Raw genomic sequence first — 57,490 nt, forward strand, 5'->3', positions numbered from 1 at the left:
TTATCGATCCCGAGATGACCCCGTATGATCGAACACTCTTTTTGGATACGGATACGTACATCTGTGACGACATCACCGGGATGTTCGATATACTCGATCGGTTCGATATCGCCGCATCGCACAATCCTGGGAGTCGAAAAGACTCCGTTCCGGGCGGATACACGGCCTATAACGTCCCGGATGCGTTTCCACTATACAATACCGGCGTCCTATTGTTTGCCGATAATTCAGATGTCAGAGACTTCTTTTCTACCTGGTCGGATATCTACGAGAGAGCAAAACGCGAGACCGGATCCGGACTGAACCAACCGGCCTTTCGAGAAGCGTTGTATCACAGCGATCTACAGATAGCGACGCTTCCGTCGGAGTACAATCTACGCGTTCATTACGACGGCAGTGTCGGCTTTATGACCGACTCGGTGAAGATTGTACACGGGAGACACCCTGCCGGGCTCCCAAAAGTATCCAAACGCCTCAACGAACATACCGATATGCGTGTATTTTCGCTTCGGAAGTGGCCCCTCGAGATCACCACAAAACACCCTTCGTATCGCTATTACATCCGGAGTCTTCTCATCGAAGAGACAAAGCCCTACACGTTCCGAGGCAGAGTGTACGCGTCTCTGAAGGATCGTGGGGTTCGCGAGACCGCATCGCGGATAGCGAGAGACGTGAAGAATGCGTCACCCATCTGACTACCGTATTACTGATCGGACAACGTTCATCCCCTCTTTACGGTGACTTCGACAACTCGGGCCGATCGACGAGCACAGAAACGAGACCTGTGCTCATTTCGTCTCCGCTCTTCTCGCAACTTCGATCAGTTGCCGCCGAACGGCCGGCAATTCGACAAAATACCACCCGATCGCCGCAACGACGCTCCCAGTGAGCGCTACAACGGCTCGAGAACTGGCCTCGGTCGCTAGCACGGCCAGCGTTGCAATCGCAATTGCGACGGCGAACGCCCTCGTCGGCCGTCCTCGAGCGACCCGGTGGATCACCAGCAGGTATACTACGCCGAAGAGAACCGATGCGACCACGTCGACGAGGAAGTGGACGCCGAGGACGAGTCGTGAGAGGCTGACAAGCATGACGACCGTTCCGGCGAGTGCGAATCTCGATGGCCGGGTCCTGACCGACGACCACAGTGCGAACCCACCCCAGAATATCGTCGCCGACATTGCATGACCGCTTGGGAATCCGTGTTCGCTGGGTGAGATTACGTGCAATTCCGCCGGCGGCCTCGGAAACGCAAACACTCCTTTGAGGAAAACGACCAGTGCGAGCCCGCCGAATACGGCCGCGATGAACGAGACCGTACGGTTCGAACAGAGCGGTTTCTCCTCGGTATCCCGAGCAATCGTCCACCCGACGTCTGTGAGGTACAGTAGCCCCAGCACGGGGACAATGAACGCCAGGTCGCCAAGTAACGAGAGTCCGACGAACCCCTCGAGCGCCCATTCGGGGACAGTCTCGCGGAGTCCCTCCGTTACTCCTATTCCGCGGCTCATGGACGTGATGTAACAGTCAATCGGTGTGTGAATTTCGATTCCGTTCGATGGCCGAGCGTGTGTACCATCAGCGAGCCGTGTTTGCTAACGTGTTGGCTGAACCAGCCCCGGCTGGGCATCGATTTGTCGCCCAGCAGTGTACGATTCTTGGGACCCTCACTGGCGGTATTTTCGAAGACAGCTGCCGGCGGCCCGGAGTTAAAGCCATCTCCAGGGCCACAGTCGTCATCAGGAGCGCAAAATTTCATTATCCAATCACAACACGCTGATTCCCAAAAACGTATCGTCTTGACTATATCTTTGATCGGTTGTCCGGCTTTCAGAGATCGTCATCCCCCCGCTCAACGATCAGTGGTCGTCGAGGAAGGTTTTCGTTTCGTCACCGAATGGCTGGACTCCGTTCCAGTTCTTCTCAATCCATCGCCGCCACCGCTTTCGGATCTTGAAGCCGGTCCTCCGCCTCGTCGCGGTCCTCGGGATAGCCGACGTCTATTCGCCAGCCCTCGAGGCCGATTGCATCGATCGTTCGGCCGGACTGAATCAGGAGGTCGATCGCCTCGCTGATTTCGTACTCCCCGCGGTCGGAGGGTTGAACGAGGTGGCAGGCGTTGAAAATCGCCGGCGTGAACGTATAAAACCCGGTCATCACGAGGTTTGACGGCGGTTCGTCGGGCTTTTCGACGACGTCGGTAATTTCGCCGTACTGGTTGGTATCACAGACTCCATATCGGGAGGCTTCGTCCCAGGGTACTTCCTCCACGAGGAACGCCGCATCTGCGCGCTCTTCGCGCTGGCGACGAACGACGTCCTCGAGATTCGCCTGAAAGATATTGTCGCCGAGAATCAGCATGAAGTCGTCGTCGATGTGTTCTTCGACGGTCAACAGCGCGTGGGCCAGCCCCTGTTGTTCGCGCTGGTGGGCGTACGTAATCGGTACGCCGCGGTACTCGTCGCCGTAGTGGTCGATAATCTTCTCCTTGAGGTAGCCGACGACGACGACGAATTCGTCCGCACCGAGTTCGACCAACTGGTCGAGACAGTGGGTGATAATCGGTTCGTCGTCCACCTCGACGAGGCCTTTCGGCTTGTCTTCGGTTAGCGGGCGGAGCCGCGTCCCTTCGCCAGCGGCGAGGACAACTGCTTGCATTGATAGTAATTGACTCTTCCCAGGTTACAATAACGTTCTGATTTCGGTACTGTTCGTTCCCGGTATCACAACGTTCTTGCATATAGCTCTAATCTCCCTATTCAATGCATATCTCCGTCATCGGCAGCGGATACGTCGGAACGACGATTGCGGCCTGTTTCGCAGAACTCGGTCACACTGTTACGACAATCGATATCGACGAAGAGATCGTTGCGGCGCTTTCTGCAGGGCACGCACCGATAGACGAGCCGGGTCTCGAGGACCTTCTTGAGAGCCACGCAGGTGACAGTCTCGAGGCCACGACCTCCTACGATGCCGTCGTCGAATCGGATGTGACCTTCCTGGCGATCGGTACCCCTTCCAACGACGACGGGAGCATCGACCTCACGGCGCTCGAAGCCGCCGCTGAAGCGACCGGCGAAACCCTCGCCGACAAGGAAAACCGCCACCTGGTCGTCATCAAGAGTACGGTCACGCCGACGAGCATCGAAACCGTGCTCGAGCCTGCAGTCACTCGAGGGTCAGGAGGGAACGAGAACATCGAGGTGGGGATGAACCCCGAGTTTCTCCGGGAAGGAAGCGCCGTTTCGGATTTCATGCAGCCGGACAAGCTCGTCTACGGAACGGATTCGGAGTGGGCGACGGAACGATTACACGCGATCTACGAGCCGTTGCTTGCGGATCACGACGCCCATATCGTCGAAACAGATCCGGCGACCGCTTCGATGATCAAGTACGCGAACAACGCCTTCCTCGCCTCGAAAATCAGCCTGGTCAACGACCTCGGAAACATCTGTAAGGAATTTGGTCTCGACGCCTACGAAGTGATGGAAGCGGTCGGCCTCGACGACCGTATCTCCGAGCGGTTCCTCCGAAGCGGCGTCGGGTGGGGCGGGTCGTGTTTCCCGAAGGATGTCAACGCGATCATCGCGGCCGCACGCGAGGAGGGCTATGACCCGGCGCTCCTCGAGGCGAGCGTCGAGATCAACGACCGACAGCCGGAACGGATGCTCGAGCTGTTGGAACATCACGTGGCTCTCGAGGGGAGCCACATTGCGGTTCTTGGCCTGTCGTTCAAACCGCGGACGGACGATATCCGAAACTCTCGAGCGATTCCGGTCATTGAAAAACTACAGGATCGCGGTGCCGAGGTCGTTGCGTACGATCCCGTCGCGGTCGACCCGATGCGCGAGCGATTTCCCGACGCCGAGTACGCGAACTCGGCGGCCGAGGCGTTAGACGGCGCGGACGGCGTTGCGGTCGTTACCGACTGGGACGAGTTCGCGGTGTTAGATAGGGAGTTCGACGCGATGGACGAACCGGTCGTCGTCGACGGCCGTCGGATCGTCGAGCGACGGGACGGCATCGTCTACGAGGGGCTCACGTACTAAGTCGTTTCTCGAGATCCCCTATTCACCGCTAGCGGAAATTACTGGCAGGAAGGTCGGAGATCCCCTCAAACGCGCCCAACGTTTGTTGATGACTCCGTACAGCTACTCATTCCTATGTAACCCACTACACGAAAAGTTTCAGTATATTCGGATATTATAAAAGCACTATATGTCGCGATGGAATCGTTCACTCGCATGTCCGATACTTCAGACAGCAGTGACAAAACGGATGATCGATCGATCGTTTCGGCTAACCGGCGGACCTTCATGGGCGCAGTGGGGGCGATCACGGGCGCGAGTGCACTCGGCGGATCTGCGCTGGCGAACGATGACGGTAGCGAGACGGAACTCAGCGGCGGCGACAGTCGGTCGGGGGACGCACATAACGCGATCGTCGTTATCCCTGACGGGGCAGGCCAGGCCCACATCAGCGGTGCTCGATACCTGAAGGCGTGGCGGGAAGATCCGGAGGAGTTCCCACTGAACATTACGCCTGACGGAACGTCCCTCAACGTCGACCGCGCCGAGCAGATCGGAGGAATGAGCACCCAACCCGACGATCCGGATCAATTGATAACTGACTCCGCGGCGGCGGGGACGGCGATGGCGACGGGGACGAAGATCTATTCCGGTGCAATCAGCGGAATCGGAACGGAAGAAAACTTCACACCGGTGCGTACGATCCTGGAAGCAGCTCACGACGCAGGGATGGCCACCGGCTTGGTGACGACCACTGAGATCACCCATGCGACGCCTGCAAAGTTTGCCTCCCACGTCCCCGATCGGGGGATGGGCGAAGAGATCGCTCGGCAGTACGTCGAGAACGCGACCGTTGACGTATTACTGGGTGGCGGAAAGCACCACTTCGATCCGGAAGAGCGAGAAGACGGCGAGGACCTGATCGCCTGCGCTCAAGAGCAAGGCTACCAGTACGTCGAGACTGACGACGAACTCGACAGCGTCGACTCGAGAAAAGTCCTCGGGTTGTTCGGGAGCGAAACTGACCGGTCGACTCACATGAGCTACTACGTTGACCGCGAGTATGTCGGGGATACGGACGAACCTGATCTCGTCGATATGACCGAGATGGCGATCGAGACGCTTTCGAAGTGCGACAACGGATTCTTTTTGATGATCGAATCCGGCCGGGTTGATCACCAGGGTCACGCCCACGACAACGCGATCACTCACGAACAACTCGAGTGCGACGAGGTGTTCGGGACTGTTCTGGACTACGTCGAGGATCCTTCGACGCCGGAGACGTTTGCAATGCAGGTCGCCGACCACGAGACCGGCGGAATGTCACTCGGTGCGGACGCGTACGACATGGATTGGGAGGCGATCGACAATATTCGCGCGAGCCTCGAGTATCTCGACGACGCGATGGACGACTATCAGGGTACTGACGAAGTCGCCGAACTCATCGAGAAACGCACCGGCCTCGAGCTCAGTTACGGCGAGTTGATGGATGCAACAGGCGGTCAGCTCACCGACGTGCTCAATGCTCGCACGCAAATGGGATGGTCTTCCGACTCGCATACGGCGGAGGAAGTTCCGGCCTACGCCCACGGACCGAACGCCGAATTCTTCGGTCGATACTTCGACAACACGGAGGTTTCAGTCGGGATCGCAGACGTACTCGGCCTCGAGTTCGAGCCCGGTCAAGAGATCGATTACGAGTACCAAGAATGATAGATCCTGATTCGAATGCTTTGAGATCTCCCTGAAAGAAGCCGTGTACAACCTTTTTTCGTGGGTTCGGGACAATATTGATTGAGTCGTTAATGACCTCATGAACGAAATCGACCACCTCTTTGTTCCCTTAACAGCCGAGGGTCATGTACAAATCTGAGTCACGGTCTCAAGAAATATATTTCATTGAATGAATAGCGTGGATGCTATGAAGTGCTTGATTTGGTAGACTCTCACGCTAAGATTGACGCAGAACGTGTTCAAATGATCCGTATTGAACTGCCCATGTGGTTTTATCAAGTCGTGAATTTGAATCACTGTTAGTTATTGAGAAATTATTAGGTGGAATAATTACCAATAATATTTCTTTCTCCCATATACTGTTGGATCCAAAGACTTATTTAGTTTAAAACTCGAACATGAGTGAAGAAGAACCAATATGGGCAATGAGTCTGGAGTTATACGGCCAGCCGAATCGAATATAAATAACCAATGGCCGTTTACCCTCAAACGGTATGTGATGGCTATTACATTAATTGGTATAGGGTTGGCGATACTATTCGCTCCAATACCGCATATTGGACAACCAATTTATATATTATATTCCTCTCCGCTATTCCTCCTATTGCTATTAGGATGGTATTTTGGACGAACAGGATTGGCAACATTAGCTCATTACAAACATCGGAAGAAAAGTAAGATTTCTATTGATGGAGATTTAGGTGATAGAGATGCTACACCGTCAGTATCATTTCTCACACCAGCATACAATGAGGCGAAAGACATTGGTAGTGTCGTTGAAGCTATCAGCAACTTAGACTACGATGGAGATATTGAGACAGTAGTAGTTGATGATGGTTCTGAAGATGGAACATGGTATGTTCTAAAGGCGCTAGAAGAGGTGTATCCTAATCTAAGGGTATTCACACAAGAGAATGGAGGATCTGCTTCAGCAAGGAATACCGCTCTCACAAAAGCAACGAATGAAATTGTCATTAGCCTAGACGCAGATACAGTATTACACAGTAATTCACTGAAGGAAATTGCTCGACACTTCACATCAGATGAGATTGTTGCTGTTGGAGGAAATGTCTCTGTAGAAAATAGAGATCACTGGTGGGCAAAGGCACAAATCTTCGACTATGCACTAGCAATGGAGATTGGACGAATGTTCCAAAGTCGATTAGGATATGTCCTTTGTCTTAGTGGAGCATTCGGTGCATTTCGAAGAGAAACGTTGATAGAAGCAGGTGGGTGGACAGATCATTGGCTCTATTCAGACGACTTTGAAGTCTCTGTGCGTATGCATGAATATGGAAAGATTCGATATACTCCATCTGCTCAAGCAGATACCATCGTTCCAACAACATTCAAAGGTTGGTTTGATCAACGAAAAACATGGGCACAGAGAGGGATTTCAGTCATGCTTCTGCATCATAAAAAACAACTGAACTTTAAAGAAGGGATGATTGGAATCATTGGATTACCTCTTAGAGCATTGCTTACATCTTTGATTATTATTGAAGTGATACTTTTCCTACTTACAATAGCTATTGGTCCAGAACCATTCTTCCAATCAGTAGGGTGGGTATTGGCAGTTGGAATGTTCAGTATGACTGGCTTCTGTGCTATCGTTGTTGGTATCCTCTCTGTCCTCATAGTCAATGATCAACCGATTGATTACGGTGGATGGGTTATTGCATATCTCTTAATCTACCGACCTCTGCATGGGTTTGTACGTCTCTATGGATTTGGACAAGCCATTTGGTGGGAGATCAGTAGCTTTGGTGGATCACTTCGATCTAACCCAACTCACTATCTTCAGGAGAAGGTGCTCTCAAAGCAGAAGACTGTCGAAACTGCTGATTGAATGATGTAGAATACATTAGAATTAATTACCCATTTTAGGTATAGGGAGTTGATCAAGAGCGGTATCAATCGCTGTTGTGAGTTCAGAATGTGAGTCAAATACTGGTTGCTAAGCGCTGATCAGAACTGTCTCCAGCACTCCCCGACCGGGTTTAGTTCAGGGGGATATGCTGGCAACCTCACGAAGGCGAGGTCGTCACGGGCCGCTAGATCCGTTACGGCCGACGCCTGAAAGTACGGCGCTCAATCTAACACAACGATCAAGTCATCTTTGAATTCCCCAAATATTCTGAGAAGGGAATGTTCCGCGTGATCGGCGGTAACGTACTCTTCAAATCGAGAGAAAAAGTGATCACCGTCCTCGGAGATCGCGCCTAGCAGACACGTCCAGTCACGTGTCCGGATAATTCGACAGACGGCCGCGTTCCGCGAGGAAACCACATGGCACGCGACTCAGCTTGCACGGATTTCTTGGTTTGATCGGTACAGACTACTGTGGCGTCCATTTCCCGCCGCTTTTTTAAGCAACCGCCGACAACCCGGGATTGAGTACTCGACATTGTACATCTCGTCGAGATACTGCTGGACGAGCGCCGGCGCGTCAACGCCAACTTCTTCGGGAGATTTGTGGACCATTTCTTCGAACTCTTTTCACTTTTGTTCTGATATCTTTCGTTTTCTCCCAGGTTGATGCACATAAGCAACAGCCTGCTCAAGCGACTCGTCAGTGTCGAGTCCTTGAGCCAGCTATAGATTGTCCGTCTTTGTACGTCGTACCACTCGGCTAGTTCAGTCTTCGTAAGACCGTTTTTGTATGCTATTGCTGCCAATAGCCGTTGTGTTGGCTTTTTTCCTTCCACCTTGTCGAGGGCTGTTTGTAATTCCTCGACAGAGATTTCGTCGAGATGCTCCACTGCATTCAACAACAATGACTGAGTAAAAAGTTCTAACGGCTATTATAGTGATTCAACACAACCTTCAACGATAGCAGAAATAAGGCGCCCCATCTATTCTCGCACGGAGTACGATTGGCCCGTCCAACCTGATGTCAACTCATCGCGTATCGGCGCGATTTCTCACGGGTGTCCATATTGGTCCCGCCCAGACTCTTCTTGTTCTGGCCCCTGTTGGCGGATTTCGTACACTCGCTCACGCGGAATTCGCATGATTTCACCGCCGCGAGTGGACTCGCTCTTGAACCGCCAGACTCCGGATGTCGATTCGTATTCTAACTTCTCGACCATTGTCGTCTCGGACCCCGAGGGTGTCTCGTATGTGATCGTTTTAGCGCTCATCATTATAGTCGTTGCTCAGCGGTAAAATAACGGTTTATAGTAGTGATACTGTGAGCAAAAGAGAAATATTGAGAAGCGACTAGGCGCCGCGAAGCAAGGACCGAACGATGGATGGTGTTCGAATTTTGGCGGGATCCGTATTCATTTTACCGTCCGAGTCGTACGATCTAGTTGCTTGTTCGATGATGCCTCTCTTTCTCGTCTGTTTCTGAGATGTATTTTGTGTTCATAGTGTGAATCTATATATTTTGCAGTCATTATAAAATATGAACGGGGTTGGGATCGAACGAATGTCTTAACTCTAGCCGATTGAAGTCCTTCTAACTATGTATGTAATATATCTATGTCAAACACAAAATTAGCATATTTGTTAATTAATTCAAATCTTCTAATGTCTCCTTCTAATATTAGATGCGTTATCTTCGGGATCTAATTCTACTTAGCTCGTAGTTGTGGAATTTTGAGAGGTCGATATAGTGTTGTTTAATATAAACAATTAGATTACGTTAGAAATAACTTATCTCGAGACTAGCACCCGTCCGACGGACCGAACAGTCGGGCTTCGTCTTCCCACGGCGTGGGAACTCTCGACGCGTGAAATATCCGTGCGGGACGACGTATCGACCATGGAAGCAACCCCTCCCCGACCGGACGACGAAGTCAGGCGGGCGGTTGTCGACGGCGTTCGAACCGTCCGAATCCCTGGCGGCGATCCGATCAGCGAGCAACTCCTCGAGGAAGTTATCGTCGAGGACGGAATCGTCACGTTCGTGGTGAACTTCGGCCGACTCGACCAACCCATGGCGAATCGGCTTACCGATCAGTTACGGGGTGTTGCCCTCGCGACGCCGGATGTCGAACACACTCGAGTCGAGGCGGTCGAGGCGGAGGCACCCGAAACCGGGTTGCCGGTCACGGGAGTCGAGTCGCTGATCGCTGTCGGAAGCGCGAAAGGCGGCGTCGGGAAGACGACGATTGCGGTCTCGCTCGCGCGAGCGCTCGATGCGGCAGGGCTAGACGTCGCCGTGTTCGACGCCAACGTCCACGCACCCGATGCGCCGGATCTGCTGGATACGGAAGGGCCCGTCCAGTCGACGCCTTCGGGAAGTCCGATGCCCGTACTGGCCGACGGGATCGAAGTTATGAGCGTCGAACTGATCGCCGAGGACGGACCGGTCGCCTGGCGCGGAGCCATGGTCCACGACGTCGTAACCGATCTGCTCGGCAACGCCGTTTGGGAGGGCCGAGACGTGTTGCTCGTCGATCTTCCACCCGGAATCGGCGAGGCCGTGACGACCCTCGTCCAGCAGGCCCCGCTTGACGGCGGATTGCTCGTCAGTACGCCCACCAGCGCGGGCGCTCGGTCGACGGAACGAACCGGTGCTCTGTTCGAGGCCTACGGCGTTCCGACGATCGGCGTCGCCCCGAATATGGTTGCGACCGAGGGCGAGGATCTCGAGTCTCCGTATGCGTGCGATAGTCGATCTCTCACGAACGAGATCGACTCCGTCGATCCGGTAAACGAATCACTCGAGCCAATTCCGTTCGATCCGGCACTTCGCGATCCGCTGACGATGGACGTCGTCGAGCCGTCGACGCCGGGGGAGGAGGCGATCGTCTCACTCGCAACGTGCGTACAGGAGTTTCTCTCGGGGTCGACCGGACCCGAGGTGCCCGAGGAGGCCGTCGATCTTCGCGGACTTCCACCGACGAGCGTCCGCCGGCAGGCGATCGCCGAATTCGGCGTCGCCGACGACTCGCCGGTCTCGATCGTGATGCGCGGAGATGCGGAAGAACTCTCCGAGGTGGTCGAACAGCGCCTCGAGTACGACGGGCGCTCACTCGCGCGAACGACGATCGACGACCTCGGCCGCGACGGGTGGCTACTTGAACTCAAGGCCGAAGCCGACGCATCGACTCCATCGACGTCGGAGCCGGCGGCGTAGTCGTCCGAGGCGAGCGGTACTTGCGACAACGCTTCGGTGGATTTCTCCCTCGTATAAAGCACCGTTATTCGGTGGGTTTTGGCCGAGCAACCCCCAGAACGTGGGAAGAGCCGATTTTAGTTAACCAATAGGCCGCGGAGTTTTGCCTGTGATGGCATACGGACAATCCACGACCGACCGGCACCGCCCGAAACGGCGGACGAGGGAATCGCCATCCGACTCCCCGCGCTCTGGATATGGGGTGGGACGATGAGCGAGTCGGACGATGGCCGAACGAGCGGATCGGATGCGGACGGCTTCGATCTGACGCGGCGAGAACTCGGTGCGGCCGCCGTGGGCGTCGCCGGGGCGTCCGGGTTAGGACTGCTCGGCCTTCGTCGACTCACGAGCGACACCGACGAAGAGGACGACGGTCCCATGAATCCATTCGAAGAGTACCCTAACCAGGGGTGGGAAGAGCACTACCGCGACGTGTGGGAACCCGACGACTCCTACATGCTCACGTGTACGCCCAACGACACCCACAACTGTTACCTCGAGGCGTCGATCAAGAACGGCGAGATCACTCGCCTCGGTCCCTCGATGAACTACGGCGAGGCGACCGATCTCGAGGGGAACGAGGCGACCCAGCGCTGGGATCCGCGGGTCTGTAACAAGGGGCTGGCGATGATCGAGCGCTTCTACAGCGAACGCCGAGTGAAAGACCCGATGGTCCGGGAAGGGTTCATGGAGTGGGTCGAAGACGGCTTCCCGCGGGACGACGACGGCTCCATGCCCGAAGCGTACGCCAACCGCGGCGAGGACGACTTCATCCGCGTCGACCACGAGGCGGCCTACGACCTCGCTGCGCGGACGTTCCTCGAACTCACCGAGTTCTACAGCGGCGAGTCGGGGATGCAGTCCCTCCTCGAGCAAGAGTACGACGAGCGCGTCGTCGAACAGACTCAGGGCGCGGGTGTTCGTTCGATGAAGTTCCGGGGCGGGATGCCCCTACTCGGGGTCATCAAGCTCTGGGGGCAGTACCGCAACGCGAACTCGATGTCACTGTTGGACAACTACGTCCGTGACGTCGACGAAGACGAGGCACTCGGCGCGGTCGGGCTCGACAACTACTCGTTTCACACCGACCTGCCGCCGGGCCACACGATGGTCACCGGCCAGCAGACGGTCGACTTCGACCTCTCGAGCGTCGAGCAGGCCGACCACGTCGTCGTCGCCGGGCTCAACTTTTTGACGACGAAGATGGCCGACTGTCACTGGTTGACCGAGGCCCGACTGAAAGGGACGAAGGTTACGGGAATCTTCACCGACTACAACGCGACCGCCTCGAAGTGCGACGAACTGATTACCGTCAGACCCGCCACCGACTCGGCGCTGTTCCTCGGCGCGGCACGCGTGCTCATCGAGGAGGAACTGTACGACGAGGACTTCGTCCGTCGGTACACCGACCTCCCCCTGCTGGTCCGCATGGACACCAACGAGATGCTTCGCGCGAGCGACGTCTTCGAGGGCTACGAGCCCGGGGAGTTGGAGAAGACCCGAACCGTCAACGGTGACGCTGGCCGGCCGGATGCCGGCTCGCTCAACCTCGACGAACAGATCATTACCAAGGACTTGCGCGGCGAGTGGGGCGACTTCGTCGTCCGCGACGAGGAAAGCGGCGAGTTCGAAGCGGTTACTCGAGATGACATCGGCGACGACTTCGACACGCAGGCGTCGCTCGAGGGTAGTTTCGAGGTCGAGCTCGCGGACGGCGCGAATTCGTCGGATTCGCAAACGGCCGGCGAAGCCGGCGATGGAGAGACCGTCGAAGTCCGGCCGGTGTTCGACCTGATCAGCGAGCACTTGCTCGAGACCTACGACCTCGAGTCGGCCGCCGATGTCGTCGGGACGGACCCCCAGGCCGTCGAAAACTTGGCCCACGACTTCGCGGATAACCGGGAAGAGACCCTCGTGCTGACCGGTATGGGGCCGAACCACTACACCAACGCGGACCAGAAGGACCGCGCGGTCTTCCTGCTGGCGTCGCTGACGCGAAACGTCGGCTATCAGACCGGCAACGTCGGAAGCTACTCTGGCAACTACCGCTCGGCGTACTTCAACGGGCTTCCGAACTATTCCGACGAAGACCCGTTCGACATCGAACTCGATCCGGACGAGCCAGCAAGTGTCGACCAGCGTTACGACGAACAGTCGGCGCACTTCTATACGAACTTAGACGAGCCCCTCGAGGTCGACGGCGAGTACTTCCAGGGCGACTCGCACATGCACACGCCGACGAAGTCGCTGTGGGTGTCAGGGTCGAATTCGATCCTCGGCAATGCGAAGGGTGCGTACAAAATTATCGAGAAGATGCTTCGCACCGGGAAGATCGAGGCCTTCTTCACCAACGAATGGTGGTGGACGATGACCTGCGAGTACTCCGATATCGTCTTCCCGGTCGATTCGTGGGCCGAACACCACGTCAACGACATCACCGCCTCGGTCACCAACCCGTTTATTACGACGATGCCCGAAACTGGGATCGATCGGATCTACAACACCCGAAACGACGCCCAACATTACAAGGGCGTCGCCGCGGAGCTTGCGGAAATAACTGACGACGACCGATTCAACGACTACTGGGAGTTCATCGACGAAGACGACTACCAGGCGAAACCGTACCTCCAGCGGATCATCGACAACTCGAACACCGTCTCCGGCTACGATGTCGATGAGCTACTCGAGGACGCTGAAGAAGGGACGCCGGCAATCATCATGACACGGAGTTATCCCAAGCGAGTCGGCAACGAGCAGATACAGGATGACGACCCGTGGTACACGAAATCGGGTCGCCTCGAGTTCTTCCGCGAGGAGGAGGAGTTCGCCGAAGCGGGCGAGAACATCCCGCTTCATCGAGAACCGATGGACGCGACGCCGTACGAGCCGAACGTCATCGTCGACGACAGCGACAGCCCCGTGATTGACCCGGAGACGCCCGAAGACCGGGGCTGGGATAGCGAGGCGAAAGTCCAGAGCACGAACGACCGACAGGTTCGCAACGTGATCAAGTCCCCGAGCGAACTGGTCGACAGCACGCACCCGCTGACCGACCTCGACGAGGGCTATGATTACGTCTACATGACGCCGAAGTACCGCCACGGGACCCACACCTTCGCGAACGCGCTCCCGAATATTGCGGTCTGGTGGGGCAACTACGGTGACATGGGTCGAAGAACGGAGCGAGATAGCTTCGACGAGCGAAAGCCCTACATCGGTGAGGGCTACATCGAGATGAACCCTGAGGACGCCCGTTCGGAAGACCTTCAGGACGGCGACTACGTCTGGGTCGACGCCGACCCCTCCGACCGCCCGTACGAGGGCTGGAAGGAGGGAGACGAAGACGGCGAGTACGCCCGTGCGATGATGCGGATTCGGTACCAGCCGAGCCTCCCCCAGGGTGTGACCAGGAGCTGGATGAACGTCAACCAGACGTCGCACAAGACCTACGAGGCACAGCAAGAGCGCGAGGACGGAATGGCCAAAGCCGAGGACACGAGCTACGTTTCGCTCTATCGGAGCGGTGGCCACCAGTCCGCGACGACGACCTGGCTCCGCCGGACGTGGTTGACGGATTCGATGCCGCGGAAGGATCTCGGCGGGATGAATCTGAACGTCGGCTTCGAGCCCGACGTCCACGCGGCAAACGGCGCGCCGAAGGAAGCCTTCGTCAAGATCGACAAGGCCGAAGACGGCGGCGTGAACGACAACGGCGAGCCCGAAGGCGCGTGGGAACCCGTCGACCGCGGGATCCGACCGACCCAGGAAGACGATACGATGGAAGACTACCTGAGCGGCGGCTTTGCGAGCGAGTCCGACGACTAACATCGAGGTGAATACAAATGGCGCAAGTCTACAATTGGCAGATCGGACGAGAAATGGAATTCCCGTACGCCGAGTCCCGACCGGATCGACAGTGGGGCGCGGTGTTCGATATCAACAAGTGCATCGCGTGCCAGACGTGTACGATGTCGTGTAAGACGACCTGGACCCACGGCGAGGGCCAGGAGCACATGTTCTGGAACAACGTCGAGACGAAGCCCTACGGCGGTCACCCTATCGGCTGGGACAAGGAGATTTTGGATCAGCTCGGAACCCAGAACTGGGGTTCTGACGGCGTCTACGAGGGTGATACGATCTTCGAGGCCAACGACGTCGACTGGGACGACATGCTGATCGACGACGAGATCGCCAACCGACACGGCGAAGACATCGTCGGCTACCGTCCCGACGACGAAGACTGGGCTCACCCGAATCTTGGCGAGGACGAACCCGCCGGTGAATCGTTCGAGTCGGACACGCACATCCCCGAAGACGAGCAGACCCACCCGATGTGGTTCTTCTACCTGCCTCGAGTGTGTAACCACTGTTCGTTCGCGGCGTGTGCCGGCGGGTGTCCGGTTCAGGCCGTCTACAAGCGAACCGAGGACGGGATCGTTCTCATCGACGAAGATAGTTGTCAGGCGGTCCAGGAGTGCGTCCGTGCCTGTCCCTACGGCAAGTCCGTGTTCAATCCCGCCGAAAGCAGATCCCAGAAGTGCGTCGGTTGCTACCCGAAAATCGAACAGGGGATGGTTCCGCAGTGTTTCGAAAACTGCCTCGGAAAGATCCGACAACACGGCTGGGTCAACCCGCCAGAGGAAGCCGATCCGGATAATCCGGTCGACTTCATGGTCCACGAGGCTGAGGTCGCCCTGCCGTTGTATCCGCAGTTAGGTCTCGAGCCGAACGTCTACTACGTTCCGCCAACCAACGTCCCCACCGACTACCTCTTTCAGATGTTCGGGCCGGGCGTCGAGGAAGCCAAAGAGACCTACAGGGCGGCCCGCCGGGGCGACGAGGAACACCGCAAGCTACGCGGCCTCCTTCACCTGATGGGATCGACCGAGTGGCGCATCGAGCAGTTCGAGGTCACCGGCGACGAGGCGATCGGCTACGACGAGAGCGGCTCGACCGTCGCTCGCGTCCCGATGGAGGAACCGACCTACGAGCGCGACCGATACGACGAAGATAACGACGTCTACCGCCTCGACGTCACGTAACCGTCTTGTAATATTGATCACGATGACTCCAAATACACACGTCCACCGCGCACGATTGTACAAGCTCGCCTCGTTGGCGTTCGACCGGCCGGACGATGACCTCGAGGATGCGCTGGTTTCCGGCGAGTTCGCCAATCAGCTAGTCGAATCGGCCGCGGCGCTTGCGGACGACCAACTTTGCGATCACGCGGAGGCGGTCGTCGAGGCAGCACCGACCGATCCAGATCGCGTCGACGAGCGCTACTCCGACTGGGCGACACTGTTCGGCTTCGAAAAGGGCGGCGAAATACAGCAGTATCAGATCGAGTACGCCCCCGGAACCCTCGTGACCAGCACCGACACGCTGGCGGATATTTCGGGATTTTACAAGGCGTTCGGACTTTCGCTCGAGCCGGACAAGCGCGAGCGGTCGGATCACCTCTGTCTCCAACTCGAGTTCCTCTCGCACCTGTCTCTGCAAACGGCCGCTCTCGAGCTCGATGGAGATGAAACCGGCCTCGAAATCGTTGCAGACGCCCAAGGTGCGTTTCTCGAGGATCACCTCGGTCGCTGGATTTCTCGGTTTAGCGAAACGATGCGAGAAGACAGCGGGGTCGAGTTCTATCGAACCCTCGCCGAACTGATCGAACGACTCGTGGAACTCGACACCGAGCGGTTCGACGTCGAGCCGGACGTCTTCGCTGAAACCCCGCCGTCGCCGCTCGAGGATTTCACCGACGAGGACGGGACCGATTTCCGCTGTGGGACCTGCGGTTCGACGCCGTCGCCGGCGACAGACACGGAGGCCGGTCAAGGACATGCGGAGCCCGGCCAACAGCACCCGGAGCCGCAGCCGCCGCGAGGCGATCGGACGGGCCCGTACTGATGTGTCGGTGAACCGTTTTACAGATTGTTGGGGCAATTCACAGCCGTCAATGAGCGCCGTTCGGTAGAGATCTGGTTGTCGTACCCGTTCGATACGGCTCTCGGTTATTCCCTCTTTCAGTAACGACGCACCAGTCATTATCGCAGTAATTATTACCCAACGTATGACCGTCTACGACGGAACGTCAATCTCTATTCTGTCGTACGAGTAGCCGTCTGAACGCTTCGGGAGATAATTTGCTCGAGAAGTAGCCGGTGGCGACGAAAGCGGAGGAAGTGCAACGAGAACCCGACCCGAACCTCCTCCTCGAGAATCCACAAAACGTCGGATTACGCTGAGTACGAGAACCACTTCGGAGACCGACTTGCGTGCCGATTGCGTCTCAGTTCAAGTCCGGCGAACGGTCCAATACTCAGGACGGCAACGGACACAGACTCGCCGTGAAGATTACCGTCTCGTCGGTTTCGTTTCGCGCGCCGTGTTCTGCGCCGCGCGCGTGCTTGACGACGCCCGGTGCCGCAATTTCCTCGGTCTCTCCGTCCCGGATAACGGTTACGGTCCCCTCGAGCACGTGAAAGACGTTCGTGCTGTCGGGGTGTTCGTGTGGCTCGAGTGTCGCGCCGGGACCGAGCGCGAACGCTTTTACGAGCACGTCGTCGGTCACGACCAGTTCTGCGGTTTCGATCGCTTCCTCCTCCGGTTCGAGCGCTGCTGTCGCGTCCGCGTAGCTGTCGAGTGCCATAGTGTTCGTACCGTTCGACGAGAAGGGTCCCGTCCACTATGAGCGTACTGGTCGCGGTACCGTCGTTTCCGAACCGACACCACGCGGCTCTCGTACCATGCGTCCGTTCCGAGCGCGCGATGACAACTATAAAGAGCGTGTTCGCCCTTGCTCAATCCACTGAAACGATGGTAATCGACCAGGAGACCGAAATGACCGAGGCGGAAATCGACGGCTTTCTCGGTCACCACGAGACGGGGGTGTTATCGCTCGCTCGAACCGATGATCCCTACGCGATCCCGATTTCGTACGGGTACGACGACGAGGAGCGGGTATTCTACATGCGGTTGGTATCGACGCCAGAAAGCGAGAAACGGGCCTTCCTCGAGTCCTCGCCGTCGGCGCGGCTCGTCGTCTACGCCGAGCGGGACTCGACGTACCGGAGCATCATCGCGACGGGCGCACTCGAGAGCATTCCGCCGTCGGAGCTGTCGCCCGAACAGATCGCACAGTACGGCGACGCGAAACGACCACTGTTCGAAATCTGGGCGCAGGGAAAACAGGACCTCGATATCGACCTCTATCGCCTCGAGCCGGAGTCGCTGAACGGGAGACAGACGGAAATCGATCGAGCGGAGTAGGGCGGACAGCTGTGCTGTCGAAATCGCTCAATTCGTCCGTTGCTCGGCGGCAAAATCCGCGGCCGTTACGTCGGCACTGCAAACCGGACACCCGTGTGTCAGCGTCGCATCTCGCATCGACTCGTTGACCTCGATCGTTTGTTCACACTCCGGACAGGTAAATTCGTATCTGCTCATGGGAGAGGGTGTACTCGTCTGTATTCTCGGTCGTCTACATTTATAGCTCCGCGTCCATTACATATAGGGTTCCGGTTTACTGCCGATCGCCTGTAGTTGCCACAACGTTCTTTATTCATGACTCACCGTTAGGCGGAATCACCCGTCCTCGTACTTGAGGATCGCATCGAGCAGTTTCGTCTGTGCGGCCGCGAGATGTTCGGTGAAGGTTGTCCCGGTAATCTCGAGTTCGTCGGCGACCTCGCCGGCGTTTGCCCGTTTCGGATGTTCGAAATAGCCCATTCGGTGGGCCGTCTCGAGGACCTCCAGTTGTCTAGTAGTGAGCGTGCTTCGGTCAACGAAGACGAGATTCTGCTCGGTGCGATCCTGTTGTGACTGGAGCAGTCGCTGGACGTCGAGGTTTGAGTAGCGGTTCTGTAGATCACCGATAATCGCCTGTAATCCTTCCATGTCCGGTGCGTGGAAGGTCAAAAACAGCGACGACTCCTGCGTTCGAACGTCGATAACGGGTGAATCGTGCGTTTCGATACACTCGCACGGACACCCGCGTCCGAGGTCGCGTTCGAACCGGTACACTTCGCTCGAGCCGTACGAAAAGATCGGCGACGGTTCGACGTCAGTATCGAACTCGTCAGGATATTTGTCGGCTTCGAGCATGAATTCCTCGGCAACACGCTCGGGCGCGTCCGGGTTGGTACTCTTCGAGACTGATTGGACGTTCCCGCCCGCCACTTTCGACGCCTGTGTGACGACGCAGTCGACCGGGTCGTCGAGTCTCACCTCCGCGCGGATCCCCGAAGCCATTTGCTTCACTTCGGATTCGGGCCTACCTAAACCCTGTGTCCGGAAGTGACCGTCATATTCGTCAAAGAGCAGAGGCGCCCGGGGCTATTCCCCTCCCCATATAAAGAACCCTATATTTATGGGGATTCAATTGGTGACCGCTGGGCCGGTACTAGTAGTCAAGACAATGGCCGCGACAAACTCCACGACGAACCAACGATGCCCAGCAACCGATGATTCTGCCGATGCAGAGACGGTACTTGGTGTCCTGAACGACACCGCCTGTCGAGCCATCCTCGAGGCTACGACCGAGGACACACTGACCGCAACGGAGCTTTCCGAGCAGTGTGCGATTCCGATGTCGACGGCCTACCGAAAAGTCGAAGAGCTGGCTGGGGCCGGTCTCCTCGAGGAACGGGTTCGGATCAACACCTCGGCAAAACACGCGACGGAGTACCGCAGATGTTTCGACGAGGTACTCGTTTCAGTTGACGGCGGCGACCTCGAAATCGAGATGACGAACGATGACACCGAAAACGAGGCCGGACGTGCTTCGCATTCGCCGATCGGGAAAACTGAGGCCGAATCCGATTCCAGCTTTCCGTACGCGGTTGCTGACGACTGAAGTCGATACAGTCGGTACGCAGTTGTGTTTGAACCCGACAGGAAACGAGAACGACTCTTTCTGGGAACGTACGATCGTATTTCCGCGAAGACGCGAGCGATTTCTTCGAAGACTATGACCGCTCTCCCTCGAATCCCCAGGAAATGTGCGCCCAGAGGCGTTCGTAGCCGTAGTACGTCCCGGTTTTCAACAGGTTCGTAGCGATACCGATGTTAATCGAATCGGTTACGCTTCCCGTGACGACGAACGCAACCGAAATCGTGACGACTATCATCAACAGCCGGTAGGAAATCGTTTTGACGAGCGTGCGTGAGTGTGCCTGGAACGCGGATCTGGAAACGAGGGCAGTGTACAGTGTCGATCGCATCGGGTTTCACCTCCTCTCGACCGCTCGAGTTATAGCCACTCGAGACACGTCTTTCTGGAGCTGTCGGTCGTCGATCTGAGATCCGATGTATCGACCCGGAAATCGATTGCGACCGATGCTCCAATACCGTCGGCTGCGAACGTCGACCCTCATTCTTTGTCACCTGTCCGTAATTGTATGAACGGGAATTGCTAGCGATCATCGTTACTTCTCACGGTTCGGGAATTTTCGAACCGTGAGGACCGTTTCACACGACAGACTGAATCACCCGATCTGCGACTCGAGAAGACGTTCGAGCACCTTCGTCTGTGCAGTTGCGAGGTGTTCGGTTACCGTCGATCGCGAGATGTCGAGAGCGGATGCGACCTCGCTGGCGTTCGCACCTTTCGGGTAGTCGAAGTATCCCATCTCGAAAGCCGTCTCAAGCACGTCCCGTTGCCGGTCGGTGAGTTGCGCTCGATCGACGAGGACGGGATCGGCGGCGGATTCGTCACCGACCTGAACGAGCTCGTGGAGGCGAACGCCGTCGAACCGGTCGCGAAGTCGGTGGATAATTGCCGACATCGAATCGACGTCGATTGCTCGGATAGTGAGAAACAACGCTCCGTCCACCGCCCGAATCGAAGAGACGGGCGTTCCGTCTTCTTCGATCACTTCGCAGGGACACGGGTCGTCGAATCCGCGAGCAAATCGATACGTTTCCGTCCGTTCGGTCTCCGAAACCGTCGTCATCTCGAGGCTATTGTCCTCGGCATCAAATCCGGTCGACTCCTCGGCGTCGATCGTAAACTCCTCGACTGCGGACGTGTCGGGAGTTGGGTTCGACGAGCGGGCGACAGAGTCGACCGTCGTCTCGGCTTCGTCGGAGACTCGAGCGATCGGACACCTTGGAGCATCCTCGAGTACGATGGTCGCACTAAGGCCGGACATAGTATACCATCGTCTCGACGACTGGATAACAACTGCATAGAATTCCCATCCGGTGAACATTCGATCACCCGCTACGCCAGCCGCTCTCGGCCGTTCTCACCGGGTCTCGTCTACGTCTTCGTGGAGGAACTCCTTGGCGTCCTCGCCCGCGTAGGTCCCGACGACCTGTCCGTCGCCTTCGAGATAGTACTGGTAGGTGGTGATCCCCTCGAGGCCGACCGGTCCTCTGGCGTGGATCTTGCCCGTGCTGATGCCGACCTCGGCACCGAGCCCGAACCGGAACCCGTCGGCGAACCGGGTCGAGGCGTTGTGGAAGACGCTCGCCGAATCGAGGCTTCGCATGAACTCGCTTGCCCGATCCGTATCTTCGGTGATAATCGATTCCGTGTGTTTCGAGCCGTAGGTCGTGATGTGCCCGATGGCGTCATCGAGCGAGTCGACGAGTTTGATCGAGAGGATCAGGTCGCCGTACTCGGTCGCCCAGTCCTCGGCCGTCGCCGATTCCACGTCAATGATTTCCTGTGTCGCCTCGTCGCCGCGTAGTTCGACGCCCGCTTCGGCGTACTCCGCTGCGATCTCTGGAAGGAACGCTTCGGCGACGTCCTCGTGGACCAGCAGGGTTTCGACTGCGTTACAGACCGCAGGGTACTGTACCTTGGCGTCGTAGGCGACGTCGACCGCCATCGACCGATCAGCGTCGCGATCGACGTAGACGTGACAGATTCCCTCCGTGTGGCCGAGAACGGGAATGCTCGTGTTGTCCTGAATGTAGCTCACGAACTCCGAACTCCCCCGCGGCATGAGGAGGTCGATAGAGTCGTCCATCTCGAGAATCGCGTCGACGTCAGCCCGGGCTTCGATCTGCTGTGCCCAGCCGGTCGGCATCTCGGCCGTTGCGTCTCGAATAATGTCGAAGAGCACGCGATTCGACTCGCTGGCTTCGCTTCCGCCTTTCAGGATCACGGCGTTGCCGGATTTCATGCTGAGTGCGGCGATCTGGACGAGCGCGTCCGGTCGGGATTCGAAGATCGTCCCGATAACGCCGATCGGAACGGTCCGCTTGTACAACTCGAGATCCTCGTCGAGTTTCCGTGCCGTCTGGGTCTTGCCGAGCGGATCGTCCTGCTCGGCGACGCTTCGGACCATCTCCGTGATGCTCTCGAGTTTCGATGGCGAGAGTTTCAGTCGGTCGACGAGCGCCTGACTGTACTCCCCGTCCTCAAGGAGCTTCTCGCCCTCGCGAACGTCCACTTCGTTGGCCTCGAGGATTTCATCATGTCGCTCGTCGATCGCGTCGGCAATCGAACGAAGCGCCGCCGAGCGCTCGTCGTCCGACCGTTTTGCGAGTTCGAGGGCCGCCGTCTGTGCCTCTCCGACTTTGGTTTCGGCAGTTTTCTCAGTCATCGTTCACACCGTTTGTTGGGACGAATATGGTCCCTACCGGCTTGCCGGCATCGATTTTCTCGAGGATGTTTTCCTCCGTCGATTCGGCGATGATGGCGGGGACCCCGTGTTCGCTCACCGACCGGGCGCCGGACACCTTCGTCTGGATGCCGCCGAAGGTCGACGACGCGCTTTCGTCGATGAGTTGCTCCACTTCGTCGTAGTTTTCTCCGACCGCTTCGATCCGCTCTGCGTCCGGGTTTCGCTTCGGATTCTCGGCGTAAACGCCGCCGACGTCGGTCAGCGTGACCAAGAGGTCGACGTTGGTTCCGAGGGCGATCGACGAGGAGAGCATATCGTTGTCGCCGATCCGAATCTCCTCCGTCGTGACGGCGTCGTTCTCGTTGATTATCGGGACGATCCCCCACTCCAGCAACGTTTCGATCGTGTTCGTAAAGTTCGTGAACCGGTCCGGATTCTCGAGGTCGCTTTGCGTGATCAGAATCTGGGCGATCTTCCGGTCGTACCGTTCGAAGCTTTCGGTGTACCGACGCATGAGGTGTGACTGGCCGACCGTCGAGAGCGCCTGGGATTTCTCGACCGTCTCGCTCGAGAAATCGATGCGCCCCTTTCCGGCCCCGATCGCGCCCGAAGAAACCAGTAACACGTCCGTGTCGCTCTCGTGGAGGTCGTGGATGTCGTCGACGAGCTTGTCTAATTTCTCGTCGTCGAGTTTGGACTGGTCGTCCGTCAACGAGTTCGTTCCTGCCTTGACCACGACCCGGTCAGCGTCGGCGGCGAGCTTTCGGGCGGTTTCGACTTCGTTCAGTTCGACTGTATTATTCATTGGCAAATTCTTGTGCTAACTCCGCGGATCGGTCTTCGGCGGCGGTTACCGCGTCTTCGACCGTTTCTTCGACAGTACTGTCCCTGAGCACTTTCATGCCTTCGATCGTCGTTCCTTGCGGTGAGCAGACGGCGTCGATAAGTTCGTCGGTGCTTCGATCGGACCGAAGAACCGTCTCTGCGGCACCTTTGAACGTCTGTGCGGCCAGGGCTTCCGCGTCGGACGGCTCGAGCCCGCTCGAAACGCCGGCCTGTTTCATCGCGTTGAGCAAGTAAAACACGAACGCGGGTCCGCTGCCGTTGACCGCGGTCGCGATATCCATCTGCGCTTCCTCGACCTCGACGAACGTGCCGACGTCGTCGAGTACCGACTTGACGTCGTCGCTGATCTCCGAACCCGCAACGGCGGCCGCCATGTTGCCCGATTCAGCGGCGAGGTTCGGCATCAACCGAACGACGGCCGCGTCGGTTCGTTGCTCGAGAAAGTCGGTCGAGACGCCCGCTGCGATCGAGACGAGTGTCTGTTCGGAAGAGAGATCGAGGTCCTCGAGAACCGCTCCGACGATATCCGGTTTGACGACGACGAAAACCAGATCGGATTCGGTTGCCGTCTCGAGGTCGGTCGTGGTGTTCTCACAGTAGCGTTCGACCTGCTCGAGCACTTCCGGATCGACATCACACGCTGTCACAGTGTGGGTTCCGGTTCTCGCGAGCCCCTGTATCAGGGCGGATCCCATGTTCCCGCACCCGATGACGCTGGCATGTACCATTCTACCTCCATCTTCGTGGTGAGGGGACCATAGCCACTTTGATTTGGACTCGATCGAAGCCCGCCGATTCGAGTTCCGTGGTAGGCCAGTTTACGAACGATCAAGCACTATTCACTAACTAATCAGTTAATATGGTCAGAATAGTGCCACGAGCATCGTGAACGACCTCACGCTGACGGAAAAAGTCAGCCTCGTTCATGGGGAGATGGACACGGCGGGGACGGCGACAGAATTCGTCTCGGGCGTCGAACGCGTCGACGCGCTACCGGTTCGACTGACCGACGGTCCGCTCGGGGTCCCGGACGGACGAACCGGCGACGGGGTTTTTGGCACCGCTCGCGCTCGCCTCGACGTTCGACCCCGAACTTGCCAAGCGATTCGGACGGGCGCTCGATCGATAGCGAACCATCGCGATACGAACGCCGTCGGAGCGGCTCCGAACCCGAGCGACGCGGTTCGCGACCGCCAAAATCACTCGAGGCTTTATCGGCGCGCTCCGCGAGTCCCAGCCTACCGTGTCAGCGCTTCCACAGTGGATCGAAGACAGATTGGCTCGAGCGCCCGCCATCCATCCCTCCCAGCGTCGCCTGATCGAAGTGCTCATCGAAAGCGATCGGCCCGTTCTCTCGGTCGAACAGCTCCGAGAACGGACGGATCCCGATGCGACCGAGTCGGCGGTTCGAAACCGACTCGAGGATCTCGAGGAGCTCGGAGTTTTCGGAGCCGAGTCGTACGCCGATTCGGTTACAGTGTATTATATCGACGAGCCCGATTCGGGCTCGAGTGACCCGTCATCAGCGTGCTGTCCGTCGACGGCGGCTAATCCCCTCGACGGGCTCTCCGCGAGGGATTTCTTCGCGTTTCGAGAGCCCGATGCGATCCGCACGCTCGTTCTCGCCGGCTATCAGCTCAGTCTCGTGCTCTTGACGGCAGGTATCGTCCTGTCCGTACTCGGAGTCGACGGCGTCGTCGACACCGGGAACGACCTCGGGACCGCGGCGGTGTCTCTGTTCGCGCTGTGTCTCCTGATTCACGCCACCGAACGGATCGTTCGGCGACGGAGATCCGGTCGATAACCTTCGATACGGTGATCCGGTGATTCGCCCGTCTGTTCGCTTGCCGGCGTGGCTCGAGTTGGGACCGGCGGATATTGCTCGAGTCGAAACCGTTCACGACCGGTTTTTCGGGCACCTAACGGCGTTTGGCGACCGCAAAATCGACACGGGGGTTTACACTGTCACTGATCTAATCTCCTGTCACTGATACGATGAAGCGCCTCCCGCCGTGGATCGAGGATCGTCTCGAATCCAATCTCAACATGAAGCTCACACAGCGCCACGTCGTCGAGACGATGGTCGACGCGGAGCGGCCGTTCTTTTCGGCCGAGCAGATTCGCGCCCGCGTCCGTCCCGACGTGAGCAAAGAGACGGTCCGGAACCGGTTGAACGAACTCCGGGAAATCGACGTTATCGCCGCGGAAACGTATCCGGAGTCGATCACGCTCTATTACGTCAACCATCAAGAGTCGAACTGGCCACTCTCTCCGGAAGGGAAAGAAGCCCTCTCGTACGACTCGCCGCTCGAGACGCTCTCGTTCGGCGATTTCGTCCGCCTTCGGAACCCTGCCGGCATCAGAACGCTCGTGCTCGCGGGCTTTCAGTTGAGTCTCGTGTTGCTCGCTCTCGGCACGCTCACTGCAGCATTACCCTTCGAACCGATCGTCCAGGCCGACGAGGGGTATCTGTCCGCTGCCCTGAATTTGTTCGCCGTCTGTGTCGTGCTCCTGTTTGGAGAACGCCTCGTGCGCACGTTCCGGAACGACAACCCCGCGAACCGCGTGGCCACCGCAAGCGAGTACGTATCGAAGTAACTGATCCACCTACTATCACCAATGTCAAACGAAATGGAAACCGACGTGTCGACCGAACCGAATACCGAACCCGGGCCGGACCTGCTCACCGAGCGAACGCTCGGTGGAATCTTCGTCCATTTCATCGGTCTCGCGACGTGGTTCGTCGGAACGGGTGTCCTCTATCTCGTCTCCGAGCGTGAGTTTACGCGAACGAACGCCCGGAACGCGACGAATTGGCAACTTCTCTTCGTTACCGTCTTCTTCGGCAGTATCGCCTTCTGGGCCGTCCCGTTCGTCTACGACGCCGTCTTTCCGGACCCGCTCGTTTTCGACGCGTTGATTTTCGCGTCGATCGTCGCAATCATGATTACTTCGATCGTGACGTTCGTCATCTTCCTACTGAATATCATCTTTTCGCTGTTCGCAGTAGGGAAGGCGATCTTCGGCACCGCGTGGGAGTATCCGCTCGCGCCCGACGTCGTCGGCTGGGTTCGCTCGAGGCAATCTGGGTCGACGAACTGGTGGCGATTCGTCGCAGTGTATGCCTTGACAGTGCCGCTGGTGTTGGCGTACTTTGCCTGGCTGCTAACCAACGGCACTGAACCGACCCCAGTGTTTTTTGCCGGGTTCTTCTTGCTCGTCTTCGCGATGATCGCGTCGGCCTTCGGCTTGGCGGCGCTCTTTCGTGACGCCCGGGCGCTCGAGTCGGCGGACGCGACGTGGCAACCGAACTGGATTCCGTACGTCGTCGTCCCGATCGGGGCCAGTGCGGTGACGTATGTCCTCGCGAGAGTCGCCCTCCACTCGGAGAACCCCTCGGGGGACGCGATTTACGGGTTCATGTTCACGCTCTGGATCGCGGCCGTCGGCTACCTGTTCAAGCGGTACAGGCGTCTCGGTTCTCGAGAATTTAAATAGCGTTCGATCACGACATAACGTTCGAATCAATTACTCGCCTTTTCGACTCATCTCGAGGAAACTGATTGGTCGATCGAAGATTCGACCGCCGGTGAAAGCGCGTGAACCGTCTCGGGGTCAAGTGGTTCGAGGCGCAAAACGTCTCGTCATCGATCGAGACCTTCGGTCTCGCGGAGTCTGGCGGGACGAAGTTCGCTGACCTTTCGGGAGCGCAGCTCCCGCTTAGCTTCGCTCAGTCACGGTACTCAAAAAATTCCGTACAATCCCGCGGCGAACCCGGCCTGCTCCACCTGTAGAATTCGTGCTCGATTTCGTCGTCATCGTCCGTCCCTGAGCGGCCGGCGTCCGGGCGAACCGAGTCGGGCCGCTTGTCGTCCGGAGCCACTTCTCAGTACGGTGACGGCCTCGTGTCGCAAGGGACGTAGTCAGACTGACACCTCCCGTGGTAACTCAAATGGACGGGCTGGTCGACGACCGGAGCGGATTGAGGAGAGTTGTCCGAACACGTTGGGACGCTTCCATACAGCTGGACTGTAGGAAAAGGCGTTGGTGAATCGACAGACAGTGATAGGTTGGTTGGTTCTAGTAGGCTGTGACGGAGTCCAATGGCTCCGCAATCGTGGATTCGACTAGGATTGTGGGTAAATCGTCCCAGAGTAGCACCTCAAGTCACCCGATTTCCCAAAAAGTCGATGTCTTCTAGTGATTCACCAGAGCCGTTGATTTGGAACGGCGGATGGGGCCGCCGTCCCGTTTCCGGTACCGGAATCTCGAGTACACTCAGCGGAACTCCCCAAATACGTAATTCGCCAGCCTATGCTTTTCACCCGTTGAAACTGACTCTCTGGTTGATGACGCGTATCGCTCTCGTCGTACTCGACACGCTACGAAAAGATGCGTTCGATCAGCATTTTTCGTGGTTGCCCGGTCGGCGTTTCGAACAGGCGTGGTCGACCGCGAAGTGGACGATGCCCGCCCACGCCTCGCTGTTTACGGGAACGTACGCGAGCGAAGCGGGCGCAAACGCCAACTCGGAAGGGTTGGATCGACCCGAACCGGTACTCGCTGAACTCCTCTCCCGTGCTGAATACACGCCTCGGGCATTCAGCGCGAATCTCATGGTTTCGCCGGTTTTCGGGTTCGATCGCGGATTTGACTCGTTCGAGGGGACGTGGCGCGTTAATGTCAATAGCAAAGGTATAACGGGGTGGCGAGAACTCTTCCAGAACAGTCATTCCGGTGCAAAGAAGTACGCGACGATAGCAAAAGGGATGACGGCCGGCTGGTATCGAATCCTCCCTTCGATCAAAACCGGACTCGCACAGCGCTTGACTGACCGGTACGTGAGAACTCTCTTTGAACAGCCTCACCGAGATGACGGAGCGGCGCCACTGCTAAGATCCCTCCAACAGAACCGATACGCCGACGCGGATTTTCTTTTCGTGAATTTGATGGAGGCGCACGCACCGTACGATCCCCCGGAATCGTATCGAACGACCGAAGACGCATCGTATGACGAGGTTGCCGCGACGCTGACCGACGACGAGCCGGACGGGCGATTGGTTCGCGGTGCGTACAACGATTCGGTCCGGTATCTCGCCGATCAGTACGAACGAATTTTCGCGGAACTACAGCGGCGTTTCGATTACGTCATCACGCTCAGTGACCACGGTGAACTCTTCGGCGAGCACGGGAGCTGGCGTCACTTACACGGTGTGTACCCGGAGTTGACCCGGATCCCGATCGTGATCTCTGGTGAGGGATTATCCGGGGCATGCTCGAAGACGGTAAGTCTCCTCGATGTCCATCGGACGATCCTCGACCTGCTCAATGTCGAGGCTGTCTCCCGTGGACAAAATCTGCTCGGCACGATCGACGATCGATTTTATCTCGTCGAGTACGAAGGGCTCCGAGCCGCTCGCCTCGAGAAGATGCGCGATCGGTACCCCGACGAGTTGGTCAGGTCGTACGACCGACCACTGAACGGTCTCGCGGGACCAAACGAGTATTACGGCTATCAAACGCTCGAGGGGTGGGAAGAGCGGGGATCTTCGACTGCGGAAAATCCACCGCTCCTTCTGCGGGAACTGGCCGCTTCGATCACACGCAGGGACGAAGACCGGCAGTCCAGCGTACCCGTCTCGGAGGACGTACGAGCGAGATTAGAGGATCTCGGCTACGCGTGATCGGCAGATGTATCAAACAGTTAATATGCTCGACGGATCCACTCCGCCGAAACCCTCGAGTGTCGGACTCGTCGAGGGGCCGGAAACAGGTGCGGACGTCGGATCGTTCGTACTCTCGTTGCGATCACGTCCACGGAATCGATGAGATTTCGAGATGCGGCAGTGGATCCCGACGCTCGAACGACGACTCACCGGGTTTCTCGAGCAGAAATGGTGAGCGAGAATTTTGCTTTAACCGCCCTATTGGTGGCCTTAAATGCCAAAATCCACTCCAAATCTCTTGGAATTGGCTTCATCGGTGTCGTTGCAATCTGGTTGCTCGAGTTCGAGCCGATACTATTTGATATACCGTTATAACATTTATACATGGTGGGTCCCCCGTGTTGGAGGCCTGAAACGCACAATATCCAATGATTCGGCGTCCAGCACATCTACTGTACTAAAGAACACTTTAGTGCAGTAGATTTAGGTGGGTCGATACTGTACCCGACACACGAATGTCGCCATCAGCTGAGAACGACGCTCCCGCGGGAAAAACGAGGGTTGAGGACGCCCTCGAGCGCTATCTGACCAGCCTCTCTGCGGGCGGATCGCGAAACACCCTCGAGTGGGTGCTCCAACGCGGCGAGGAGTCCTTTCGATCGTATCTCGAGGAAAACGGCATCGAACACGTCGACGAAATCGATACCGCGTGCTGTCGCGACTGGGGGATGGAACTTCGCACCCGGACCGCTCAGGACGAAATTGCCGCCTCGACCGCCCATAACTACTACATGTACACGCGCGCGTTCCTCTCGTTTTGCGTTCGGGATCAGCTTCTCGAGACGAATCCCGCCGCGACCGACGCCGCTCGAGAATTTTTACCGGAGGATACGGGAAAGCGCGATCGCCAGTTCTGGGATGAAGACACTCGAGAGGCGCTTCTGTCGTTCGTTCACGCCAGAGTAGACCGCGCGTACGACGACGATAAGATCGATCTCGAGCGCGCCTACCGGGACCGCGCGTTCGTCATCTTGCTCGCACTCGCCGGCCTCCGAGGTGCGGAGGCGTTTGCCGACCCCCACGACGACCAACGGAACGGACTCACATGGGAGGACGTCGAACTGGACGACGAGCGCGGACGTGTGACCGTACTCGGGAAATCCCGCCAGTACGAACGGGTTGGTCTACCAGCGCGCGCGAAAGATGCACTCGAACGGCACCGGGCCATCCTCGAGCCGCCATCGGACGAGTGGCCCGTGTTTCCAACGGGTCATTACCCCTCGAAACGACGGGCCCTCGAGGCCGAGTATTCTTCGGATCGAGTGGAGACGATGCTCGAGGACCGCTCGACCGACGAGGCGCTCCGAGAGTTCGAGGTTCCGCCGCCGTCTCTCTCGAAAAACGGAGCTCGGAGCGTGATGAAGCGCCTTTGTGCGGAAGCAAATCTCGAGATCGACGGCGAGTACCTAAAGCCCCACGGCGGACGGCGCGGCCTCGGTCACGAACTGTACGCGAGCGGCAACTCGGAACTCGCACAGTCAGCACTGCGACACAAATCAATCGAGACGACCCACGAAGCTTACAGTGATATTCAGCCCGAAGACGTTGCAGAGCAGATCGACGACGTGATGGACTAGCGCTCGAGGGCTCTCGATCGGTAACCGAACTCTGGATTACGATCGACGCTATTTACCCTGCTAAGTCTGACTGAATGGGATGGGTTTACATAATTTCAATACAAAGTGAACCCATGGTGCTCGAAATCGACCTCGAAGACGCTGCACAGAAACAGGACGATCTCCCGGCGGCCGACGACGTCTACGATACGGACGACGAGATTCCGCTCGCTGAGATCTTCGACGACGCGTTCGTTCAGGCGCGATCCGAGTTCGACTCGTTCGACGAACTGGTCGCGGCTAGCCCGAGTGACGCCGAAACTGGTGACGAACTCGAGGCGGTGGGTCACGGCGAGTGGGACGAGTTCGTCGCGGAGACGACCGATTTCGAGGATGGTGAAGAACTCGTGATGGAAGCTCGAGATCACTGGGTCGCCAAACGACTCGATCTCGCCTAACTCAGGTTTATTTTCGCACGGTTCGATTTTTCTGCCGATAGCTGTCGAGACGAAGAAACGATTGTGAGTTAGTAGTTGCCGGTCGAGACAATCGGCGGCGATCCGTGCGGTCCGTACGGGGCGTCGTCGAGCCACTCGCCCGCCTCTTCGAAGGTATCCGCGAGTGAGGCGGCCGCCTCCTTTCGCAGGATTGTCGCCGGATTCTCTCCCTGCAGATACTCGAGAGCCTGTCCCGCGGCCTCGAGATTGTACTCCGCTGCTTTCTCGCGGCGCGCCGCGTACAATTCGATTTCGTCGCGGGCGACCGCGTCCGTCCGTGCGCCCAGAGCGACTGCAATTGCCGATGCCGCTTCGTCGGCGTCGGCAACTCCGGAGTTCATCCCCCGTGCGCCGAAGGGAGCCAGCAGGTGGGCGGCTTCGCCGGCTAGCAACACGCGTCGATGCTCGTCGACGAAGGTGTCCGCCATTACCTGGAGGAAGTAATACGTCGAGACCCACTTGAGGTTGTCCACGTACTCCTCGCCCATGACGTCGCGGATGAACTCCTGCATTCGCTCGTCGCTTTTGAGTTCCTCGGGGTCGTCGTCGCCGAGACACTGAATGTCGAGACGCCAGCCGCCGGTGAACGGAACGAGCAACACGTTCCGTCCGTCGGTTTCCGGCGCATCGTAGTGGAACATCCGCTCGAGTTCTTCCCCGTGTCCGCCTTCTTCTTCGATGTCGGCGATGAGGAACGCGTTCTCGGATTGATCGCCTTCGAAGTTCGCGCCGATCTCGTTGCGAACTTCCGATCCACCGCCGTCGGCACCGATGAGATACTCGGCCTCCCACTCGGCACCGTCGCCCGTTTCGACGTGAACACCGTCGGGCGAGGTGTCGACGGTGACAACTTCCGAATCCCAGTGGATTTCGATGCCGATGTCCTCGAGGGCGTCGTGCATGTACGCTTCGGTGACGACCTGTGGGACACTGGTAAAGTGCGGGATGTCTCCGCTTCCGCCCGGCGAGTCGTAGGTTCGGTTGAACACTTCTTTGCCGCGATACAGCGTGCGTCGGGTCGGCCAGACCAGACCCTCGTCGACCAGATCGGTTCCGAGACCCGGGTGGATGCGCTCGAGCGTGCGAAGGGTCGAACCGTGAACGTAGATCGCGCGACTCCCGTCTCTGTCCCGGTCTTCCGATTCTGCCTCGAGGATAGCGGTGTCGATTCCGCGGGCGTGTAGCGCCAGCGCTGCGGTCATCCCGACCGGACCAGCCCCGGCAATCAGCACCGGATTAGTGTTCTCGTTGGTACTCATAGTTGTATTACTATGTAATCTAAATTCCTCCATAATGTTTACGGTAGCCGATTCTATTGCTACGCTTTGTTTTTCTAAACGATATCAGAAAGAAATGAAATTGTTGGATGGGGTTAAAAAGGGTGTCGGATGAGTTACTAGTGAGCTCGTTTCCGAACCGGATCACATGCGCCCGGCTCTCATCGACCAGTTTGCCGGGGCTAGTTCACGCACGCTGGTATATCTATCGACACCGCCATGTCCGCTGTTACTGACTGATGCGAAGGGGAGAACGAGCATCCGACCACCGGAAGAGGATCTCTTTTATAGACATGTTAAGTCCCGTTTTCGGGCGTCCACAGCCTTTTCTTTGACATGTTTCTCACCGGCTCGCCGATCTCGAGGCAGCCGATCGACGGAGTGCTCGTCGACTGTTATAGTAGTGATAATAAATGGGTTAGCAAAATTGCATTATTCTGTGATGCGATTAGCATGTACACGACGATTGCAGACTATCAGTCTGGTTCGTTCGACCGGCTGGAGTGGGGGTGGGGATAAATGAGTCACACTCACGGGGTGATCCGTGCAGACGGTTCGTTGACGGTCTCGACGCTCGAGGAGTGGGTTGAGTCCGATGACGGGGTCCAGTATACGACCGACAACGTGGCCATTGAGTCGGATCCACACAACTGCCAGTTCGCGAGTCGGCCTGCTAGGGGGAAAACCAATGCGGTTCGGTGCTGGGTGATCGGCGACGTATACGGGTACGATACGACTTCGGACGATCGCTCCGGCGAGTACCAACCACGTCCTCCTGATACCAACGCGGCGCAGTTTTGCGTTTCATTATACGAACGGTACGGATTGGACTTCGTCAGCCGTCTCAACGGCAATTTCACGCTTCTGGTTTACGACCGGCAAAGTCAGGAGATCTCGATGTGTACCGATCGGTTCGGAACGGTCCCGATCTACCGAACCGAGACGGATGATGGCGCGATCGTGTTCGCGACGAACATCCAGCTTCTGCCGTCTCACCCGGCGGTTGAGACCTCCTTCCATACCGGGTACCTGCACGAATATCTCGCCTTTCGACGAACGTTTGGCGTCAAAACGCCGCTTGAAGGTATCGAGAAGCTCGAGCCGGGGTCGATTACGACGATTTCGCTGGTCGATGGGAGCCGGACGGCCGAACAGTACTGGCGTCCGCGGTACCAGCCGCGAGATGAGCCCTTCGAGTGGTTCGTCGAAGAGTTCACGGACCGATTCCAGACGATTGTAGACGAGTGGACGCGTGACGGCCACGAGTACGGCGTGTTGCTTTCGGGCGGGAGCGATTCTCGCCTCGTTCTGTCCACTCTCGAGGATGCGACAGCCTTTCACATGAACGATTGGAAGAATCGTGAAGCTCGTATCGCTGAGCGAGTCGCCACGGAGGCAGATGCGGACTTCGAACTTCTCGAGCGGGGGCCACAATACCGGATTGGTGCGCTCGAACGCAACCGGTGGGCGAGTTCGTTCAACGGGTGGTTTACGCAGCCGTATACCGGCGGGTTCGAAGATCAGATTACGAATCGGGTCGACGGCCTTTTATCGGGACTGTACGGTGATTCGCTTTTCGGGGGATACAGTATTCCGTCTCCGTCGGTTTCACTCGGCCCGCTCGGGTCGATGACGATCCCGTTCGAGCGATCTATTCAAACCGTTGATGAGTATGTCGACCTCCTGGTTGAGGACGCCCACGACGGCTTCGATATGCAGACGGACCTCCGTACGGTGCTTAACGCAAACATCTCCCGAGAGGGAGACCGGATCGTCCATCACGGCGTCACCTACGAGTCGCTCGACGAACTCGTCTACTACGGCGACTGCTACCCGTTATCGAACGACGACGACATGCGCTTTCGAACGGCACTTCGTCAACTGTTGCCCTACCGGTCGCCGTTTCTCGACAATCGGTTGCTCGAGCTTTCCCTGTCGATGCCGATCCGGTACCGCCTTCGGCGGAATCTGGTCGGCCAGGCAGTCGATCGACTCGCGCCCGATCTGGCGTTGATTCCACACGCGAGTACCGGTGTTGGACTTGCGAGGCCGTTCACGCTCGAATACGTGAGTAGCCATCTACACGAATTTTGGGACAAACACGTACGGACCCAGAAGCCACCAGAACCGTACCTGACCGATGGGCCCTGGTTGGATGATGCTGAACTGCTTCGGTCGTTCGGGTTTGCAAACGACGTCCTCGACGAACAGGAACCCCTCGCCGATGCACTGCCAGGTCCCGACGTGGATTCGATCCGCGAGGTCTATCGAGATCACCACCACGGTTCGAACAACGTGGTCGAATTATACACGCTATTGACGGTTCTAACGATGCCAGTAACAGAACACGTACTCAGTACCGAGGCGAACACAGCACTGACCGAGACGAGCACGGAACAGATCGTGACGAACGCAGAGCAGAGCGAGACGACCGCAACACCGACTCTGGCTCTCGAAAACGAGGTGATCGACGTTGTCTGACGTCCGTGATTCGGTCGTCATTACCGCTTCGAGGTATCCCCACGGCTACGCGTCGGTCCGTTCGCTCGCCGATCGGGACGTTCGGACGATAGTCGCAGTTGACAATCCCGGCCTTAGCGTCACCACCTCTCGCTTTTGCGACGAGTCGGTGCTTATTCCGCCGCCGAGCAATCTCCCGGCGTACAAGGACGCGTTGTTGGGTCTCGCCGCCCGGCAGGACGTTCGAACGATCGTTCCACACCGGCCCCACGATACGTACCTGCTCTCGAAGTACGCCGCAGAGTTCGAGCGACACATCGACGTCGTCGTTCCCCAACTCGAGACGCTGAAATCCGTCCACGATCGCAAGCGCCTCGCGGACGCCGCAGAACGCGCAGACGTGGCAATTCCGGAGACGAAACTGCTCGGCGACGTCGAGGACTGGAGTGGCGAACAGATCGTCAAGTCCCGGTACAACGTCCTCACCGACGAGTATCTCGAGGACTTCAAACTCGAGGATTCGAAAATCGCCAAATCCGTCGAACACGTTTCGGCCGGCGAAACGCCGGATACGGCCGCACTCACCGATGACATGTCCCACGAACCAATCGTTCAGGAGTACATCGAGGGGAGCGACGAGTACGTCTTCGGCGCACTCTACGATCATGGGGAGGCCCTCGGAACTTTCCAGCACCGCCAGATCCGCGGCGATTCCTACACCGGTAGCGGCGGCGTTTACCGCGAGTCGGTCGACATTCAGGCGCTCGAGGAGGCCGGTCGAGCGATCCTCGACGAACTCGAGTGGCACGGCCTCGCCTGCATCGAGTACATCGAAGACGCCGAGACGGGGGAGTTCAGTATCGTCGAGATCAACCCTCGAATGTGGCAATCGCTCGCGTGTGCGACGCGAGCGGGCGCCGACTTCCCCTATTGGTACGTGCTTCAGGTTGGAAATCGTCAGGACCTGATCGATCCTGACTACGAAACCGGCGTCGGAACGCATTATCTGTTCGGAGAACTGGAGCACCTCGTGAGCGTCGTCCGGGAGGACTCGCCGTTCGTCGAGCGACCGTCCTTGCCTAGGCGGACGGCTGAAATCTCGCGTTCGTGTCTCGCAACTTCGAACTTCGACTATCTCCATCTGGACGATCCGCGACCGATCGTTCGGCAGATACAAACTGAACTCGAAGGGGCGGTAAGAAAGCGGCTTAGCTGAGAGCGGTTAATTCGGATCGGTTATCCGGTGGTTGTTACCGTTCGGCTGGCACGGCTTCGGACGGGGAATCGTCGTCACTCTCGTCGTATTCGACGATGGTATCGCCGTCGATGAACTTTTTCGTCCGTTCCTTTTCGGGGTTCTGGAAGAACGTTTGAACGTCGTTTTCCTCGATTACTTCGCCGAGGTAGAGGAACACGACGTCGTCAGCGATGCGTTGTGCTTGTTCCATGCTGTGTGTGACCATGATAATCGTGTACTCCTCCTTGAGGTCGACGAGCGTCTCCTCGACGGATTCGGCCGAAATCGGATCCAGCGCAGACGTGACCTCGTCACACAGGAGAACGTCGGGTTCGACGGCCAACGAACGGGCGAGACAGAGCCGTTGTATCTGGCCGGTAGATAGTTCTGCACCGGGTGTTTCGAGTCGATCCTCGACTTCGTCCCAGAGGTTTACCTTTTGCAGGTAGGACTCGACGAGGGCGTCGAGCTCGTTCTTCGAATCGTACTCGCCGTGGAGTTTCACCCCGTAGGCGACGTTTTCGTAGATCGATAGCGGCAACGCCGTCGGCGTCTGCGGGACGTAACCGATCCGTTTTCGAAGCTTTGGAACTGGTTCATCGGTGTTGTAGACCGATTGATCCCCCAGATGGACGTCACCGGAGATTTCGACGTTGGGTTGTATCTCGTGGAGTCGGTTCAGCGACTTTAGCAACGTCGATTTCCCGCAGCCGGAGGGGCCGATTATGGCCGACAGCTGATTTGCGGAAAAATCGATACTGACGCCTTTCAGCGCCTCTACTTCGCGGTCTCCGACGTACGTTACGGAGAGATCTTTCGTGGTGAGTGCAGTGTTCGTTGTCATGAGTGACGACCTCCTGGTGCGTACCGGGCGTATCGCCCGGCCAGTAGTTTCGAGACGAGTATCAGCCCCAGTACGGCGATGATCAGGATGAACGATGCCGCGTAGGCGTGAGAACGGACCTCGGCGTTGAACGACATCGCCTGATCGAAGATGAGTACGGGGAGCGTCGTCGCCCCGTCGAAGGGACCCGCCGGCATATTGGTACTTCGGCCGGCGGTGAAAAGGACCGTGGCGGCGTCGCCGATTCCGCGGGCAAAGCCCATGACGATCCCGGCGATGACTCCCGGAAGCGCCGCACGTGCGGTCATCAGGGCAGTCTCGAACCGTGTCGCCCCGAGTCCGTACGTGGCTTCCTTTACGGAGTCCGGTGCGGATCGCAACGCTTCGTCCGTGTAGCGGGTCATAATCGGGTACTGGAAGATCGCGATTGCGACGATTCCGAAGAACATCGACGTCCGGGCACCGATCGCGATGATCACTGTCAGGACGAAGACACCGTAGACGATCGGCGGCGTCCCCCAGAGTACGTTCAGGAACATGTTTACGGTGTCCGAAAACCGCTCACTCGAGTAATCGCTCTGGAGATAGATCGCCGTCGAAACGGCGAGCACTGCCGAGATGATCGTCGCGGGTCCGACGATGAAGATACTCCCGAGAACAGCGTGGAGGAATCCGCCGTCGCCCTCGAGCATGTATCGGGAACCCGGCGGCGTGATGACGATTGTCGGATCCATGAGGAAAACGCGTCCCCCTCTGTAGATCGTCACGCTGATCACGAGCACCATCACGGCGACGACGAGGGCGGCCGCACCGCGTGCGAGCAAGCCAAAGAGTCGTTGTTCGGTGTATCGATCCATTAGAACTGCCACCTCTGTTGAAGTCGCTGCCGGAGAATCATTGCGCTGAAGTTAAACAGCCACACGACGACGATGAGCATCAGTCCGACGAAGATTAGCGCGGATTGGGTGAGCGGCAGCGACATTAGCTCGCCGAAATCGTTGACGATCAGCGTCGGGAGCGTTTGTCCCGTCGCAAACGGTGAGCTCGGTAAGTGGGTCTGGCCGCCGATGAGCATCGCCGGGACGATAGTCGCGCCGAAAACGCGACCGAATCCCAGCAGTACGGCCGAAAAGATGCCGGGACCTGCGGCTCGTAACAGGACGATTCTGATCGTCTCCCACTTCGTCGCACCGACGCCGAGGGACGACTCGCGGAGTTCGTCCGGAAGCGCCTCGAGGGATTCGACGGACAACGAGATCATAAACGGCGTGACGACGATCGCCATCACGAGACTGACGGTGAAGATACCGAGCCCGGTCGCGCTCGAGCCGACCGCCGGCGCGAGATAGTCTCCGACGAACGGGACGACGACGATCAGTGCGACCAGACCGAAGATGACACTCGGGATCGCGGCGAGGACGTCGATGAACGACGAAACGAGCGTCTTCGTTCTCCCCTCCGCGTATTCGGCGATGTAGATCGCTGCGAGAATCGCGATCGGCGTTCCCATAATCATCGTGAGCGCGGTCACGTATACTGTGCCTACGATGGCCGGTAAGAAGCCGAACTGGTTCTGTGCGGGATCCCAATTCGAGGACGTGAGCATCTGTACCAGCGAGTACTCCGAAAGTAACGGGAGCGACTGGTAGAGCAACGCCAGAACGATCAGGGCAAACAGTACGATAGCGAAGTAGCCAGCCCCCTGAAGCCAGTACCCACTCACTCGTTCTGTGAGTAGGCGCCGACCGAGACGGTTTTGACTTCCTGAGTCCGTCGAACCCCCCATCGGTTAGGTTATGGCCCCTCGTTTAGGTCGTCCTGTGCTTCCTCGAGTCGCTCCTCTTCGAGCGGGACGTAGCCGTTGTCTCGGACGTACTGTTGACCTTCCGTAAGAACCCACTCGACGAAGTCGTGAGAGTCCTCGCCGAACTCACCGTTCGACGCGAGGAACATTTCCCGCGCCGGAGGTGCCGGATACGTTCCCGCTTCGACGGCGGCGAGGAATTCGTCGCGCGTCTCGTAGAAGTCCTCCTCTTCGGAGAGCCCTTCGCCATCGAGATCGAGCGGTACTGGACGGATGTCGCCCTCGAGTTCACCGGTATCGAGGTCGTAGACGTAGTTGATATTGTTCAGCGAGATTGCGTTCTCGTTGCCGGCGATGGCCTCGGCGACCGGCTGGTCACCGTTGTGGTTTCCGTCCGAGAGACTCTCGAGTTCGTTCTCGGTGTAGGCATCGTCTTCGCCGCCGAGGAAGTCGCCCCACTGTTTGTACGCGGCGGATGCATCCGACCGTCCGTAGACGGTAATTTCCTCGTCGACGTCGGCGTCGACGACCTCGCCCCAGTTCGTTACCTCCTTCGTGAAGATATCCTCGAGATCCTCACGAGTGAGACCGTTTTCCTGAAGCTCGTCGATGACCGGGTTGTCGGCGTTGACGGTGCCGACGACGGTGTCGATGAGCATCGGAACGGCGAACAGGCCGTCCTCGATTTCCTCCGGTTCAGGCTCGCGGCCCATCATGGCGATGTCGACTTGATCGTTGGTGACGTCCGAGACGCCGACACCAGTTCCGCCCCCCGAAATATCGAACGAGGTCTCCGTTTCGTTTTCGTAGATATCTGCCCACACTTCGACCATCGGAAGCGGTCCGACCCCACCCGAGATCCGAACCGTATCGCTTGCGCCGAGGAAAGACGTACAACCGGCGAGTGAAATCGCTGAACTGACACCTACGAGTTGCAACGCAGACCGACGTGAATAGGTACGTTCCATTAGTAACTCCCCTAGTAACTAGCTCCTTGTATTCCCTCGGCACCCAGCAATTCTTTGGGACATACCCCGGAACCAGCAAAAATCTCCAGCCGTGTGTGTTAAAAACAGGCAAAACCGGCCTCACATCGATAAAACCCAGAATACACCTGTATAGGTCGTTGAAGCCCAGAATTAACAGGTGTCTTGATATTCTATTCGTCCTCGAAAATCTTTCTTTGTTCAAGTGTTGGTCGAGTAGTGGTCCTAATAATCGAGAAATCGAGTCCCCTCGCGCATCAGTGCACCTTCAGGACCGACATTGCAAATATTGCGTCTACCTTCGACAGCGAAATATCTTCCGTACGTCGTCGGCGAAACGATTTTTGGATGTCGACCGCGAACCCGCTCTCGTGTACTCGGCTCCGGCCGCGCTTGTCGTTCGATAACGGCACTTCGACCGGTCGGCAGGACCGAACCGAGCGGCCCCTCACAAGAGTATTAGTAGTACTGCTAGCGAGAGGGAGCTACTGACGATTAATGCCAGAAAAACGACGAGGGCAGGCGTCATACCGGTGCTTCGAAGGTGGTTGAGCTGTATCTCGGTCCCGAGTCCCACGAACGCGAGCACGAACAACCAATTGTACGCGTTTTCGATCGAACGCTGTTGACCCTGAGAGAATATGCCTGCACTGGCGACGAGGACGAGCACGAGGAATCCGAGAACGAATTTCGGGAACTCGTCCCACAGCGTGCGGACGGAGATGTTTCGGTTCGTTCCCGAACCCGCATAGTACGTTGCGTAGCCGAGCACTACGAAACCGATCAAGGCATTTCTCGAGAGTTTCGTCATCGTCGCCCATTGTCCAGCAGCCTCCGAATGGGCGAATCCAACCGCAACGACGGGTCCGGTCGAGAACATACTCACGCCGGCCCAGATTCCGAAGATCGTTCCCGATAGTTCGAGTAGTTCGCCGATGATCGGGTAGACGACGATAGTGAACGCGTCGAACAGTAACACTGTCGCCGCAGCGTACGCGATTTGGTCTTCTCGAGCGTCAATCGAACCGGCAACTGCGACCACGGCAGAGACGCCACAGATACTCGCTCCCGCCGCGAGTAACGAACCGAGCCGAGTCGCGAGCCCGAAAACGTTTCGCGAGAGCACTTCGACGACCAGAATCGTGCTCGTCGTCACGAGAGCGACGACGAGGATAATCGTCGCCCCTACTTCGAGGATTGTGTCGAGCGTCAATGACGCTCCCATAAGGACGATACCTGCTCCGAGCCAAAGTTTGTGAGTGGCGATTCCTGGCCCGAGACGATCGGGGATACCGATACTATTCGCCAGGACGAATCCGATTCCGATTGCGACCAATAGGTGATTGAATCCCGCAACGAGTTCGAGACTCCGTGCGAGTACGGCACCCACGCAGAGAAACCCGATCCCCGGAATCACCCGATAGGTGTCCATTTATTTACCAGGGAATCCGTATTTCGAGCGTTACGGTGAGCGCGACGATCAGTGCTCCGACAGTGACGCTTTGCCAGTCGCGCTCGAGCCTCGACCAGTACGCCCGCGCGGCCACAACAAGTCCTCGGTGGTCGATCGTCATTCGTTCGCGTTTGAACGAGCGCCGTACTTAACCCTTGCCGATTTCGTCAGTTATAGGAGAAAATATCTCCTGTATCTGTGACATTGAATTTCAGCCTTCAGTTGGCAAACCGCTTACTTTCAGTGAAAACCTGATCTCCATAAAAGATTCCAACAACCAATAAATTAGTATATTGAACTGTATTGAAAACGTACTTGTATGATTACTATCCAATCTCACTCATGCCGAACACTCCCCGCCGCACCCTCCTCGGTGGCATCGGCTCGACTCTCGCCGTGGCCGCCGCAGGGTGTCTTTCAGCCTTCGAAGACGGAGACGAAGATGACGACGGAGACGATACGACCAGTGATATCCTCGAGTACCTCCCCACGGCCGCCGGTGACGAGTCGATGTTGCTTACCGTCACCGATATCGAGGCCCAGGAAACCGTCGACACGGCGATGAGTACGTCGACGGTCTACTACGGAGGCGTTCTCGACGAAGATGCCTCGCCGACGAAATCGGCGTCGGTCGCGAACCTCAAGCAGGACGACCCAGAAGTCATCACCGTCTTTTCGGGTGATCCATCAGTCAACGACGATGTCACTGACGTCCTCGAAGGGCAAGAAACGACAGACGGGATCGAGTACGAACTCGCCGACCCGCACCCGGACGCCGAAGATATCGTCGTCGGCGTTTCCGGCGAGACGGTCATCGCCGCCGAGTCGGTCTCGCTCCTCGAGGACGCCTTCGAGTCGGCGACCGAAGACTCCGGTTCGTTCCTCGAGGAGTATTCGACCGTCGGGGACGCGTTCGAAACGTTCTCCCGCGCCGATACCCTCCGGGTTTTCGTCGGAATGGACGACGACGGCTCCGGTTCGAATATTGACCCCGACGACGTTCGATTTACGGCGATGGCATCGACGGTGATCGACGAGTACACGATCGAAGAGCAGGTCGGGATCGAATTTGTCGACGAGTCCGTGATCACCGACGAGGTCCGCGAAGAACTCGAAGCCGATTTCGGAACCGGTCCTCGATCCTCCGAAATCGAGGAGGACGGCCCGCTCGTGACGGCGACCTGGACGCGAGACCTCGAGGCCGAACAGGAGGCACGCGATCACGTGAGTCCGAGCGTTTCGCCAGCCGTCGAAGTTGATCCCAACGACGACTTCCTCGAACTCGAGGTCACACGGGGCGATCCGACGCCGCTCGAGGAGCTGACGCTCGAACTGAACGACGAGGAGTACGACGAGACGATCTGGGCTGACGGAAAGGACGAGATAGAAGCGGGCGACACGCTCTCCATCGAGATGGACGACGTCGAACCGAACCAACAGCTCCGAATCCGACACGATCACCCCAACGGCAGTTCGTCTATGGGAACGACGATCCTCAATCACTTCAGGTTCGACTTCGAGTACGATCGCGAAACGGAGACGGTGACGGTCGCCTACGTCGATGACCGAGAATTCCCGCTCGACGGGGATTACGTTTCTCTCTCGATCGTCGACGAGACGTACCACGGCGGCGGAACCGCCGGCCAGGAACCGACCGTTTTCGAGTCCCTTCAGCCGTGGGAGGGCGCGGAACTGAGCGTCGGTGACGAGGCGACGATCGACGGTGCCGAAATCGATTCGCGCGTTCTCGTCGGCTGGAAGGGCGACGAACCCCAGGATTCAATCGCAAATCACATCGTTAGTCCGCCGGGGAGCGCACAGTTCGAGTACGACTACGACGCGGACACCCTCGATATCGAACTCGGGCTAGACGGCTGCGAGCCAGCTGACGCCTACGAACTCCGGGTCGACGACCAACCCGCCGCCGTGCAGTGGACCGACGAGTACGAAACGGTCGACGATGGCGCGTCGATCATCCTCGAGGGTATCGATGTCGGTTCCACGGCGACGGTCGTCTGGGTCGAGGACGATGTCGATATCGGTTGGACGACCGCGCGCCCGCATATATCCCTCGCGCTCGAGGGTAACGGCGACGAACTCGAACTCACCCACGACGGCGGCCCGTCGCTACCGGCGACTGATCTCACGGCGACGATTCGTGCTGGTGCTGAGACCGAAGACGTCGATTTCGAAACCCTGCTCGATGGCGAGTTCGCCGACGGAGATACCGCCACGTTCGACGCCCCGTCCGTCGAAACCATCGTAGATGTCAGACTCGAGTATCACGACGAGTACAGAGTGGGGTCGGCGTGGCTCAGCGCGGACGAACTGTAACTTTTCTGGCGCGCTCTAAACAGCTCGGAGCGTATTTCGAAAGCAGATGGGGAGGGAGGTCTGCTTTCCGGCTCCGTCTTCGACTGTTGTAGCCCTGTTTGTCCCTCCGATGCTACCGAGTTTTCCCTCGAAGATACGCGGAGACACCTTCGCTCACGAGTACGACCCCGAGCATCGCAATCAGGATGGTCAACACGTTCGACCACTGGAAGAAGTCGATCGACGCATCGAGTGAGGCGCCGATACCGCCGGCACCCACGAACCCGATGATGGTTGCTTCGCGGACGTTGATATCCCAGCGGTAGGTCGCGACGCTAACGAACGTCGGCTTTACCTGCGGCACGATTCCGTAGACGACGACATCGAACGGGGAGCCGCCCACCGCGCGGATCGCCGCTACCTGTCCGGGGTCGATCTCTTCGATTCCCTCGGCGAGCAACTTTGAGACGAACCCGATCGATCGAAATGCGACCGCGAGAACGCCGGCCAACGCACCGGTTCCGAAGATGATGATGAAAAACAGCGCCCAGATGATAACGTTGACCGATCGCGTACCGACGATGAGGAACTTCCCGATCGCGTAGGTGATCGCGTTCGGCGTCGTGTTTTCAGCACCGAGATAGGCGATCGGGAGCGAAAGGAAGATGGCGAGTCCAGTTCCGAGGATCGCGATGTTCATCGTCTCGACGAGCGGGGGAACGATCTCGACGGCGTAGGACGGGTTTGGCGGATACATCCGCCCCAGTAGATCTCGTAGATTTCTCGCGGCGTTCGCGACGAACGTGTACCGCACATGGAGCGCCCGCCACGCGAGAACGGCGACGACCGCCGCGACGAGGACTCCCAGCATTCGAAGAATCTTCGTTTTTCGATCGTACTTGGTCCAGGACGTTCGCGGTTCGACCGCCATCACTGGAGCCTCCGTCGAATAATTGCACTCGCCAGCTCGCCGGCTAAGACCACGGCGATGATCGAGAGCACGATCGCGAGGGTGAAGTCGTACTCGTAGCGATCGAAGGAGTTGAGCAAGGTCACTCCGATGCCTCCAGCGCCGACGATTCCGACGATGGTACTGGCGCGAATGTTAATGTCCCATCGATAGATTGCAAGTCCCACCATTCGCGGAACCACCTGCGGGGCGACGCCGTAGACGAGAACCTGTAGTCGACTCCCGCCGACGGCTCGAATCGCGTCGGCCTGTCCGTTGTCGATATCCTCTAACTCTTCGGCGAGGAGCTTGGCGTAGAATCCGGGCGTTGCAAACACGAGGGCGATAACCCCCGCGAGTGGGCCGAGACCGACGGTGACGACGGCGACGATGGCCAGCACCAGTTCGTGAAGCGAACGAGAAATCGAAACGATCGCCCGTCCGACGTAGTAGACCGGTCGAGGTGCGAGATTTTCGGCCGCCATCACGGCGATCGGAACGCTGATCGCAACGCCGAGGATGGTCGCGACTATCGACATCGCGACGCTCTCTATCATCCCGTCCCAAATTCGTCGGCGGGCTTCAGGAGTGAAATCCGGCGGGAACATCGTCGCCAGCAGTCCCTGTGCGGCTTCCGCCCCGCTGAGTACGCGGGCGGGCGACGGTCGTAGCTCCCACGCGCTCCAGAGGACGAACAGGAGGAGAGCCCCGTACACGATGTACTTCGTCTGTTTGTTGTAGAAAACGGTCGGCCGAATCCAGGAGTCCGACGACTCCTCGGCGGGCAGTGGATCGCTCCCGCTCGAGTCGGCCCTACTCATGTCGCTCACCGATTGTGACGTCCCGTTGGCGTCGCATCTTAGAACGATCCCTCCGGTTCGATTTCGACCGACTCCGTCGAGGTGGTTCGCTCGCCGGCTTTCGCTCGCGGCTCGCCACCTCGGTAGATCGTGTCTCGAGCGCCGTCGTCGAGTTCGCCTGGTGGGCCGTCGAAGACGATTCGGCCGTCGGTGAGGCCGACGACGCGATCAGTGTGCTCGAGAGCGAGGTCGACCTCGTGAATGTTGATGACGACCGGAATCTCCTCCTCCCGGGCGATTTCGGTTAGCAGTTCCATGACCGCGGCCGACGTTTCGGGATCCAGCGAACTCGTCGGTTCGTCGACAAGCAGGATCTTGGGCCGCTGGAGGACGGCGCGTGCGATGCCGACCCGCTGTCGTTGGCCGCCCGAGAGTTCGTCGACTCGTTTGTCCTCGACGTCCTCGAGTCCGACTCGATCGAGAATTTCGTAGGCTTTGCTGATGTCCTCCGCATCGAATTTTCGACGAAACGCCTTCCAGTTGCTCATATAGCCGAGACGGCCGGAAAGCACGTTTTCCATGACGGTGAGCCGTTCGATCAGGTTGAACTCCTGAAAGATCATTCCCATCTCCCGTCGACTTCGTCGCAGGTCCCGCTTCGATAACGAGGTGATCTTGGTATCGTCGAGGACGATCGATCCGTCGGTCGGTTCCGTAAGGCGGTTTATACAACTAATAAGGGTACTTTTCCCCGCGCCGCTCGGGCCGATGACCGAGACGACTTCGTCGCCCGATACCCTCATCGAAACCCCCTTCAGCGCCTCGTCGCCCGTCGGATAGACTTTTCGTAGATCTGTGATCGTGAGCATAGTGTGTTCGTTGATAATCGCCGTCTTTTGTGAGAGCCGATCGCAGACGCCCGTTCTTAGATGTCGCTCGGATCGGTCAGGTCGACGCCGTTCGCCTCGTGTGTCACAATAATGTCGTGCCAGTGGGTCGCGTAATCGATCTCTGTGAACTGGCCGCGACCGTCGAACTCTTCTGCGAGTTCGGTATCGGAGTAATCGTATTCGAGGAACGCCCGTTCGATGCCCTCCTGAACGTCCGACGGGAGGTTGTAGAGATACGAGAATCCGGTGGTGACGATCGGTTCGCTCTGCCAGACGACTTTGATGTGCTCGGGGTCGACGTCGCCCCGATCGGCGACTCGAGTCACACAGTAACTACAGACCGGCGCGACCTCGTGATCTTGATTGTAAATCGAGAGGACGAGGTTTTCGTGGCTCCCGATGTGTTCGACATCGTAATCCTCGCCGGGCTCGACGCCGAACTGGTCGTCGAACATTGCTCGAGGCATGAGGTTGCCGGAGTTCGAGGACTGGTCGCCGTGTGCGCCGTCGCGGCCGGCGAAGTCCTCCACGGAGTCGATGTCGGTATTGTTCATGTGGGTGATCGCCCACAGGAAGTAGCCAGCGTCGTCTTCGGAGACCTGGATGCCGAACGGAACCGCGCCCGCGAGGTTGACCGCAAACGGGAGCGGACCGGTCGAAAAGCCGCCGATGTGGAGCTGTTCGCTCCGCATCGCTTCGACCTGTGCCGCGTAACTTTCGACCATATTGGTCTCGACGTCTCGACCGGTCTCCTCCTCGATGTTTTCCATGATCGGGTCGAAAACACCCTCGTACTGGGCCGGGTCCTCCGTCGGCGTCATCGCGAACAGGAGCGTATCCGGGTCGATAATTTCGCTGTCGTCTGTGGGCGGGCTTCGAACGGGGTCGCCGTAGACGGGTTCGTCGCGTTCCTCGAACGCCTCGATATCCTCGACCGATCCGTTATCGTAGTCCATCAGCGTGGACATCCGCTGCGGGAATTCCGGACTCTCCGGATCCCAGTCCGGGAAGTCCTCGTCTGCATCGTCCGGAATGTCGTCGTCCGTATCGCTCAAACACCCCGCCAATGCTCCCGTCACCGCCCCACCGGCACCTGCTAAGAGCGTTCGCCGACAGACCCGACAGCAGGAAGTCTTCCGCTTTGCACCATCTGCGTCGCCGTCCGTTCCGAATTCGTCGGACATCGTCGGTTGATCCAACCGAGAGAACGGGTAAAAGCCGTTATAATATCAATATGGTAAGTAAATGAGCGATATATAGCGCTCAGTTCGGATACGTATTCGTCCGGTAGGGGGTGTCCCGTTAGGCTTCGATCCTCGAGCTTACCGCATGTTTTCGAGGGCGACGAACGCCTGTCGGTCAGCGGTGAGCCACGTGGTGAGTCGTTCGCTTTCGGAGCACTCCCGAGGCGTAACCGTACACCGATCGGGCTGGTTCTCGTATCGAACGACGATCGCATCGAGGTCGATCGACTTCGTCGAGTACTGCGTGGCCCGTTCCAATCGTTGCCGAACACCGTCAGTGCCGTATCCGCTCGAGGACCCGTTCATGGTTTTTGACCTCCAGTAGGTTCGAAGACGCTCGAGCGACACATAGCCGCTTCTAGTTGCCCTATTGAGAGGTATGGATCGGAGGTGACCCGAACGTATCGATCGTCGGTACTGCAGGATAGCTCTCAATAGTGTTCCGTACACCACTTTCACGTCCGTATACCTATTATAAATGAACTAATGTGCGGTGCGAGCAGGTCTCGATGATGCGACAACGGCTAAAACGCACGACACGCTCGAGACGACAGGTGCTCGTCGGTGGGAGTACGGTTGCTGGAACGGCGCTCGCGGGCTGTCTCAGCGGCGACGATAGTGCCGCCGATGGCACGGATTACGAGGTTGGGTTTGGCGATTCGGAGACGACGGTCAACAGCGGTACGCTTCCGGACACGCTGTACGTCTACTGCGTCCAGACGGGCTGGTCCGGGTGGGACGATATCATGGAGGCGTTCGAAGACGAGTACGGCGTTTCGCTCAACGACGACCAGCGATCTTCGGGCGAGGCGCTAACGCACATGCGATCGAACGCACAAAATCCGAGCCACGGGGCGTTCAACGGCGGCTACTCTTTCGCGCTCGAGGCCTGGGAAGACGGCTTTCTCGCGGAGTACAAACCCCAACACTGGGACGAGGTCCCCGAGGAGTTCAAGACCGACGACGGGCACGTGACGACGACTCGGGAGATGACGACGGCGGTGACCTACCGCACGGACGTCTACGAAGAGCGAGGGCTCGACGAACCCGAGACCTGGGAGGACCTAAAACACCCCGATCTCGCGCAGGATCTTGCATTTACGCCTCCTCATACCGCAAACGGGCTGAACGCCGCGCTGTCGGTCAACGAGGCCTACGGGGGCTCGCTCGAGGACGTGGACCCGGTTCTCGACTACCACGAAGAGATCGAATCCCACGGTGCGGACTTCCGGCGAAACATCGACGGCGACTTCACGTCGGGGGAGATTTCGACCGTCGTCGAGACCGACTATTCGGGGTTGAACCTCAAGTATAACGTAGGCGAGTTAGACGAGGAACACGTCGACGTCGCGCTCTTGACCGGACCCGACGGCGGGCCCGGCGTCTCGGCGATGCCCTACGGGTTCGGGCTGATCGAAGGCGGCGATAGCACCGAGGCAACGAAGCTGTTCATGGACTACTGTCTCTCCGACGAGGGACAGCAGCGCTTTTACGACGCGTACGTCCGTCCCGTGCGCGCGGGCGACCTCGAGGAGCCCGACGGCTTCCCCGAGGACTCGCGCTACGAGCAGACGCAGTTCCGTCTCGACCAGCAGGAACTCCTCGAGCGCCAGGAAGAGTTGATGGACGAGATCACCGAGCGAACGCCGCTTCCTGGTGCGGCGTAACCGACCGTATTCACCGTCGTCATGTCGATTACAACGACTGCGACTCGCTACCGCGAGATCGCAACCGAATTCGCATCGGTTCTCGCGTCGCCGTCGACGGAACGCGAACGAGAACAACGCCGGATCGCGGTCATGTGCCTGCCGTTTTTCGTGCTGGGAACGTTCGCCGCGTTCGTTCCTCTGGTCGTGATGGCGCGAATGAGCGTGTCGGCGGACCCGTTCGAAAACGCGGGTTACAGCCTCGAGGCCTGGCGGACGCTCGCGACCGATTCGACGTACCTGACCGTCGCCTGGAACACCTTGTGGTTCGCGGCGCTGACGACGATCGTCAGCGTGGCCCTCGGCGTCGCTATCTCCCACGCGCTCGAGAAGTACTCGTTGCCGTTCGAGAACGTCCTCGTCGCGGTGCTTTCGTTTCCCATCGCGCTCCCGGGGATCGTCGTCGCGTTTCTGATCGTCACGCTGCTCGGCCGACAGGGGCTCGTGACGAACCTCGCGGCGGTTTTCACCGGCCAAAGCGCCATCGATCTGGCGACCGCGACTACCGTGACCGGACTGTTCATCGGCTACGTCTACTCGCTGGTCCCGCGTTCGACGATGGTTCTCCGGGGCACGTACGCCGAGATCAACACCGACGCCGAGGAAGCTGCTCGAGCGCTCGGCGCGGGTTCGATAGAGACGTTCTGCCACGTGACGTTGCCCCAGATCAGACCGGGGGTCGTCGCGGCGATCATCCTGACGTTTCGATCCGCGCTCGCCATCTTCGGAACGGTGCTGGTGTTGGGTGGCCTCACGGTCGCGACGGTTCGGATCAACTACGAGATTTCGGTCGGCTTCGACAGCCAGCTCGCGGGGGCAATCGGCGTCGTCTACTTTCTGTTCATCTTGACGTTCACCTTCGCGAGTTTACGGTTCGTCGAGACGAGCGTGGTGGAACTATGACGAGGTGGCAACGGATGATCCGGCGATTCGACCCCGTCGGTCGGCGGCTCGTTACGGCGGTCGTCTACGCGTTTCTCGCCTTCCTGACGATCCCGATCGTCTACACGTTCGTCGCCTCGTTCGCGTCTTCGGCCGACGGTGTTCTCCCGAGCGGATTCGCGACGCTCGAGAACTGGCGCGTCGTCATGGGCTACGCGGATTACGGCGTCCAGACGACCGTCGGTCGATCGCTGCTTTTCAGCGCCGGGATCGCGACGGGCGGAACGGTAGTGAATCTCCTCGTCGGCGTTCCGATCGCGTACGCGCTGACCCGATACGAGTTCTTCGCCCGCGACTGGCTCAACGCGCTCGCGATCCTGCCGCTCGTCCCCGGGATCGTCCTGGGTATCGCGTTCCTTCGAGCCTACCCCGAAAACGCGAGTACGTCGTTCGGGCTCGTCGTCGGCTACGCACTGTTGAAGTCGCCGTACATGGTTCTCACCGTCCAGAGCTCGTTCCAGTCGATGGACCTCCGACGGATCGAAGAGAGCGCGCGGTCGCTCGGCGCGTCCTGGCCGCGAACGTTCCTGACCGTGATCCTCCCGAACGCGAAAAACGGAATCGTCGCAGGGTCAATCATCACGTGGACGCTCGCCGCCGCCGAGTTCAACTTCACGTACATGGTATACTCGCAGGGTCCGCGCCCGTTCTCGCTGTTTTTGTTCGAGAACATCAACAACGCGCCGTTCTTGCAGTCCGCCGCGGCGATTTCGATCTACTTTCTCATCGTCGTGAGCGCCATCGTCGTGTTGCAGTTCCTCGGAAATCGCGGCTTTACCACCACTACGACCAACCCATGACCGACCGAACTAAGACGAATTCGATCGACGGCTCGAGAACCGAAACCGGAAGCGAACGGAAGAGTGGAAACGACCGAGAGATCAACGGTAGCGGAAAGGTCGATTCCACTCAATCCGATTCCGGCCGATCTGATACGGTCCAAACCGATACCGGCCGAACGCTCCCCTTGACACTGGAAAACCCCGAGCGCGACGAAACGACCTCCTCGCCGTGGGCGGTGATTTTCTATGGCTGAAGTCTGCCTCGAGGGGCTGACGAAGCGATTCGATACCGAACTCGCCGTCGACGGAATCGACCTCGCGATTCGAGACGGCGAAGTGCTCGGCGTGGTCGGCCCCTCTGGCTGTGGCAAGACGACGACGCTTCGGACCCTGGCCGGCTTCGAGACGCCGACCGAAGGACGGGTGCTGATCGACGACGAGGACGTCACGCACGTTCCGCCCGAACGCCGAAACGTCGGCCTCGTCTTCCAGTCCTACGCGCTGTTCGACAACATGACCGTCCTCGAGAACGTCGCGTTCGGCCCGAAGATGCAAGGAATTGGGAAGACCGAGCGTCGGGATCGGGCGCGAGAACTGCTTTCGATGCTCGATATCGACGCGTTAGCGGACCGTGCGCCAGAGACGCTCTCCGGCGGGCAACAACAGCGCGTCGGGTTGGCACGCGCGCTGGCGATCGAACCGGACGTTCTGTTGTTAGACGAACCGATGACCGGCCTCGACGCGTCGCTCAAGGAACGCCTCCGGACCGAGCTGAGCGGCTTGCTCGAGGAACTCGAGGTCACCGCATTGTACGTCACACACGATCAGGAGGAAGCGATGGTCATGTGCGACCGGATCGCCGTTCTGAACGACGGTTCGCTCGAGCAGGTCGGCCGGCCGACGGAAATCTACGAACGGCCGGCGAATCGATTCGTCGCCGATTTCGTCGGCACCTCGAACGTCCTTCCCGCGACCGTCGAGAACGGTCGACTCGACCTGGGATTCGCGACGTTCGAGTCCAACGGATTTTCCGAGACGACGGACGGCACGGCCGTCGTTCGTCCGGACGATCTGACCCTCGGAGCGGGACCGATCGAAGCGATCGTTCGAGATCGGTTTTATCTCGGCAACGGCGTGCGTATTCGCGCCGAACTTCCCGACGGAGAGTCCGTGATCGTCGGTCTCGATCGAACCGCACGCGAGGTCACCGTTGGGGATCCAATCTCGCTCGATCTCGAGGTGGATCGGATCCACGTCCTCGAGTGACACTCGAGAAGGCGCGCGAGCACGCCTTCTGCTCACCCTTTGACAGCTCGAAGTACTGTCCCGGTCGGTCCTATTCTGTATTCCCCCCGCTTGGTCTGGAACTAATGGACGTATCGTGACGGGACAGTCGATAGCCACATTTATGATTGAGCATATATTCATATGAACTATGATCCAGCCGATTACCGATCGATCGAGCCAGATCGAGCGATTGAGTAGTACCAGCGTGCGGCAAAGAGAGAAATCAACGCACTTTGGTGCATTGGGCAACCGAACCGGGAACTCTGACCTCGTCTTTCTCGAGGGAGTACTCCCAGGGACTGACGCTAGTACATTGAACGATCTTTCAATCGAAGAGCAGACTTCGAACTGCTTTGAGAAACTCGAGGCGGTCCTCGCCGCACGGGGACTGGAGTTGAGCGATGTGCTGAAACTGACCGTTCACTTGACTGATCCAGCGAACCGGGATGCGGTTGACGACGTGTATAGCGACCGGTTCGATGGCGAGTATCCACCCCGGACGACGATTGGCGTTTGTTCGCTTCCGGCCGATGCGTCCGTGCAGTTTGACGTCATCGCCGCGGAGGAATAACGATGAGCGAGCACGAGCACGGACCAGACTGCGGCTGTCCGGACTGCGGTGATCCGCGGTCGATGGACGTTCTCGACAAGTATCTCACCGTCTGGATTTTCCTTGCGATGGGGATCGGGGTCGGTATCGGGGTTGTCGCCCCCGGTGTGGTTGAGCCGATTCAGGACTACTACCTCGTCGAAATCGGGTTGATTGCGATGATGTACCCGCCGCTGGCGAAGGTCAACTACGGACGGTTACCGCGGGTATTCAGCGCGTGGCGGGTCCTTAGCCTCAGTCTCATTCAGAACTGGCTCATCGGGCCGACGCTGATGTTCATTCTGGCGGTAGTCTTCTTCAGCGGGCTCGTCCCGCCGTTCCCGGCTCATCCCGAGTATTTCCTCGGCCTGATCTTCATCGGTATGGCACGCTGTATCGCGATGGTGCTGGTCTGGAACGACCTCGCCGACGGCTCGAGCGAGTACGCGGCCGGACTGGTCGCATTTAACAGCGTCTTTCAGATCCTTACCTACGGGGTGTATATCTGGTTTTTCGCACTGTTCCTGCCGCCGCTTTTGGGGATGGATGCCCTGGTCGCGGGTATCGGCACGTTCGACATCACGATCGAGCAGGTATTCTGGGCGATCGCGATTTTCCTCGGCATTCCGTTTGCGGGGGGTATTCTCACCCGCTTCGGTGGCGTCCGATCCAAAGGGACGGAGTGGTACGACGAGCAGTTCGTTCCGATGATCAGTCCTGTGACGCTCCTCTCGCTGTTGTTTACGGTGATCGTGATGTTCGCCACGCAGGGTGACGCCATCATCGCTCAGCCGACCGACGTGCTGTGGATCGCGGTCCCGCTGACGGTCTACTTCGTCATCATGTTCCTCGTGAGCTTCGCGATGGGGCGGGGAATCGGGGCGGACTACTCGACGACGACCGCGATCGGGTTTACCGCCGCCTCGAACAACTTCGAACTCGCCATCGCCGTTGCGGTCGCCGTCTTCGGCGTTGGCTCCGGCGTTGCGTTCGCGACCGTCGTCGGGCCGCTGATCGAGGTCCCGGTCCTGCTGGCGCTCGTCAACGTTGCTATCTATTTCCAGCACAAATTCGACTGGGCTGGGTACGAAACCGGCCGACTCGAGACCACGAAATCCACAGACGAGGACCTGACCCCTTCAAAGGCAAACGACGACTAACCACCTATGCCGATCATCATACCGCTGGTCCCGACCGACGGGAACGGTCCAACAGCGTTGCAAGTATGAGAACTAAGGACGCCATCGTAGTCGCCTGTTCTGCACTACGATCTATGATCTCGATCGAATCCGGATCAAACCGTCAATCGATACTTTGCGGAACGATCGCCACACCATGACCGAACTCGGTTACAAGCTCATCTGTGAGGAACACGGCCCGAACGATCTCGTCGAGTACGCGACGCTTGCCGATCAATCGGCGTTCGATTACGCCGTGATCTTCGATCACTTCCATCCCTGGGCGTCGACACAGGGCGAGAGCCCGCTCGTCTGGAACGTGATCGTCGCGATTTGTTCGGACCGATACAGCTACGAAAGTCCCAAAAAAGCACACACCAACCCGCGAGTTTCCTCTGTGGGCCGGTAGCCGAACCTCGACTGAGGACTCCTCCTTTTTAACGTGGCGAGAACGTCAAGACTCGGGATCGACGTGCTGTCGGAGTAACGCGCTCGTGATCGTACTCTTTCGGTGGCTACTCAGCAGGTGTTCGTAGACGTCCGTTCGAGTTTCGTCGTCGAACGCACAAACCGGGCAGGAGTATTCGGACTGGCCTTCTTGACGGGATTTCGATCCGGTATTCGGGCCCGGCGAACTCGCTCGGCCGGACGTGCGTCGGCGCGGGCGGCCGTGATTTTCAGATCGGACGCGAGAGCGGTTCTCCGGAGCAGTGGTTCGGACGGACGCGTGATCGGACGTGTTGGGGGTCATCTGGTAGAGACCACCACGACCCGCCACAAGGTCCTTTCTAGGAGTCGTGTACGGCGGTGTATAGGGATCCGTACCGCTCAATACTGTTCGGTCTGTCTCCGCTCAAATCAGTGTTCGGCCCTCGGCTATGATAGCGCTATACCGAATGATAGACGTAATATAAATGATGTTTTAGCTCGCCGTCATACCGGCAGTATGGCTCGACGATTTCGCGACCGTAGCGTCGAATCGACCCGGCGGACGCGATACCCCGACCGGAACCACCCGTCCCGACGGAGAGCGTGGCAATGACGGGGCCAACCGATGCCCTCGCCGATGTCGGCGACCGCGTCCTATTCGCCAGACTCGAGCGGCCGAAAACGGCAGATCTCACACGAATCGCGATCGTGGGAGATCCACACGTCGCGACCCGGTCTCGGGGAACCCATCGGGTCTTTCATCGCACCGAACAGCGGCTCCGGGCGGTGATCGACGACGTCAACCAGCGCGACGTGGATCTGGTGGTCGTTCCCGGTGATCTCACGAAAGACGGCGAGCCCTGGAATTACGACCGGGTCGACGCCCTGTTGGACGAACTCGTTGCGCCGTTTCTCGCGACCCCGGGAAACCACGACCTTCGAACTCGGGGGGACGAACACGATTGCCCGTCCGCGGCGGCGTTCGCGGATCGGTACGCGTCGGGATCGTTGCCGGTCCGTCACCGACTCGGCGAGATCGAACTCTTCGTGGTGAACAGTTCGGCGGGGTCGGACGGACCGTACGCCGACACCCACCGCGGATGCGTCTCCGAACGACAACTCGAGTGGCTCGGTGCGGAGCTCGCGGGTGCAACGACACCAGTGGTCGTCTCGCATCACAATCCGTTTCCTATCGTGAGCGAGCCGCTCTGTACCGTTGGTCCGTGGGAAACCTTTACGATTCGCGACCGACATCGGCTCCACTCGGTCCTCGAGAACCACAGCGTTTCGCTGGTCGTCGCCGGTCATCACCACTTGCCGTCGCTGGTCAAACGCGGTGGGATTCGCCAGCTCATCGCGCCCGCTACCGCATCGTATCCGCAAGCGTACTGTTTGCTCGAGGTCGACGAGACTGGAACGAACGTCTGGTTGGTCTCTCACGCGAGCGAGTCCGGCCGCGACGAAGCTTACGAGTTAGCGGCGGACGGACCGGCGTTCCGGCGGTCGCTTCTCGGCATCACGGAGAGCATGCTCGACGACCTTCCGGTTCTGTACGAACCGCCCCGCGTCGACGGCGAACCACTGATCGGAGAATAGCCGGTGCCGAATCGACGCGGACCGTGACGACACCGGGACGTCTCAGATACCCGGATTTTCGTTTCGAGCGGCCCGCATGAAGGTCTCGTGAGCATCGTGGGTCGAGTCGTCGCCCGACGCACGAACGCGTTCGTACGTTCCGTCCGGCTGCATCACCCACCTGTTTCGAGTATCGTTCAGCACCGTTTCGAGCACCCCCTCGAGCGAAGATTGGAGGCGCGGATCGTCGATCGGCACGACCGCTTCGACGCGGCTGTCGAGATTTCGGGTCATCCAGTCGGCGGACCCGATGAAGTACCGCTCGTCACCGCCGGATCGGAAGTAAAACACTCGGGAATGCTCGAGAAAGCGTCCGACGACGCTGTGAACGTCAACCGTCTCGCTGACATCCTCAAGACCTGGCCGAAGCCGACAAATGTCACGGACGATCAGATCAATATCGACCCCGGCCATCGACGCCCGGTAGAGTTCTCGGATGAGATCCTGGTCCTCTAATCGATTCATTTTGGCGACGATGCGGGCTTCGTTACCGTTCAGCGCCTCCTGCGTTTCTGCCCGGATAAGGGTTCGAAACCGTTCGCGCATGTTTCCGGGAGCGACGAGCAACTTCCGGTACGTTCGCGGTCTCGAGTGGCCGGTGAAGTAGTTGAACAGTTTCACCAAATCATGTCCGATGTCTCGATCGGCGGTAAAGAGTCCGAGATCCTCGTAGTGCTTGGCGGTTTCGGAGTGATAGTTCCCGGTTCCGATGTGCGAGTAGAGTCGGACTCCGTCCGGTTCCTCGCGAACCACGAGCGATGTCTTCGTGTGGGTCTTGTAGCCGATCGTTCCGTATGCGACGTGAATCCCCTCTTCTTCGAGTTTCTTCGCCCACTCGAGGTTGTTTTCTTCGTCGAACCTGGCTTTGAGTTCGACCATCACTGCGACCTGCTTTCCGTTTCGCGCGGCTTCGAGGAGACTTTCGATCACCCGCGAATCACTCGCCGTCCGATATATCGCCGCCTTGATCGCGAGCACGTCCGGATCGTTTGCTGCGTACTCGAGGAACCGTTGAACGGTCCCTTCGAACGAGTGGTACGGATGGTGTACGAGCACGTCTTCTTCCTGAATGATGTCGAAGACGTTCCGTCCATCCGCTCGATCGCTCAACCGCGGGTGCGGCTGTGGGTTCCATTCGGGAACCGAGAGATCGTCCCGTTCGATCGCCGTTAGTTCTTCGAAATCCCGATAATCGAGCGGCCCGTTCAGCCGAAAGACCTCTCGGTCGTCGAGTTCGAGTTCGTGAGCAAGAATCTCGAGAACCGCATCCGGCGCATCCCGTTCGATTTCGAGTCGGACGGCGGTGGCAAACCGCCGTTCCTCGAGGACCTCCTCGATCATTTCGATCAGATCTTCGGCCACCTCCTCGTTTCGGCCGACTTCGGCGTTTCGCGTGACGCGAAAGAGCGTCGTGTCGATCACGTCAACGTCCGGAAAGAGAAGATCGAGGTTCGCTCGAACCACGTCCTCGAGCAGGACGTACCGATCGTCGGATCCGTTCCCGATTTGAACGAACCTGACCTGATTTCGGGGAATTTTCACCCGTGAAAACGTCGGTTCGCCGTTGGACTCTTCCGCAGTGAGAACGGCCAGC

General features: G+C 58.4%; 52 protein-coding genes and 3 pseudogenes (2 of these 55 only partly in view). 29 read left to right on the forward strand and 26 right to left on the reverse strand.

What is annotated here, in order from left to right; genetic code table 11:
- Positions 1 to 695 carry the 3' portion of a hypothetical protein gene (locus tag QNM96_RS13715; RefSeq protein ID WP_283837023.1) on the forward strand. The gene continues 199 nt to the left of window position 1, outside the view, so the window shows 695 of its 894 coding nt (coding positions 200-894); its start codon lies off the left edge, out of view; its stop codon occupies positions 693 to 695.
- A 93-nt stretch (positions 696 to 788) separates the two neighbouring features.
- Here the strand turns inward: QNM96_RS13715 and QNM96_RS13720 are convergent, their stop codons facing one another.
- Together QNM96_RS13720 and aglF are read right to left on the reverse strand one after the other, a co-directional pair.
- Entirely contained in the window at positions 789 to 1,511 is a 723-nt protein-coding gene (locus QNM96_RS13720) for a phosphatase PAP2 family protein (protein ID WP_283837024.1), read from the reverse strand.
- Between the two features lie 412 nt (positions 1,512 to 1,923).
- A complete protein-coding gene (gene aglF, locus QNM96_RS13725; protein ID WP_283837025.1) occupies positions 1,924 to 2,658 on the reverse strand; it encodes a UTP--glucose-1-phosphate uridylyltransferase AglF in 735 nt (244 codons plus the stop codon).
- 104 nt (positions 2,659 to 2,762) lie between these two features.
- Here aglF and aglM point away from each other — a divergent pair, with 104 nt between their 5' ends.
- The 4 genes and pseudogenes from aglM to QNM96_RS13745 all read left to right on the forward strand — a co-directional run bounded on the left by aglM (position 2,763) and on the right by QNM96_RS13745 (position 7,611).
- On the forward strand, positions 2,763 to 4,049 hold the full coding sequence (gene aglM, locus QNM96_RS13730) for a UDP-glucose 6-dehydrogenase AglM (protein ID WP_283837026.1): 1,287 nt from the start codon (positions 2,763 to 2,765) through the stop codon (positions 4,047 to 4,049).
- Between the two features lie 195 nt (positions 4,050 to 4,244).
- Complete coding sequence (locus QNM96_RS13735) at positions 4,245 to 5,741, forward strand: alkaline phosphatase (RefSeq protein ID WP_283837029.1); 1,497 nt, start codon at positions 4,245 to 4,247, stop codon at positions 5,739 to 5,741.
- Positions 5,742 to 5,763: 22 nt separating this feature from the next.
- Positions 5,764 to 5,901, forward strand: a pseudogene (locus QNM96_RS13740) (IS701 family transposase); the annotation flags it as partial.
- Between the two features lie 279 nt (positions 5,902 to 6,180).
- On the forward strand, positions 6,181 to 7,611 hold the full coding sequence (locus QNM96_RS13745) for a glycosyltransferase (protein WP_283837030.1): 1,431 nt from the start codon (positions 6,181 to 6,183) through the stop codon (positions 7,609 to 7,611).
- 21 nt (positions 7,612 to 7,632) lie between these two features.
- Here the strand turns inward: QNM96_RS13745 and QNM96_RS13750 are convergent.
- Together QNM96_RS13750 and QNM96_RS13755 are read right to left on the reverse strand one after the other, a co-directional pair.
- Positions 7,633 to 8,524: pseudogene (locus QNM96_RS13750) on the reverse strand (IS630 family transposase).
- Between the two features lie 162 nt (positions 8,525 to 8,686).
- Positions 8,687 to 8,905, reverse strand: coding sequence for a hypothetical protein (locus QNM96_RS13755; RefSeq protein WP_283837031.1), 219 nt, complete (start codon positions 8,903 to 8,905; stop codon positions 8,687 to 8,689).
- Positions 8,906 to 9,531: 626 nt separating this feature from the next.
- Between QNM96_RS13755 and QNM96_RS13760 the strand changes: the two genes are divergently transcribed.
- From QNM96_RS13760 to QNM96_RS13775, 4 genes are all read left to right on the forward strand, one after another.
- Entirely contained in the window at positions 9,532 to 10,851 is a 1,320-nt protein-coding gene (locus QNM96_RS13760; RefSeq protein WP_283837032.1) for a P-loop NTPase, read from the forward strand.
- Between the two features lie 249 nt (positions 10,852 to 11,100).
- Positions 11,101 to 14,715 (forward strand): molybdopterin-dependent oxidoreductase, encoded by a 3,615-nt coding sequence (locus tag QNM96_RS13765; RefSeq protein WP_283837033.1) that lies wholly within the window; start codon positions 11,101 to 11,103, stop codon positions 14,713 to 14,715.
- Between the two features lie 17 nt (positions 14,716 to 14,732).
- On the forward strand, positions 14,733 to 15,932 hold the full coding sequence (locus tag QNM96_RS13770) for a 4Fe-4S dicluster domain-containing protein (RefSeq protein ID WP_283837034.1): 1,200 nt from the start codon (positions 14,733 to 14,735) through the stop codon (positions 15,930 to 15,932).
- A gap of 22 nt (positions 15,933 to 15,954) precedes the next feature.
- Entirely contained in the window at positions 15,955 to 16,797 is an 843-nt protein-coding gene (locus QNM96_RS13775; RefSeq protein ID WP_283837035.1) for a molecular chaperone TorD family protein, read from the forward strand.
- Between the two features lie 412 nt (positions 16,798 to 17,209).
- Here QNM96_RS13775 and QNM96_RS13780 read toward each other — a convergent pair whose 3' ends face one another.
- Complete coding sequence (locus QNM96_RS13780; protein ID WP_283837036.1) at positions 17,210 to 17,539, reverse strand: cupin domain-containing protein; 330 nt, start codon at positions 17,537 to 17,539, stop codon at positions 17,210 to 17,212.
- A 167-nt stretch (positions 17,540 to 17,706) separates the two neighbouring features.
- On the opposite strand from QNM96_RS13780, the gene QNM96_RS13785 reads away from it, so the two are divergent.
- Positions 17,707 to 18,159 (forward strand): pyridoxamine 5'-phosphate oxidase family protein, encoded by a 453-nt coding sequence (locus tag QNM96_RS13785; protein WP_283837037.1) that lies wholly within the window; start codon positions 17,707 to 17,709, stop codon positions 18,157 to 18,159.
- A gap of 27 nt (positions 18,160 to 18,186) precedes the next feature.
- Here the strand turns inward: QNM96_RS13785 and QNM96_RS13790 are convergent, their stop codons facing one another.
- Entirely contained in the window at positions 18,187 to 18,336 is a 150-nt protein-coding gene (locus tag QNM96_RS13790; RefSeq protein WP_283837040.1) for an FmdB family zinc ribbon protein, read from the reverse strand.
- 138 nt (positions 18,337 to 18,474) lie between these two features.
- Positions 18,475 to 19,140 (reverse strand): helix-turn-helix domain-containing protein, encoded by a 666-nt coding sequence (locus tag QNM96_RS13795; RefSeq protein WP_283837041.1) that lies wholly within the window; start codon positions 19,138 to 19,140, stop codon positions 18,475 to 18,477.
- A 166-nt stretch (positions 19,141 to 19,306) separates the two neighbouring features.
- Between QNM96_RS13795 and QNM96_RS13800 the strand changes: the two genes are divergently transcribed.
- Positions 19,307 to 19,744 (forward strand): helix-turn-helix domain-containing protein, encoded by a 438-nt coding sequence (locus QNM96_RS13800; protein WP_283837042.1) that lies wholly within the window; start codon positions 19,307 to 19,309, stop codon positions 19,742 to 19,744.
- Between the two features lie 112 nt (positions 19,745 to 19,856).
- On the opposite strand, the gene QNM96_RS13805 is transcribed toward QNM96_RS13800, so the two are convergent.
- The 5 genes from QNM96_RS13805 to proC form a co-directional block, all read right to left on the reverse strand.
- Positions 19,857 to 20,111, reverse strand: coding sequence for a DUF2061 domain-containing protein (locus QNM96_RS13805; RefSeq protein WP_283837043.1), 255 nt, complete (start codon positions 20,109 to 20,111; stop codon positions 19,857 to 19,859).
- A gap of 264 nt (positions 20,112 to 20,375) precedes the next feature.
- Positions 20,376 to 21,041 carry a helix-turn-helix domain-containing protein gene (locus QNM96_RS13810; protein ID WP_283837044.1) on the reverse strand — a complete coding sequence of 222 codons (666 nt, stop codon included), beginning with the start codon at positions 21,039 to 21,041 and terminating at the stop codon, positions 20,376 to 20,378.
- 96 nt (positions 21,042 to 21,137) lie between these two features.
- Positions 21,138 to 22,445 (reverse strand): glutamate-5-semialdehyde dehydrogenase, encoded by a 1,308-nt coding sequence (locus QNM96_RS13815; protein WP_283837045.1) that lies wholly within the window; start codon positions 22,443 to 22,445, stop codon positions 21,138 to 21,140.
- Positions 22,438 to 23,271, reverse strand: a complete 834-nt coding sequence (gene proB, locus QNM96_RS13820) for a glutamate 5-kinase (protein WP_283837046.1) — start codon at positions 23,269 to 23,271, stop codon at positions 22,438 to 22,440. Before proB ends, QNM96_RS13815 begins: the two co-directional genes overlap by 8 nt.
- Positions 23,264 to 24,040, reverse strand: coding sequence for a pyrroline-5-carboxylate reductase (gene proC, locus QNM96_RS13825; RefSeq protein ID WP_283837047.1), 777 nt, complete (start codon positions 24,038 to 24,040; stop codon positions 23,264 to 23,266). Before proC ends, proB begins: the two co-directional genes overlap by 8 nt.
- A gap of 515 nt (positions 24,041 to 24,555) precedes the next feature.
- Between proC and QNM96_RS13830 the strand changes: the two genes are divergently transcribed.
- The 6 genes from QNM96_RS13830 (at position 24,556) to QNM96_RS13855 (ending at position 31,052) form a co-directional block, all read left to right on the forward strand.
- Entirely contained in the window at positions 24,556 to 25,116 is a 561-nt protein-coding gene (locus QNM96_RS13830) for a hypothetical protein (RefSeq protein WP_283837048.1), read from the forward strand.
- Between the two features lie 191 nt (positions 25,117 to 25,307).
- Positions 25,308 to 25,910: a hypothetical protein gene (locus QNM96_RS13835; RefSeq protein ID WP_283837049.1), complete on the forward strand. Its 603-nt coding sequence runs from the start codon at positions 25,308 to 25,310 to the stop codon at positions 25,908 to 25,910.
- Between the two features lie 21 nt (positions 25,911 to 25,931).
- Positions 25,932 to 26,810, forward strand: a complete 879-nt coding sequence (locus QNM96_RS13840) for a DUF4870 domain-containing protein (RefSeq protein ID WP_283837051.1) — start codon at positions 25,932 to 25,934, stop codon at positions 26,808 to 26,810.
- An 851-nt stretch (positions 26,811 to 27,661) separates the two neighbouring features.
- Positions 27,662 to 28,996, forward strand: a complete 1,335-nt coding sequence (locus QNM96_RS13845; protein ID WP_283837053.1) for a sulfatase-like hydrolase/transferase — start codon at positions 27,662 to 27,664, stop codon at positions 28,994 to 28,996.
- Between the two features lie 497 nt (positions 28,997 to 29,493).
- Positions 29,494 to 30,615 (forward strand): site-specific integrase, encoded by a 1,122-nt coding sequence (locus QNM96_RS13850; protein ID WP_283837055.1) that lies wholly within the window; start codon positions 29,494 to 29,496, stop codon positions 30,613 to 30,615.
- Positions 30,616 to 30,728: 113 nt separating this feature from the next.
- Positions 30,729 to 31,052 carry a hypothetical protein gene (locus QNM96_RS13855; protein WP_283837057.1) on the forward strand — a complete coding sequence of 108 codons (324 nt, stop codon included), beginning with the start codon at positions 30,729 to 30,731 and terminating at the stop codon, positions 31,050 to 31,052.
- 68 nt (positions 31,053 to 31,120) lie between these two features.
- On the opposite strand, the gene QNM96_RS13860 is transcribed toward QNM96_RS13855, so the two are convergent.
- Entirely contained in the window at positions 31,121 to 32,350 is a 1,230-nt protein-coding gene (locus QNM96_RS13860; RefSeq protein WP_283837058.1) for an FAD-dependent monooxygenase, read from the reverse strand.
- A 537-nt stretch (positions 32,351 to 32,887) separates the two neighbouring features.
- Between QNM96_RS13860 and QNM96_RS13865 the strand changes: the two genes are divergently transcribed.
- Positions 32,888 to 34,849 (forward strand): asparagine synthase-related protein, encoded by a 1,962-nt coding sequence (locus tag QNM96_RS13865; RefSeq protein ID WP_283837059.1) that lies wholly within the window; start codon positions 32,888 to 32,890, stop codon positions 34,847 to 34,849.
- Positions 34,842 to 36,044, forward strand: a complete 1,203-nt coding sequence (locus QNM96_RS13870) for a carboxylate--amine ligase (RefSeq protein WP_283837060.1) — start codon at positions 34,842 to 34,844, stop codon at positions 36,042 to 36,044. Before QNM96_RS13865 ends, QNM96_RS13870 begins: the two co-directional genes overlap by 8 nt.
- Before the next feature lie 34 nt (positions 36,045 to 36,078).
- On the opposite strand, the gene QNM96_RS13875 is transcribed toward QNM96_RS13870, so the two are convergent.
- From QNM96_RS13875 to QNM96_RS13900, 6 genes are all read right to left on the reverse strand, one after another.
- Positions 36,079 to 36,909 carry a phosphate ABC transporter ATP-binding protein gene (locus tag QNM96_RS13875; protein WP_283837061.1) on the reverse strand — a complete coding sequence of 277 codons (831 nt, stop codon included), beginning with the start codon at positions 36,907 to 36,909 and terminating at the stop codon, positions 36,079 to 36,081.
- Positions 36,906 to 37,766 (reverse strand): ABC transporter permease subunit, encoded by an 861-nt coding sequence (locus QNM96_RS13880; RefSeq protein WP_283837062.1) that lies wholly within the window; start codon positions 37,764 to 37,766, stop codon positions 36,906 to 36,908. The genes QNM96_RS13875 and QNM96_RS13880 overlap by 4 nt, the downstream gene beginning before the upstream one ends.
- On the reverse strand, positions 37,766 to 38,695 hold the full coding sequence (pstC, locus tag QNM96_RS13885; RefSeq protein ID WP_283837063.1) for a phosphate ABC transporter permease subunit PstC: 930 nt from the start codon (positions 38,693 to 38,695) through the stop codon (positions 37,766 to 37,768). The genes QNM96_RS13880 and pstC overlap by 1 nt, the downstream gene beginning before the upstream one ends.
- 8 nt (positions 38,696 to 38,703) lie before the next feature.
- Positions 38,704 to 39,681 carry a substrate-binding domain-containing protein gene (locus QNM96_RS13890; RefSeq protein WP_283837064.1) on the reverse strand — a complete coding sequence of 326 codons (978 nt, stop codon included), beginning with the start codon at positions 39,679 to 39,681 and terminating at the stop codon, positions 38,704 to 38,706.
- A gap of 466 nt (positions 39,682 to 40,147) precedes the next feature.
- The gene (locus tag QNM96_RS13895) at positions 40,148 to 41,131 is read right to left on the reverse strand and encodes a putative sulfate exporter family transporter (RefSeq protein WP_283837065.1); all 984 of its coding nucleotides are present in this window, start codon (positions 41,129 to 41,131) and stop codon (positions 40,148 to 40,150) included.
- Positions 41,132 to 41,135: 4 nt separating this feature from the next.
- Positions 41,136 to 41,273 carry a hypothetical protein gene (locus tag QNM96_RS13900; protein ID WP_283837067.1) on the reverse strand — a complete coding sequence of 46 codons (138 nt, stop codon included), beginning with the start codon at positions 41,271 to 41,273 and terminating at the stop codon, positions 41,136 to 41,138.
- 221 nt (positions 41,274 to 41,494) lie between these two features.
- Between QNM96_RS13900 and QNM96_RS13905 the strand changes: the two genes are divergently transcribed.
- Positions 41,495 to 43,486 carry a hypothetical protein gene (locus QNM96_RS13905; protein ID WP_283837068.1) on the forward strand — a complete coding sequence of 664 codons (1,992 nt, stop codon included), beginning with the start codon at positions 41,495 to 41,497 and terminating at the stop codon, positions 43,484 to 43,486.
- A gap of 112 nt (positions 43,487 to 43,598) precedes the next feature.
- Here QNM96_RS13905 and phnE (QNM96_RS13910) read toward each other — a convergent pair whose 3' ends face one another.
- The 5 genes from phnE (QNM96_RS13910) to QNM96_RS13930 all read right to left on the reverse strand — a co-directional run bounded on the left by phnE (QNM96_RS13910) (position 43,599) and on the right by QNM96_RS13930 (position 47,654).
- A complete protein-coding gene (gene phnE, locus QNM96_RS13910; protein ID WP_283837069.1) occupies positions 43,599 to 44,396 on the reverse strand; it encodes a phosphonate ABC transporter, permease protein PhnE in 798 nt (265 codons plus the stop codon).
- Positions 44,396 to 45,235, reverse strand: coding sequence for a phosphonate ABC transporter, permease protein PhnE (gene phnE, locus QNM96_RS13915; protein ID WP_283837071.1), 840 nt, complete (start codon positions 45,233 to 45,235; stop codon positions 44,396 to 44,398). Before phnE (QNM96_RS13915) ends, phnE (QNM96_RS13910) begins: the two co-directional genes overlap by 1 nt.
- Before the next feature lie 38 nt (positions 45,236 to 45,273).
- Positions 45,274 to 46,083, reverse strand: coding sequence for a phosphonate ABC transporter ATP-binding protein (gene phnC / locus QNM96_RS13920; protein ID WP_283837073.1), 810 nt, complete (start codon positions 46,081 to 46,083; stop codon positions 45,274 to 45,276).
- Between the two features lie 56 nt (positions 46,084 to 46,139).
- Positions 46,140 to 47,288 carry a phosphate/phosphite/phosphonate ABC transporter substrate-binding protein gene (gene phnD / locus QNM96_RS13925; RefSeq protein ID WP_283837074.1) on the reverse strand — a complete coding sequence of 383 codons (1,149 nt, stop codon included), beginning with the start codon at positions 47,286 to 47,288 and terminating at the stop codon, positions 46,140 to 46,142.
- A gap of 138 nt (positions 47,289 to 47,426) precedes the next feature.
- Positions 47,427 to 47,654 (reverse strand): hypothetical protein, encoded by a 228-nt coding sequence (locus QNM96_RS13930; protein ID WP_283837075.1) that lies wholly within the window; start codon positions 47,652 to 47,654, stop codon positions 47,427 to 47,429.
- A 206-nt stretch (positions 47,655 to 47,860) separates the two neighbouring features.
- On the opposite strand from QNM96_RS13930, the gene QNM96_RS13935 reads away from it, so the two are divergent.
- From QNM96_RS13935 to QNM96_RS13970, 8 genes and pseudogenes are all read left to right on the forward strand, one after another.
- Positions 47,861 to 49,015 (forward strand): extracellular solute-binding protein, encoded by a 1,155-nt coding sequence (locus tag QNM96_RS13935; protein WP_283837076.1) that lies wholly within the window; start codon positions 47,861 to 47,863, stop codon positions 49,013 to 49,015.
- Positions 49,016 to 49,036: 21 nt separating this feature from the next.
- The gene (locus tag QNM96_RS13940; RefSeq protein WP_283837078.1) at positions 49,037 to 49,957 is read left to right on the forward strand and encodes an ABC transporter permease subunit; all 921 of its coding nucleotides are present in this window, start codon (positions 49,037 to 49,039) and stop codon (positions 49,955 to 49,957) included.
- Positions 49,954 to 50,796 carry an ABC transporter permease subunit gene (locus tag QNM96_RS13945; RefSeq protein WP_283837079.1) on the forward strand — a complete coding sequence of 281 codons (843 nt, stop codon included), beginning with the start codon at positions 49,954 to 49,956 and terminating at the stop codon, positions 50,794 to 50,796. Before QNM96_RS13940 ends, QNM96_RS13945 begins: the two co-directional genes overlap by 4 nt.
- Positions 50,793 to 51,032 (forward strand): hypothetical protein, encoded by a 240-nt coding sequence (locus tag QNM96_RS13950; protein ID WP_283837080.1) that lies wholly within the window; start codon positions 50,793 to 50,795, stop codon positions 51,030 to 51,032. Before QNM96_RS13945 ends, QNM96_RS13950 begins: the two co-directional genes overlap by 4 nt.
- Positions 51,025 to 52,044 (forward strand): ABC transporter ATP-binding protein, encoded by a 1,020-nt coding sequence (locus QNM96_RS13955; protein ID WP_283837081.1) that lies wholly within the window; start codon positions 51,025 to 51,027, stop codon positions 52,042 to 52,044. Before QNM96_RS13950 ends, QNM96_RS13955 begins: the two co-directional genes overlap by 8 nt.
- Positions 52,045 to 52,213: 169 nt before the next feature.
- Complete coding sequence (locus QNM96_RS13960) at positions 52,214 to 52,636, forward strand: RidA family protein (RefSeq protein ID WP_283837083.1); 423 nt, start codon at positions 52,214 to 52,216, stop codon at positions 52,634 to 52,636.
- A gap of 2 nt (positions 52,637 to 52,638) precedes the next feature.
- Positions 52,639 to 53,814 carry an ACR3 family arsenite efflux transporter gene (arsB, locus tag QNM96_RS13965; protein WP_283837084.1) on the forward strand — a complete coding sequence of 392 codons (1,176 nt, stop codon included), beginning with the start codon at positions 52,639 to 52,641 and terminating at the stop codon, positions 53,812 to 53,814.
- Between the two features lie 175 nt (positions 53,815 to 53,989).
- Positions 53,990 to 54,166, forward strand: a pseudogene (locus QNM96_RS13970) (LLM class F420-dependent oxidoreductase); the annotation flags it as partial.
- Positions 54,167 to 54,286: 120 nt separating this feature from the next.
- Here the strand turns inward: QNM96_RS13970 and QNM96_RS13975 are convergent.
- Positions 54,287 to 54,583 (reverse strand): hypothetical protein, encoded by a 297-nt coding sequence (locus QNM96_RS13975; RefSeq protein WP_283837086.1) that lies wholly within the window; start codon positions 54,581 to 54,583, stop codon positions 54,287 to 54,289.
- A 287-nt stretch (positions 54,584 to 54,870) separates the two neighbouring features.
- On the opposite strand from QNM96_RS13975, the gene QNM96_RS13980 reads away from it, so the two are divergent.
- Complete coding sequence (locus tag QNM96_RS13980) at positions 54,871 to 55,857, forward strand: metallophosphoesterase (protein ID WP_283837087.1); 987 nt, start codon at positions 54,871 to 54,873, stop codon at positions 55,855 to 55,857.
- A gap of 42 nt (positions 55,858 to 55,899) precedes the next feature.
- Here QNM96_RS13980 and ppk1 read toward each other — a convergent pair whose 3' ends face one another.
- Positions 55,900 to 57,490: the 3' portion of a polyphosphate kinase 1 gene (ppk1, locus tag QNM96_RS13985; protein WP_283837089.1), read on the reverse strand. 656 nt of this gene lie beyond the right edge of the window; 1,591 of the gene's 2,247 nt are visible here — the last part of the coding sequence; its start codon lies beyond the right edge, outside the window; the stop codon is at positions 55,900 to 55,902.

It is taken from the genome of Halostagnicola sp. A-GB9-2, assembly GCF_030068615.1.
In the GTDB taxonomy this organism is placed as follows: domain Archaea; phylum Halobacteriota; class Halobacteria; order Halobacteriales; family Natrialbaceae; genus Halostagnicola.

Bases quoted from the DNA above. Each gene is read 5' to 3' on its own strand.
- phnE (WP_283837071.1), bottom strand. From the start codon at position 45,235: ATGAGTAGGGCCGACTCGAGCGGGAGCGATCCACTGCCCGCCGAGGAG.
- QNM96_RS13895 (WP_283837065.1), bottom strand. From the start codon at position 41,131: ATGGACACCTATCGGGTGATTCCGGGGATCGGGTTTCTCTGCGTGGGT.
- QNM96_RS13795 (WP_283837041.1), bottom strand. From the start codon at position 19,140: ATGGCTTCGGGGATCCGCGCGGAGGTGAGACTCGACGACCCGGTCGAC.
- QNM96_RS13840 (WP_283837051.1), top strand. From the start codon at position 25,932: ATGTCAAACGAAATGGAAACCGACGTGTCGACCGAACCGAATACCGAA.
- QNM96_RS13930 (WP_283837075.1), bottom strand. From the start codon at position 47,654: ATGAACGGGTCCTCGAGCGGATACGGCACTGACGGTGTTCGGCAACGA.
- QNM96_RS13785 (WP_283837037.1), top strand. From the start codon at position 17,707: ATGGTAATCGACCAGGAGACCGAAATGACCGAGGCGGAAATCGACGGC.
- QNM96_RS13935 (WP_283837076.1), top strand. From the start codon at position 47,861: ATGCGACAACGGCTAAAACGCACGACACGCTCGAGACGACAGGTGCTC.
- QNM96_RS13955 (WP_283837081.1), top strand. From the start codon at position 51,025: ATGGCTGAAGTCTGCCTCGAGGGGCTGACGAAGCGATTCGATACCGAA.
- aglM (WP_283837026.1), top strand. From the start codon at position 2,763: ATGCATATCTCCGTCATCGGCAGCGGATACGTCGGAACGACGATTGCG.
- QNM96_RS13905 (WP_283837068.1), top strand. From the start codon at position 41,495: ATGCCGAACACTCCCCGCCGCACCCTCCTCGGTGGCATCGGCTCGACT.
- QNM96_RS13835 (WP_283837049.1), top strand. From the start codon at position 25,308: ATGAAGCGCCTCCCGCCGTGGATCGAGGATCGTCTCGAATCCAATCTC.
- phnC (WP_283837073.1), bottom strand. From the start codon at position 46,083: ATGCTCACGATCACAGATCTACGAAAAGTCTATCCGACGGGCGACGAG.
- QNM96_RS13865 (WP_283837059.1), top strand. From the start codon at position 32,888: ATGAGTCACACTCACGGGGTGATCCGTGCAGACGGTTCGTTGACGGTC.
- QNM96_RS13940 (WP_283837078.1), top strand. From the start codon at position 49,037: ATGTCGATTACAACGACTGCGACTCGCTACCGCGAGATCGCAACCGAA.
- QNM96_RS13855 (WP_283837057.1), top strand. From the start codon at position 30,729: ATGGTGCTCGAAATCGACCTCGAAGACGCTGCACAGAAACAGGACGAT.
- QNM96_RS13890 (WP_283837064.1), bottom strand. From the start codon at position 39,681: ATGGAACGTACCTATTCACGTCGGTCTGCGTTGCAACTCGTAGGTGTC.
- QNM96_RS13765 (WP_283837033.1), top strand. From the start codon at position 11,101: ATGAGCGAGTCGGACGATGGCCGAACGAGCGGATCGGATGCGGACGGC.
- QNM96_RS13845 (WP_283837053.1), top strand. From the start codon at position 27,662: ATGACGCGTATCGCTCTCGTCGTACTCGACACGCTACGAAAAGATGCG.
- QNM96_RS13760 (WP_283837032.1), top strand. From the start codon at position 9,532: ATGGAAGCAACCCCTCCCCGACCGGACGACGAAGTCAGGCGGGCGGTT.
- QNM96_RS13815 (WP_283837045.1), bottom strand. From the start codon at position 22,445: ATGACTGAGAAAACTGCCGAAACCAAAGTCGGAGAGGCACAGACGGCG.
- QNM96_RS13850 (WP_283837055.1), top strand. From the start codon at position 29,494: ATGTCGCCATCAGCTGAGAACGACGCTCCCGCGGGAAAAACGAGGGTT.
- QNM96_RS13790 (WP_283837040.1), bottom strand. From the start codon at position 18,336: ATGAGCAGATACGAATTTACCTGTCCGGAGTGTGAACAAACGATCGAG.
- QNM96_RS13770 (WP_283837034.1), top strand. From the start codon at position 14,733: ATGGCGCAAGTCTACAATTGGCAGATCGGACGAGAAATGGAATTCCCG.
- QNM96_RS13960 (WP_283837083.1), top strand. From the start codon at position 52,214: ATGATCCAGCCGATTACCGATCGATCGAGCCAGATCGAGCGATTGAGT.
- QNM96_RS13805 (WP_283837043.1), bottom strand. From the start codon at position 20,111: ATGCGATCGACACTGTACACTGCCCTCGTTTCCAGATCCGCGTTCCAG.
- QNM96_RS13735 (WP_283837029.1), top strand. From the start codon at position 4,245: ATGTCCGATACTTCAGACAGCAGTGACAAAACGGATGATCGATCGATC.
- QNM96_RS13775 (WP_283837035.1), top strand. From the start codon at position 15,955: ATGACTCCAAATACACACGTCCACCGCGCACGATTGTACAAGCTCGCC.
- arsB (WP_283837084.1), top strand. From the start codon at position 52,639: ATGAGCGAGCACGAGCACGGACCAGACTGCGGCTGTCCGGACTGCGGT.
- QNM96_RS13720 (WP_283837024.1), bottom strand. From the start codon at position 1,511: ATGAGCCGCGGAATAGGAGTAACGGAGGGACTCCGCGAGACTGTCCCC.
- pstC (WP_283837063.1), bottom strand. From the start codon at position 38,695: ATGGGGGGTTCGACGGACTCAGGAAGTCAAAACCGTCTCGGTCGGCGC.
- QNM96_RS13945 (WP_283837079.1), top strand. From the start codon at position 49,954: ATGACGAGGTGGCAACGGATGATCCGGCGATTCGACCCCGTCGGTCGG.
- QNM96_RS13975 (WP_283837086.1), bottom strand. From the start codon at position 54,583: ATGACCCCCAACACGTCCGATCACGCGTCCGTCCGAACCACTGCTCCG.
- phnD (WP_283837074.1), bottom strand. From the start codon at position 47,288: ATGTCCGACGAATTCGGAACGGACGGCGACGCAGATGGTGCAAAGCGG.
- QNM96_RS13800 (WP_283837042.1), top strand. From the start codon at position 19,307: ATGGCCGCGACAAACTCCACGACGAACCAACGATGCCCAGCAACCGAT.
- QNM96_RS13860 (WP_283837058.1), bottom strand. From the start codon at position 32,350: ATGAGTACCAACGAGAACACTAATCCGGTGCTGATTGCCGGGGCTGGT.
- QNM96_RS13745 (WP_283837030.1), top strand. From the start codon at position 6,181: ATGGGCAATGAGTCTGGAGTTATACGGCCAGCCGAATCGAATATAAAT.
- QNM96_RS13950 (WP_283837080.1), top strand. From the start codon at position 50,793: ATGACCGACCGAACTAAGACGAATTCGATCGACGGCTCGAGAACCGAA.
- QNM96_RS13900 (WP_283837067.1), bottom strand. From the start codon at position 41,273: ATGACGATCGACCACCGAGGACTTGTTGTGGCCGCGCGGGCGTACTGG.
- QNM96_RS13780 (WP_283837036.1), bottom strand. From the start codon at position 17,539: ATGGCACTCGACAGCTACGCGGACGCGACAGCAGCGCTCGAACCGGAG.
- QNM96_RS13980 (WP_283837087.1), top strand. From the start codon at position 54,871: ATGACGGGGCCAACCGATGCCCTCGCCGATGTCGGCGACCGCGTCCTA.
- proB (WP_283837046.1), bottom strand. From the start codon at position 23,271: ATGAATAATACAGTCGAACTGAACGAAGTCGAAACCGCCCGAAAGCTC.
- QNM96_RS13880 (WP_283837062.1), bottom strand. From the start codon at position 37,766: ATGGATCGATACACCGAACAACGACTCTTTGGCTTGCTCGCACGCGGT.
- phnE (WP_283837069.1), bottom strand. From the start codon at position 44,396: ATGGCGGTCGAACCGCGAACGTCCTGGACCAAGTACGATCGAAAAACG.
- QNM96_RS13755 (WP_283837031.1), bottom strand. From the start codon at position 8,905: ATGAGCGCTAAAACGATCACATACGAGACACCCTCGGGGTCCGAGACG.
- proC (WP_283837047.1), bottom strand. From the start codon at position 24,040: ATGGTACATGCCAGCGTCATCGGGTGCGGGAACATGGGATCCGCCCTG.
- aglF (WP_283837025.1), bottom strand. From the start codon at position 2,658: ATGCAAGCAGTTGTCCTCGCCGCTGGCGAAGGGACGCGGCTCCGCCCG.
- QNM96_RS13810 (WP_283837044.1), bottom strand. From the start codon at position 21,041: ATGTCCGGCCTTAGTGCGACCATCGTACTCGAGGATGCTCCAAGGTGT.
- QNM96_RS13875 (WP_283837061.1), bottom strand. From the start codon at position 36,909: ATGACAACGAACACTGCACTCACCACGAAAGATCTCTCCGTAACGTAC.